Here is a 55,479-nt window from a genome sequence, read left to right as displayed (position 1 = left end):
ACGCCACCTGCGCCGCGCGCACCGTAGCCCAACTCAGACGGGATAGTGAGCTTGCGCACGCCGCCCACCTTCATGCCCTGCACGCCCTCGTCCCAGCCACGAATGACGTGTCCGGCGCCGAGCGGAAAATCGAATGGATCGTTGCGATCCTTGCTGGAATCGAACTTGGTGCCGTCAGTCAGCCAGCCGGTGTAATGCACGGAAACCCGCTGTCCGGCCTGGGCGGCTTCGCCCTCCCCCTCACTGATGTCATCGTAAACCAGTCCGGATGGGGTGGTGATTTCTGCCATGCTGTGCTCCTGAGTGAATTGAATGAGGTATTTTACCCAACTTCCGCGGAACTCGCTTAATCGCTTTCGGATATGTCGGCCATGACGCAGTTGCGGCCGCCCTGCTTCGCCCGGTAAAGCGCCTGGTCGGCACGCGCCATCATTTGCTGCGCCAGCGCCCCCGCATTCTGGGCACGGTTGCAGTCGTGCAAGGTGGCCACGCCTATGGAGAGCGTGGCCGCGAGAGTTTCGTCCCCCTCGCCCTTGAATCGCTGTTCGGCGATGCTGTGGCGAATGCGCTCGGCGATGGTGAGCGCGCTGCCCATGTCCGTCTGCACCAACAGGACGGCGAACTCTTCCCCGCCATAGCGGCCCATTACATCGATGGAACGCAGCTGGCCCTTGATTCGCCAAGCCACCTCGCGCAGCACGCAATCGCCGGTCTGGTGGCCATACTGGTCGTTGACATGCTTGAAATGGTCGACGTCCAGAAATAAACAGGAAAGAGGAAATCTCTGGCGCTGGGCGCGACTGACCTCCTCCTGCAGGCGCTGATCGAAATAACGCCGGTTGTGCACTCCGGTAAGCGGATCGGTCAACCCCAGATGCTTGAGGCGCTCGCTATTGGTGACATTCTCCAGACAAACCCCGATGATCGCTGCAAGGCGGCCGATAAAATCGGTCGCCATGCCGGGTGCAAAGCGCCCCTCGTTGCGGCTTCCGAGATTGAGGCTGCCGATCAGTTTTTTCTGCCGCACCATCGGCAGGATGGCGATGCTGGCAGGAGAGGTGTCGCAAGGAAAAAAGGGGGCACGACTGGCGACATTATACTGGCCCAGCACAGGCGCCAGGGAAGTGCCGCAAAGGCGGTGAAAATGGGATGGGTTATCGAGGCACATCAGGCCGGGAAATTCGGTGGCGGGGATACCGAGGTCGACCAGCATGCGCCGTACTTCATATTCCGGATCGATCAGCGCCATCGTCACCACGTCCAGATCGAAGGTCTCCTTCATTTCCTGCAGGACATACTGGAGCAGTTCCTTGACACTGCTGACGCTGAGCATGCGCAGCTCCGCATCCTGGAAGCGGCGCATCACCTGCTCGTTCAGCCGCGCCTGGGCCACCAGCGTTTCCAGCTGTTGCCGTAGCTCCCGGTTCTCTGTGGGCAAACGTTTGTTGAGCAAATCGCCGGACATCTGGTTTATGCGCCCACCACCTCCGCCTTGACGATTTCCAGCGAGTCACGCATGGTTTCCTCGGGCGCGGCATTAAGGCATTCAGCCAGCATTTCCGCGGCCTCCAACGTGTTTTTTGGCAGCACCCCGGCATCCAGTTCCGCGACAAAGGTGGCTGCCGCCCCGGCAATACGCAGCAGCGACTGGCGCTCGCCCATCAGCATTTCAAGCTCGGTGCGCAGCATGGCGATTTCCTGGTCTTTCAACACATGGGGCATTGTCGTTATCCGTTTCGTAAAATCAATTTATCAGCGTACCACACCCGTGATGAGTTGCGCACCCGGCAGACCATGCTCAAGCAACCATTTCCTTGCGGCGTCGAGCAGCGACTCAGTGCCGGCCACATAAACATCGAAGCCGCCCAATGCCGGGTAATCATCGGCAATTCGCTGCAACAGGCCACCGACCAAACTTGGCTGCCGACCGGCCGCAGTTTCCAGATCGGCCCCTGCCACCAGCGGCGTGTATTGGAAGTTGTCCAGCGCATCGGCCCAGGCGCGGGGCCAGTTGGGGAGATACAGATTGACCTCGCGCGACACCACCCAGTAGAGGTGCACCGACTCGGCAACATCCAGCGCCATGGCGTGCTCCAGCAGGCTTTTCACCGGCGCAAAACCAGCTCCGAAAGCGATGAAAATCAACGGCCGGATGGAATCCTCATGCAGCACGAAACTGCCCTTCGGACCTTCCACCGTCACCGCCTCTCCATTCGTCAGCTTGGTGGCGACATAATCCGAAAAAGGATTGCCCGGCAGGTTGCGAATATGGAACTGCAGGTTGCGGTCGTCGCACGGACAGCTCGCCACCGGGAATACCGCCGAGAGCGCGTGACCGAGCTGAAGTACCGCATTCTGCCCGGCCAGGAAGCGCAGCCGGTTGTTGCGCGGGGTTTGCAGATTCAGGATCAGCATGTCGTCGCCCGGCTGTTCGATACTTTTGACGTGCGCCGTGATGTGCTGGAGCGGGATATCCGATGCAAACTGTGCCTCACCCGCCTCGATCACCACATCGGTCACGGCGGTATTCGAACACATCAGCGCATAGCCGGAGGATTTCTCGGCTTCGCTCAGAACATAATCGTGGGGCCGCACTTTCATCACCTGGCCTTCAACAACCCGCGCCTTGCACTGGCCGCAATTGCCGTTGCTGCAGCCATAGTTGAGCGCCAGGCCGGCACGCAGCGCCGCTTCGAGCAGGGTGTCGGCGCCTTCGACAAAAAATTCATGTCCGCTGGGCTGGATTTTTACATGCGCCGCCATCACGCGCAGAAAGTTGTCGCGCAGGGTCAAGTTGGGTAACCCGGCCTGGGCATCGCGCGCTGCCAGTTCCTGGTGTATCCACATCCGGAGGGATGCCGCGGCAGCCTGCATCTCTTCCCCGCCACCGTCCCATGCCTTGAGCTGTTTTTCCAGCCCCTCGACAATGGCGCGGTATTGGTTCAACGAAGCCTGGGTCTCTGCCAGCGCCTTGCTCAGACCGGTCAGCCGCGCGGCAAGCACCTCCTTGTCCGGCAGGGAGCGCTCGAATACCCGCTTGCCGAAGGCTTTTTCCTTGATCTGCGCGACCCGCTCGAAGGCGGTATTGTCCTCGAACTGGATATCGGGATAAACGCGCAGCAAATCCTCGGCAGCCACCATACCGTCGAAAGACGCCAGGATACCGTCCTTGATTTTCTTCTGTAGCGCGACCCGCGTTACACCCATCAGGCGCGCCGCTCTGGATAAATTCAGAAGTTGCGGCATATCCTGCTCCCTGAGAACAGCAGCGAAATTCCCGCCCCAGTTTAACTAAGCTGGCTCAACATCTCCGGCTCCATATCGAAGCCGACTTCACAACCGGGGTTGAGCGCGACGCCGTGGCCGGCACCCATCTTTTCCAGAACCCACTTGAATTCGGTCAGCAGCCCCCCGCCGTAGAGAGGGAAATCCTTGAGAAAAGGTTTGGCGCGATCCGGACTGGTGAACACCGCAAGAACCTTGGTTCCATCTTCGGCTTCGAGCACCAGCGGCTGGGCGCGGGTGGAGCGTTGCACACCCGGCATCACCTCGTCGTCCTCGATCGGCATGAAGACCTCCGAAACCAACAGTTCCTGCATGAACTCATCTCCAGTAAGGCTTCCTTCCCACGCCGCCAGGAGCTTTTTTTCCAGTTCGTTCTTCGGTATGAACGCTTCGCTTGCCATCATGGTTTCCCTCAAATTTTGAAAATCTCAAAGCCAGTATAATGAACTTGACTAATGCGCTCAACTAATCTAAATATTAAGAATAAATAAGGCAGAATTCGTAGGGCGCCGCCAGAGCGGCGGCAATATTCCGCATGAAGCGGAGGAGGTGTAAAATGTATGACATCAACCAAATCATCAACCGTGAAGGCAACACCCCGGAGGCCGATCTTCTCGAGCTTGGCGAGTGGTCCGAGGAGATTGCGCAAAAACTGGCCGGGGAAGAAGGCATTACCTTGTCAAAAGAACACTGGGACGTGATCAACTTTCTTCGTGACTATTATCAGCGCTGCGGCCCTTGTCCGAACGGCCGCGCTGTTCTGGGCCTGCTAGAGGACAATTTCGCCCAGCAAGGCGGCAAAAAATACCTCTACCATTTATTCCCCAAGGGTCCGGTCGTACAGGTCTGCAAGATCGCGGGTCTGCCCCTGCCGGCATACAGTACGGATCCCCACTTCGGCAGCGTGATGTAAAGCCGGCATTTATGACTTCAGCGGGATGACGCTGATCACCGCAACCGGCTCGTCCTGATCCAGCCTTTCGGCCAATTCCTCGGCGATACCGTCGATCCCCGCGGTGGTAAACAGGTCGCGAGGTGTTTCCACCGAGGCGGAATAGAATGTGCCCTCGTTGTCCACAAATGCAACGTGATAATGGTTCATGCCTTCATTTTCCAAACAGGTCGCGCAATTTGTCGATGATGTTTTTTTCGCGCTCGTCGAATGAAAACAGCGGATCGACAAACCCGTGCTCCTTGGCTCGCTCTTCCGCCACGGCGAGATGGAGGAATTCCTCGTAGTACTCCTGCTCGGTGCAGGTCACCTGGGTAACGAAGGCATCCGGCTCGTGAAAATCAGTGACGCCCAGCACGTAGACCGTCACGGTGATGACCTTTTCCCTGGGAAATATCACCGATTCGGTTTGCAGCGACACGACGACATCGGCCTCTGTCGCAGAAGTGCTGTCCGGGCCCAGCGCGCCATATGCCGCCCGGAGTCGATCTTCTAACGAATTATTGCTCATTGTTTGCCGCTTTGGACTGTACGCCAAGTTACACCATTCCCACCGTTCAGAGCAATCGAATCGCTAGTCAAATCGCCAACGGCTAGCTTGGCAAGTTCTTTCCGAATAGTAGATTCGTCGAGATTCTCGTCATCCTCGCGAAAGATAAACTCTCAGCGAAGAGTAAAAGTAAAATCGTCGCGCTCCGCCGCCAGGTCGTTGAACAGGATAATCAGTTTGGCGTAATCCACGCCCAGGTTCGCCTGCGCCTGCTCCGACTCTTCCCAGACGATCTCGATCGGCCCTGCGACCTCACCGGTCAACACGTCCCACAAGGCGTCCAGATTGCGCCCGAAATGGGGCGGGAAGGCGAACTGACGCGCCAGCTCGTCGTAGAACTGGGCAAGAGTACGGATATCGCGCAGAACGCAGCGTTTTACCGGCATGGCGGCACCTCGACGAAGGTCTGGTAATGGTCCACAGTCACGCGGCGCAGGCCATCCCGGGAAAACAAAAGGCGCTTGGCACCCCGGTGCCCGCCCTGGTAATCGAGGTCGGCCTCGCGCCAGTCGCCGCGAGGCAACCTGCCTTCCCGATTGCCGAAATGGTCGCCGCCCATGCTCTTGAACCTGAGGGCGGGAACGTTCCACAAGTCCCGGCCGGGCCGCCAGCCGGACTGCTGCGCCTGCCTCTTGGTGACGAATTTGCCCGGCAACTGCGCATTGCGGCTTTCATTCAATGCATCCAGCATGTTCGCCAGCTCCGCTTCATCTATTTTCGGCTGCAGGCGCTGGTTCAGCGCATGCGCCGCTTCGCGGCAGCTTGCGGCAAACGCAGCGGGCTGCCAGACGGCCGCGCAGATCGCCGTGAGAATAAAAAAAGCGCGGATCAGCGATTTTCTCACTTACTCCACCCGTCGCAACAGCAAGCCCTTGAGGTACTCCCCTTCGGGGAAGTTCAGCACCGCCGGATGATCTGCATCGGCGGCAAAGCGCCCCACGATCTGCGCCGTCACGTTCGCATCCAGCGCTGCGCCGGCGAGAATTTTCTGGAACAGGTCGGCAGTGACGCCGCCCGAGCAGGAAAAGGTGGCCAGCAGGCCACCCGGCCGCAGCAGCTTGAGCGCCCACAGGTTGATGTCCTTGTAGGCGCGCGCCGCATTGGCGGCGTGATGGGCGGTGGGGGCAAACTTGGGCGGGTCGAGCACGATCAGGTCGAAACTCTTGCCCTGATCGCGCATCAAACGCAGCGACTTGAACACGTCCGCCTCCAGCCACTCGGCGCGATCCGCCGCCAGATTGTTGAGCTTGACGTTTTCCCGCGCCAGCGCCAGCGCCTCGGCGGAACTGTCCACCGACAGCACCGAGCGAGCGCCGCCCTGGAGCGCGCTCAGGCTGAAGCCGCCGCTGTAGCAGAAGCAGTTGAGCACGTCCTTGTCGTTGGCGAGTTCGCCGACACGACGGCGGTTGTCGCGCTGATCGAGGTAGAAGCCGGTTTTCTGCCCCTTTTCCACATCCACATGAAATTTCAGCCCATGCTCGCGGATGATCAGCGGCGCAGGCAGCTTGCCACGCAGAATGCCGGAGCGCGCCGGCAGACCTTCCAGGTCACGCACCTCGGCATCGGATCGCTCGTAGAGATTAGCGCAGCCGGTCAGCTCCACCAGCAAATCGGCCAGCGCCCCGCGCCAGCGTTCCATCCCCGCCGACAGCACCTGCATCACCAGCGTGTCGCCGTAGCGATCTACCACCAAGCCGGGCAGTCCGTCGGATTCGCCGTGCACCAGCCGCATGCCGTCGGTGGTCTTGGCCAGTTCCTGGCGCAAGCCGATGGCGCGCGCCAGGCGCGCCCGGAGGAAGGCCTCGTCGACCGTCTCGTTTTCCCGATAAGTCCACACCCGCCCCAAAATCTGCGATTTGGGGCTATACGCGGCCAGCGCCAGGAAAGCCCCGTGGGTATCGCGAACAGCTACGGTTTCGCCGGACTGCGGCTCACCCTTGATGCGCTCGACTGCGCCGGTAAAAATCCAGGGGTGGCGGTGCTGCAGGGATTTCTCCCGACCGGGATTAAGAATTAGTGAATTCATGGTGGTTTAACCGAATGAGAAAAAAGAGGATTCTGAACCGCGCATTATAACAGTTGACCTGCGGCTACCTGAGTTTTTCAATCCGGCAATGCTAATATGGAAGCCAGAAACTCCATGTTAGATTAGGTTTTTCGCGTGAATTGGCGAATAAATTAAAGAAAAATTGGGGAACGGGCCATTTGACTGACCGCTTAGGATATTGGCAATTTCCTGCCAGCCTTACTCATTAACTGTGAATTAATTAAGGAATATTATTTATGGAAGACAATGCATCCTCTTCGGTGACTTGGGGAATATTCGAACAAAGGGAAGAGTACCGGCGCTCGCTTTTTTCGAATGTGTGGTCACAGATGGTGCCCAAGGTTTTTCAGGATGTTCCGCGATATTATCGTCCAGGCAACATTGTCGCGAGTTTGGGTTTGTGGGAAATATGGGTCTGGCAGTTCGTGGGAACGGTAAAACTGCATCCGCAATACCAGGTTCTCGATGTCTGCGCAGGAACCAATGATGTGGGGGTAAGGCTCCTGAAAAAAGAGCCCGGCATTTCCGTCACGGCCATTGACCGCAGCAAGGAAATGCAGGAAGAAGGGCAGCGAAGGGCGGAAAGAAACGGTCTACACATAACCAGCATCATTCACGATGTTCACGAACTGCCCTTTCCGGACAACTCATTCGATGTGATCACGCTGCAGGCCGCATCACGCCACCTGCAACTGGACAAGGTACTGCCCGAGATTCTTCGAGTGCTCAAGCCGGGTGGATTCTTTTATCACTGTGACATGCTCAAGCCGACCCACCCCTTTGTCGAATGGTTCTATCTACGCTTCTTGCGTATTTCCGTTTTCATGACATCGCTGATTTTCGGATCGACCGAGGCATCTCGAGGATGCAGCGGATATTTCAGCGATGCAATCCAGCATTTCTATACCCCGGAAGAGTTGTCCGGTGTGCTGCAACTCATCGGATTTTCGAATATAACCTGCAAGAAAAGCATCTGGGGCGGGATGGTGGGGTTTCACGCGGCACAAAAAACCTCAACCTAGCAGCCATTACCCGACGATGGACGCATACTATTCCATTCGTCGGACGGTGCCTGTTGATGGTGCGTACGTGCGTTAAACCTAGTCGCCCGCGTAAGGGTTGGTGAGCCGCTCGTAGCCGAAGGTGGATACCGGGCCGTGGCCAGGAATGAAAGTTACATCGTCGCCCAGGGGAAACAGCCGCTCGCGGATCGAGCAGATCAGCGCCGGGTAATCGCCGCGAGGGAAATCGGTGCGGCCGATCGAGCCCTTGAACAGCACGTCCCCGACGAAGGCGGTTTGGCTGGCGCGATGGAAAAACGCCACGTGGCCGGGAGTATGGCCGGGGCAGTGCAGCACTTCCAGAATCTGGTTGCCGACGCTCACCGTATCGCCCTGCTCCAGCCAGCGATCGGGCGTGAACGCCGGGGTATGCGGAAAGCCGAACTTCTCGCTCTGCTGCGGCAGCGACTCCAGCCAGAAGGCATCCTCGCGCTGCGGCCCTTCGATCGGGATGCCCAGCCTTGCCGCTAGCTCCACGGCTGCCCCGACATGATCTATGTGACCGTGGGTAAGCAACAGTTTGGTCAGACGCAGGCCATTTTCCTGCACAACGGCAAGCAGTACTTCGGCATCGCCGCCAGGATCGACCAGGGCCGCTTCAAGGGTTTGCTCGCACCAGATCAGGGAACAGTTCTGCTCGAACGGGGTGACGGAGATGATGAGGTATTTCATGGATTTAACCTGCGGGAATGATGTCGGTGACTAAAACAGCATGGCCATGGACTTCCCACTTCACGTCGTAATCCAGCAGCTTCATGCCAAAAACCCTCTTTCCTTCACTCTTCCCATAGTAGGCGGGACGCGGGTCCCGGCTCAGAATCTGACGAATCAGCAGCCCCAGTTCCGGCACCGCCGCGCAGCGATCCAGCGCAGGCTGACTAAAATTCACTTCGAACAAGGCGGCGGGGGCTTCCGCCGCGAAACCGCCGGTTGCGCCGGGAATAACATCCGAATACGGCAGGTAGGGTTTGATATCCAGCACCGGCGTGCCATCCAGCAGATCCGCGCCCTTCAAGTGCAGCAGCACCCGCCCCGGCCCGGCTTCGATGCGTTCCAGCTCGACCGCTGACAGGCCGATGGGATTGGGGCGGTGGGTGGAGCGGGTAGCAAAAACGCCCAGGCGGCGATTGCCGCCCAGCCGCGGCGGGCGCACCGTCGGTTTCCACGGCTCGTCCAGGCAGGCGTGAAAAATGAAGCTCACCCAGATGTGCGAAAAGCCCTCCAGCCCGCGCACCGCCTCTGCCCGGTTGTACGGCGGCAGCAGCTCCAGCACCGCCCGCGCCGCCGGCACCAGGCCCGGCTGACGGGGGATGCCGAACTTTTCCTTGAAACAGGAATGGATAACGCCGACCGGCGCAAACGTGAACATGGGGCGGATTATATTCCATGCCCGCAACGGAGGCGATGGAGTAAAATAATTCTAGAAACGTCAGTTGGACGAGGTGGAGTGTGCGTTTTTTGGGGTGCAGGGCAAGGCGCAACGACGCGGAATGGCCGTTCCATTCCAAGGAGTTGCAACGCCGCCATGCGCCGCAAAAAACGTGCAATCCGCCTCGTAGCGGACTCACCAAACGGGTGATCCCATGATTCATGAAGAAATTTATTATAACCATTGAGTTAAAATTCTAGTGGAGCGGTCAACTGCCGTTTCTAGGATGATAACTGTTGCTTGTTTCCTGGAGTTGCATCATGCACATCGAAGTTCACGTACACGGCATCCTCAACCTCTGCAAGGGCGTCGCTCTGACCCAGGTGGAAAACGGCCTGCGCAAGTGGCTAGATTATCTGGATGTGGAAACCATCGCCGAAGCGCGCAGCACGGAACAGGATGAGCCCGGCATCGTCTTTCACCGCCCCGACCGCACTCTGGAAATATGCTGGTCCGGCGAAGTCGGCAGAAACTTCGTGAGCCGGCTGCAGGACGCGCTGTACGAACTCGGCCCGCTGACCGAGAGCGCCTCGCAGATCGAGCTGACCTTCTACTACGAAGACGGCCACGACGAATACCAGCTTCTCTTCGTCGGCCCGAGCGAAGAATCCATACACCTGGCACAACGACAGCGCATGATCGAAGACGTCGCTAGCCTGCTCTCCCGCCACTTCAGCCAGGAAGAGGTCGTGCAGGTCACTGATCTGGTCAATGTCCTGTTCGACCACGACCTGGAAAAACGCAAGAGCGCCGAGTCTGAGCCCGATTTCCAGCCGTCGGGAGGGAGCCTGCTGCATTTCCGCAAGAAACATCTGCACTGAAGCGGCGGGCAAGATTTTGGTGATATGAATCGAGTCCAGGTTTGACGGGAAGGCTATGTCGGTTCTGCTTATGGCGAAGGCGACCTTCTCGGTAGATGGCTAAGCTACGCTGCCCGTGGGCACGGAGGAAATCACCTGCTTCGGCAACGTGGGAGTCCATCCCATTAGTCAGCCGGGACGGCGCAACAGCGGGCTTGAGCCCGCCGTCGGCGCCCGCTAATTCAAATGCTGGGCCATCTCCGGCCACGACCCTTTACGATTGACCCAGCAGCGTGCTCCTGCCCAGCCTGAGGCGAATGTTACGGTCGTTGTTCCAGCAGTAGACATCCGTCAGCGGCAGCATGCCGGAAAGGTAGGCGGCCTGCAGCGGGTCGCTCTCGTAGATCGCCGTCACGCCTTGGCAGACCGCCATGTCGGCCTTGTAACGGGCCAGGCAAAGCGCCTGGTCTGCGCCGTCGGGATAGCGGGCGATGTCGCGGAACACGATGGGGTAGCCGCCGAAGCCGTGGCGCTCCAGCCATTCCGTGGTCGGCGCGCGGCTGTCCAGATGGCGCGAGGTGATGATCAGGGCTTTTTCCGGGTGATGCGGGGGCAAGGCGCTTCTGGGGAAAGACGGCAGCCGGGTGCGGAGATTCAGCGCAGCAGCCGGGTTGATCTCGTACAGGTCATCGGGCAGGTCGGGCAGGAAAATGCCGTCGAGGTCGAGGGCCACCGCCTCGTAGGCGCTGTCCCTGGCGAGTTCCACCGATGACTTCTCCAGGTCGGCGAGGAAGGCCGGGTTCAGGCGGTGGCGCTCCCACGGGAACACCGCCACGGTGCCGCCGAAATCGACCCCGAAATCGGGGATGAGGCGGGTGCGGTCGTCATAGGCCACGGTGAGGGTTTTGACCGCATGGCCCCGCTCCTCCAGCCAGCGTTTCGCGTCCGGCAGGGTGTCGCCCGCGCCTGCGATGTCGTCCACCAGCAGCAGGATGGCACCTTCAGGCGGGGTGGCGCAAGTCCAGCGGCAAATCCGGGACTTCCTCTCATGCTGGAGGGTGTGGAGCAGCGGGATGTCGAGCAGATAGGCCACCACCAGACCGGGAAAGATGCCGCCGCGCTGGATCGCGACTACATCCTCGATCCCCACCTGCCGCAGGGCTTGGGTATACCCGCGGAGGGTGTCCTCGATCCAATTGTAATGACACCAGAAAGGTTTCATGGCTGGGACAGGGGCTATTACGGCGACGCGCTCATCTTGAACATAGCACAGGGAATGGGGAATATGCTTCAGGGCCGGGCGGAAGAGCGGGTTGCGGCCGGATGCTGTTTGGTCAACAATGAGTCATCTCATTGAACTGCGAGCCTGAATTGTCGGCCGAAACGGGTGTCAAGGAAGTGGTCGTCCTGGTGCACGGGCTGTGGATGCGTGGATGGGTGATGAGGCTGCTGGGGCTGCGTCTGCGGCGCTGCGGTTTCCATGTCGCCGTCTTTTCCTATCCCTCCCTGCGCTGTTCGCTGTCGCAAAACGCGCTGCGGCTGTCGCGCTTTGCCGCGGGCATTGCCGCAGCGCGGGTGCACTTTGTCGGCCATAGCCTGGGCGGCCTGGTGGTGCTGCAGATGCTGGCGGATTATCCACAGACGCGCGCCGGCCGCGTTGTACTGATGGGCACGCCTTACCGCGCCAGCCATGTGGCACGCAAGCTCTCTCGCACGGCGCCGGGAAAATGGCTGGTCGGGCGCGGGATGGCGCAGTGGCTGGACCAGTATCCCCCCGGGCGCGCCGCGCAACAGTGCGAGGCGGGAGTGATCTCCGGCTGCAGGAGCCTGGGCAGCGGCAAGCTGCTGGGCGGACTGCCGCGCCCCAATGACGGCGTGGTGGCAGTGGAGGAGACCCTTGTGCCGGGCGCCCGCGACCAGATCATGCTCAAGGTCAGCCATTCCGGCATGCTTGTGTCCACCAAGGTGGCGCGCCAGGTATGCGCGTTTCTGAGGGACGGACATTTTTTGCGAGAACAGTCATGACCCGGCTGCCCTCCCACCCACTCCGGCTTGCCGCAGCGGCGGGGCTTGCCGTCTGGCTCGGCGGCTGCGCCAACCTTGGCTATTACGTCCAGGCGGTGAGCGGCCAGATGGACATCCTGCGCCGGGCACGGCCGATCGAGGAGATCACCGCCGACCCCCAAGCCGATCAGGCGCTCAAGCGCAGACTTGCCGGCGTGGCCCGGTTGCGCGAATTCGCCAGCCGCGAACTGAAGCTTCCCGACAACCGCAGCTACGCGAGCTACGTCGACCTGGAGCGCCCCTATGTGGTGTGGAATGTGTTTGCCACGCCCGAGCTATCCACCCAACCCAGGCAGTGGTGCTTCATCGGGGCCGGCTGCGTCAGCTATCGCGGCTTTTTCTCGAAAGAGGAAGCCGAGCGCTTTGCCGAACAGCTCGGCAGCGAGGGTGATGACGTGTATGTAGCCGGGGTTCCCGCCTATTCCACCTTGGGCTGGTTCAACGATCCGGTGCTCAACACCTTCATCGGCTATCCCGAGACCGAACTCGCCCGGCTCATCTTCCACGAGCTCGCCCATCAGGTGGTATATCTCCCCGATGACAGCATCTTCAATGAATCCTTCGCCACCGCGGTCGAGCTGGAAGGGGTCAGCCGCTGGCTGGATCGCAACGGTACCCCCGGGCAGCGGTCCGCATTCGAAGCGGAGCAGCAAAGAAGAGCCGCGTTCACCGCCCTCGTGCTGAAATGCCGCGAGCGGCTGGAGGAACTGTTTGCCTCGGGCGACAGCGACGCCGGCAAGCGCGCCGCCAAGGCGCGGATATTCGGCGAGTTGAGGCAGGAGTTCGCCCGGATCAAGGCCGCCGACGGAGGCTTCAGCCGCTACGACAGGTGGATCGCCCAGCGAATCAACAACGCGCACCTCGCCTCGGTCGCCACCTACACCCAGCTGGTGCCCGCATTCCGGGCGCTGCTGGCACAGCAGAACGGGGATATGGGCAGGCTCTACGAGGCCGTCAGGGAACTGGGCAGGCAGCCGCAAGCCGAGCGGACATCCCGGCTGCAGTCGGCGGGCCATTCCCGGATGGAATAAAATCCGGCAATGGCGACACCCGGATTCCGCTGCGCCGCATCCTGGCCGTTCGCCGGATTTGGCATTCGAGCCTTCTTGGCCTATAAATCAAATAGGGCGAGAGCCAAAACCAATCCAACCAGGAGATGGCAAAATGACTGAGTTAATCAGAGGCGAGTTGCCTATAGAGCTGTATGAAAAGAAAGTTGGTTTGGTCTGCATCAATCAAAAATCGGCGTCAGGAGAGGAGCAGACCATACTCCTCGAACTGGAGCAAATGGAAAAGCTCTCAAATTGGTTAATACAATATGCCCAAATAATCAGGGAAGGCCAAACAGAGGAATAGGCCACACAATAAGTTGCAACCCGCCCGATTATCTGTTCCGAAACGCGTGCCTAGGCATCGATATCCTTTCTCTTTAGCTCATAGATCGCACTTCTCGACAACCCTCATCAACAGACAGGCCCGTTCGTCCGCTCACCCCTTGCGCAGCTCGCATAAAAATCTTCTATGCTGGAAGATGAAGATAGTTACTGAATGGCGAAGGGGCTCAATTGTGACCGACATAACGAATATCCGGCGGGATCGACTTCGGCGGGGCGGCGGACTCGCATTCTTGCTGGGATTCCTGCGGCGCCCGGGTTTGGTGGGATCTGTCGTCCCAAGTTCCCGGTTCCTGGAGCGGCGAATCGTCAACGTTGCCGCCATCGCCAAAGCCCGGTTGGTTGTTGAGTTCGGCCCCGGCACGGGCGGCACTACGCGGGCGATTCTGGATGCCTTGCCTGAAGATGCGAAGCTCCTTGCCATCGAGATCGATCCAGAATTTGCATCGCATCTTAGAGCCAACCGCGACCCCCGCCTGATCGTCCATCTCGGCAGTGCGGAGCACATCTGGGAGGCTCTCGCGCATTATGGCCTTTCGCGCCCTGATGCGATCGTTTCCGGGATTCCTTTTTCCACCATGCCGCAGGCCCTCGGACGGCGAATCCTGCGTGCGCTTTGGTCATGCATGGCGCCGGGAGGGCGGTTTGTCGCTTATCAATTTCGGGATCAGGTGGCACTCATCGGACGCGAGTTGCTGGGGCAACCGGATATCGAACTGGAACTGCTCAACGTGCCTCCCGTACGGGTGTACTGCTGGCGCAAGCCGGCCGACGAGGAAATGACTGGGCCGCCCGCCTTGCCTGTGTCTTGAAGATTGGAAATCGCAACCTTCGACCCCAAGACCGGACCGGTCACCTTCCCCTTTACCCCCGTAATTCAATTCGCCGAAGCTCGATCGAAGTTCAGGAAAAGGGTAACGATTTAGCTGGAATTGGATGGAACTCGCTTCCTTGCCTTTTGTGGCGATTGATCTAGATTTAATCTTCCGGGCAAGTTTCTTGGGGGAAGCAGATGTTGACGAGGAAAACCCATCGGCTGAACAAGGCAACGCCCCCTTCCGCACAACGGACGCCGCGGCCCGCGGCCAAGCCCGCCAAAGCCCCGCCTGGAGGAGTAAGCGATGAGGATCTGCGCAAAATGACGGCCGCTGTGCTGGAAAAGCTGAAATCGCCCACCATTCCGCCCAGCGTGACGATCCTGGAAGCGCTGAAGCAGGTGCGGGACCGCGCCCTCGCCGCCAAAGCCAAAGTCTAGGCCTGGCGCCATGACAGACCCCCCGGGAAAAGCCCAAATGAAATACCTGATTATTTATGCACATCCCAATGCAAAAAGCTTCAATCATGCCATCAAGGAAAAAATTGAGGCCGCGCTGAAAGCCTCGAACGCTGCCGTTGCAGTGCGCGACCTGTATGAAATCCCCTTCGACCCGGCGCTGAAGGCGGCCGAGCTTGAGATGGTAGAGGGCGTTCCGGTGCCGGAGGACGTAAAACAGGAACAGGAATACATCCGCTCCTCGGATGTGCTGATTTTCATCTACCCGATCTGGTGGTCGGACATGCCGGCCATACTCAAAGGATACGTCGACCGTGTTTTCTCCTACGGTTTCGCCTGGTCCATGGAGCAGAACGTCTTCAATGGTCTGCTCCATGGCAAAAAGGCGGTCATCGTGAATACCTTGGCATCCGGTCGTGACGACCTCGTCAACATGGGCCTGCTGGAATGCATGAGCAAAACGATAGACGCAGGAATTTTCGATTTTTGCGGCATTCAGGTGATCGAGCACAAATACCTGTGTGGGGTGCTCGACGCCACCGCCGAGGAGCGGGCCAGAATGCTCAAGGAAGTCGAAGAGATGATGGGAAGAATCATAGGCAAACAAGCATAATTACTGGAACATTCGATAAAGGACGCAGCCATGGCCACCTTGACGGAAATCGCACCGGATATTTATCGCATCTCGATTTATGTCCAGGAATTCGGACTGCAATTCAACCAGTTCCTCGTCAAGGACGAAGAGCCGCTGCTATGCCACACCGGCATGGCCCACATGTTCACCGAGGTGCGCGATGCCGTGGCGAAGCTTATCGAGCCATCACGGATTCGCTGGATCTTTTCCAGCCACTTCGAGGCGGACGAATGTGGCGCCCTCAATGCCTGGCTCGCCGAGGTTCCGTCGGCTCAGCCAGCATGCAGCGCGGTGGGTGCGATCACCAACTTCAACGATTTTTCAATCCGCGCACCGCGCGCCCTGGAGAAAGGAGACGTGCTGGAAACCGGGCGTTACCGGTTCCGCTTCCTGCGCACCCCTCACCTGCCCCACGGCTGGGATGCTGGCATGCTGTTCGAGGAATCCAACCAAACCCTGTTCTGCTCCGACCTGTTCGTGCATAACGGGGATGTGGAAGCGATTACGGAATCCGATATCGCCGACCGGGCGCGGGGCGCACTGATCGGTTACCAGAACAACGGCCTCATGGCGGACAGCATGCCGTTCACCCCGCAGACCAGGCACCTGCTTCACGAACTAGCCGGCCTTAAACCGAAAACGCTGGCAATCATGCATGGCTCTTCATTTGTAGGTAACGGCGAACTTGCCCTGCAAGACTTGGCGCTAGTTCTGAAAAAGATCTATGGCGGGCGGGAATAATGGTGTCGGCACAAGGGTGTGCCTGCATGGCGATATTTGCTTCTGGATCAATAGGTTTCGAATCTACTCCCTTTGGGTTATCTACCCCTAGCTCATAAAATACTTGATTAATTCCATCTGGTATTACTATACTTTGTTCATCCAGTAGAAATAGTCTATTATCCGTATCCATTCCATGGTTATTACGGGGACTTGAGAGCCGGTTTTTTGTTTCAATTTTTTTCTAGGAGATTACGACCATGGCTAAGAAACAATACGACACTCCAATGCTCGACCAGTTGGAAAGCGGCCCCTGGCCCAGCTTTGTGACCGGCCTCAAGCGCCTGGCCAAAGACAACGACATGATGGTTGACCTGATGGGCCAGCTGGAAACCTCCTACGCGACCAAAAAAGGTTACTGGAAGGGCGGCACCGTCGGCGTGTTCGGCTATGGTGGCGGCGTGATTCCGCGCTTTACCGAACTCAAGGACGAGAACGAGAAGCCGATCTACCCCGATGCGGCCGAGTTCCACACCCTGCGCATCCAGCCGCCTGCCGGCATGCATTACACCTCCGACCTGCTGCGCAAGATGGCGGATGTGTGGGAGAAGCACGGCTCCGGCCTGATTGCCTTCCACGGCCAGTCCGGCGATATCATGTTCCAGGGCATCACCACCGCGAACGTTCAGCCGGCTTTCGACGAACTGAACGAAATGGGCTTCGACCTGGGCGGCGCCGGCCCTGCCGTGCGCACCTCCATGTCCTGCGTCGGCGCCGCGCGCTGCGAGCAGTCCTGCTATGACGAAGCCAGGGCCCTGCGCACCGTGGTCAACAACTTCCTCGACGACATGCACCGCCCGGCCCTGCCGTACAAGTTCAAGTTCAAGTTCTCCGGCTGCCCGAACGACTGCGTCAACTCGATTCAGCGTTCCGACATGGCCACCATCGGCACCTGGCGCGACAACATCCAGACCGACGACGAGCTGGGCAAGAAGTGGTTCGCCAAGCACGGCATGGACGAACTGGTCAACGACGTGATCAGCCGCTGCCCGACCAAGGCGCTGTCCCTGAAGAACACCCAGGACGTTTCCAAGGCCGAAGGCATCTCCAGCGTCGCGATCAACGACACCCAGTCGATGGAAATCGAAAACCACAGCTGCGTGCGCTGCATGCACTGCATCAACGTCATGACCGGCGCGCTGGCTCCGGGCAAGGACAAGGGCGTGACCGTCCTGATCGGCGGCAAGAGCGTGCTGAAGATCGGCGCAACCATGGGGACCGTGATCGTGCCGTTCATGAAGCTGGAATCCGACGAGGACTTCGAGAAGCTGGTCGAGCTCGGCCAGAACACCATCGACTTCTTCGCCGAAAACGCGCTGGAGCACGAGCGTACCGGCGAGATGATCGACCGTATCGGCCTGGTCAACTTCCTCGAAGGGATCGGCGTGGAGATCGACGCGAACATGATCAAAGAGCCGCGTTCCAATCCTTATGTCCGTATGGACGGCTGGGACGAAGAGGTCGAGAAGGCCAACCAACGTAAGGCAAGCGCAGCCTGACGCATCAACCTAAAAACGGCCATTAACCACGAATGACACGAATGTTCACGAATAAACACGAATAGTTAGAGACAATCATCTTGTCGCCTAGAGGCGCCTACTTTTGGCACCAAACAGTGAATTAGACTAGACACTCTAACCAACTGATTATTAGTGAACATTCGTGTTTAATTCGTGTAAATTCGTGGTTAAAAGCTTTTTATAGACCTAAGCTTCCGGAATGGCTCCGCTTGATTCCAACGCCAGCAAGCTTTCCGCCTCCTGCTGGAGGAGAGTGAGTTTGTCGGCGATGTCCGGGGCGCGATTCCGGCACGCCACTTCCAGGCGCAAGGCGGCAATTTCAAGTGCGGAAATGCCACAGTAGAGCGCGCCGCCACGCAGCCTGTGAGCCAGCTCCATCACTTTTTCAAGATCGGTAGCCGAATAGGCTGCCTGCAAGGCATCCAGGCAGGAAGGCAATTCAGCAAGCTGCATTCTCAATGAAGTCAGCCAGCTCTGTCGGCAGCCACCCGCCCGCTCCATGCCAAGCCCGGCATCGATGATCGGCAGATCGGAGTGAGGCGATTCGGGAAAGCCCTCCTCCACATTCCACTCCTCTTTTATTCCGGCACCTTGGGCGCAAACAGGCGTGAGCGGAACCCATTTCTCGATGGTCTTGCGCAGCGCCTCCTCGGCCAGGGGTTTTTCCAGGTAGTCATCCATCCCGGCGGCCAGGTAGCGCTCCCTGTCCCCGCTCAGTGCATTGGCGGTTAGCGCAACGACGGGAGTCGGATTACCCCCCTTCTGCAACATCCGGATGCGCCTCGTCGCCTCGACACCATCCATCGCCGGCATATGCACATCCATCAGGATCAGGTCATACTGCTGCCTGCGACAAGCCTCCACGGCAGCGACGCCATCCGCCGCTTCATCCACGGCAATACCCCACTGGTGCAACAAAATCGTGTTCAATTTGCGGTTGATTTCGTTATCGTCCGCCACCAGTATCCGTAGCTGCGCCGGCAGCGCAGCCGGCGCCTGCTTTTCCTCCTGAACCGTGGAATTTTCCCGCTCCAGGCTCTCGAGCGGTCCTGAAGAGAGCAAAGCCGTATCCCCACCCGCTTCCTTGAGGCACAGCGAAATCGTGAATCTGGATCCTTTGCCCGCCGCGCTCTCGATCGCGATGGTGCCATTCATCATTTCAACCAGACGATGGGAAATTGCCAGCCCCAGCCCGGTACCTCCGTAGCGGCGGGTAATCGAGGCATCCCCCTGGCTGAATGGCTGGAACAGCTGCCCCAGTTGCTCGTCGGTCATGCCGATTCCCGTGTCAGCCACGCAGATTTCGACGTGGGCGGAGCCGTCGCTTCCATCCAGATGCTTCACGGTGACGGTGATTGCGCCGGAGTCGGTAAACTTGATGGCATTACCGAGGAGGTTGGCCAGGATCTGACGGATACGGGACGGATCGCCCATCAGCTTGGCGGGCATGTCTCGATCGATCTCCATGATCAGGCGCAATCCCTTGCTCTGGGCGCTGGGCGTATAGAAGAGGATGCATTGCTCGATCAAATACCCTAGATCGAATACCAGACATTCAATCGACAGTTTGCCCGCCTCGATCTTGGACAAGTCCAGGATGTCGTTGATAATCGCCAGCAAGGTCTGGGAGGAGATTTCGCAAATCTTGAGATAATCCTGCTGGACATTGTCGATGCGGGTTTTACCCATCAAACCGATAAATCCAATCAGGCCATTCAACGGCGTGCGGATTTCATGGCTGACATGGGCGAGGAACTGGCTTTTTGCCTGATTGGCCAATTCCGCGCTGGCTTTGGCTTGCTCGGCCTCTTCCTTGAGCCTTGCCAGATCCCGCGTCCGTTCCTCGATGCGCTCCTGCATGTTGGTGTAGGCCGATTGCAATTCTCCCGCCATATCGTTGAAACCTCGCTCCAGCTCCGCCAGCTCGCCGCCGGAGTCCACCGCAACGCGAGCATCAAGATTGCCACGGGTCATGCGCACGACCGCGTCGAGCAGGCGCGACAGCGGATGGGTGACGTCTCGGCTCATGCGTAGCGCCAGCAACAACGCCCCGAAAAAGCCGAAAAGACCGATGGTTATGCTGATCATGATGAAATGGCTTTTGCGCTGCTGGGTGGCAGCCGTGGACAGTTCCACATAAACCCGCCCGAGCACTTTCTTTTTCTTGCCGTCAGGAGATTCCGCGCGGTCAAACAGGCCATATTCGTCGATATCGTTTGCACTCTGGTAAATCGGCGCTGCAAAAACCAGGGAGTTCTTTCCGGTCGAGTCGACCCGGCCTACGTCGGCAAGCCCGGCTGATTTATAGTCGAACTGGCTGGGTCGGCCACTCACTGCGAGTATCTTGTCGCGGTCATCGGTAATGATGATCGCGTTGACATCTTCTTCCTTCATCACCGCCTGAGTGAGCGCCTGAAGAATTTCTCGGTTGCCGGAAAACGCGCCGTATTCACTGGCCGGCGCTAGCTGGCGGGCGATCAACATGCCCCGCGACCTCAGGGCGCCGTCCATTTCGGTGATACCGCCGATCATCACCAGGATGCTCAGCAGAGAGGCAACGACGACGACTGGGAGCATCGCCAGGAACAGGATCCTGTATTTGATGCTCCAGTGTTTCATGGTTCGCCCTCTGAAGTGCGCTTCAGTTTGCTGTTCAGGCTGGCTTCATCGTCAAGGCCAATACCGAGCGAGCGGGCAACCTGAGCATTGACGCCGACCGAGAAATAGCGAGGTGGCAGGGGCAACGGCAAACGCCGGTCTGCCGCCAGGCGCTGAATTATTTCCGCTGCCTGCTGGCCGATTTGCTCCGGCACGCTGAACACCGCCGCAATCGCACCAGCCTTGACATAGGAAGGTGAAAATCCGAGCAACGGCACTTGATGGCGGTAGGTGGTAAGAAGGATGCTCTGGACAGTATTCCGGTTATAGATAAGCGGATCAGGCACCGCCAGCACCACATCGCTTTCACCCAACAGCCGCTTCAATACCGGCAACAGGTCGGCTTCGCCGTCCACCATTTCGATGATCGCAACAAAGCCGGCAGCCTTGGCCGCCGCACTCAGCGCCGTGGCAAGTTCGGTGGAATTGGGAGGCAGCAGGATGCCGACCTTCGTCCGACCGGGAAGAGCATGGCGAATCAGGGAAAACTGGCGTGCCCACGGCTGATCCAGATAGATCGCGGAGAAATTACGCGGATCGCCCAGGCGCCCGCTCTGCCGGGCAGTTTTCTCGAACGCCGCACGCGGCACCAGCACGCTGAGCACGGGTTGAGGCAGGTTTTTTTTCGCCAACTCCTCCATTGCTCCGGTACCGACCGCCACCAGCAACTGTCCGGGATCGGCACGGAGGGAGTCCCCTTCCTTCAACGGTATCACTTTGACCGGCAGTCTGGCTGTACCGCCGCTTTGGGAAAGGACCGCGCGCAGCTTGTCCGCCACCTGGGTGTAGGCTCCTCCTTCCTCGCTGAGCACCACGGTCACCCCATCCAGCGCTACCGCCGCGCGCGGCAGGCAGAACATGGCCAGGGTAAGGCATAGAGCGGAGAGGATGCGCCAGTAGTGCATCAGGCTCTCAGAGGTCCAGCTTCAGATTGATCCAACAGGCTGGATATTGGAGTAATGCGAAAAAAGAAAGGGGGGCTGCGCAGCCAGGCACTTCCCTTGGTGAGTGGTCGATGCGCCTTGCGCAGGGACGCCATTGCGATTCTTATTATGTGGACGAGCCAACTGATTTTGAGCATAGCCTATAAATTATCAGAAAGTCTCCCCAATTCGTATAGGGGATTCCCTCATACTATGGAGCTATCCATCACAATCAGAGATCGAGCTTCAGATTGAGCCAGGCCGTACGGCCCGGAGGCTCGTTGTCGTGGCGAAATTCGAAGTAATGGGCATCGGCGAGGTTTTGTACCACCAAGGCGAGCTCACCCCTGGTCGTTCCGGCCTGGAAGGCATAAGCCAGGCGGGCATCCCAGCGGCTATATGAATCGACATAATATAATTTATTATCCTGTGGGCCAGTATCTGTCTCTGGAAAATGTACCGCCCCCATCTTGTACCCCATCAGGCTCGTGCTCCAGCGATGGTCGAAGCGGTGGGTGAGCATCATGTTCTGGATGCTGGCGGGCACCGCATCGGTGTAGGTTATCTTGGCCTGGTTAAGACTGGAAACCAGACTGTGAGAAAAACTATAAACCAGCCTGGTGCGAGGCCCGACATTCCATTGCAACTGCGTCTCGAAGCCCTTTACCACAGCTTTGCCGGGATTGAGGTAACCCTGACCTACCGATGTTCCGTTTTCGACGATCAGATCGCTGAATTCATCCCTGAAAACACGGAAATCCACGTTCAAATCGGAAAATTTGCCCAGATAGCCGATTTCGGTGGAATCCACCCGTTCCGGTCGCAATTTTTGTTTGACCACTCCTAGAGCCAGGTAGGGATCGGCGAGGACTTTCTCAAAATTGGTCGGGGTGCGCGTGGCTTTGGAATTGCTGACACGCAGGGTATGGCCGGGCAGGAAATGCCAGTTGGCCGCGACACGAGGAGTGATATCCATTCCGGTAAAGCTGTTTTCCTCCAGCATCGCCCCCAGGTTGAACACCAGATCGGGGTGCGCGCGCCACTCCAGGTTACCGAACAGACGCCCTAGGTGAAACGGCTTCTTGGCAATGCTATTTCCCAAATAGATCGGTGCATATACGTTGTCATAGCGCATACTGCCGCCCCATACTATTCGCGTGCTCTTGCTGAGCGAGAACGTGTGCTGCACTTCCAAATCATGGCGTTGCGCAATGACATCCATGTTGTTGCTAATTGCTTTCACTACTGTCCGGCTAAAACCCCTGCAAAGTCAGTTGGTTACTGATTTGCGGGGGTGTTGATGTGTTACGCATATTGGCAAGTGCCTGTTGTAATGTGATTTTTTCGAAGAGGCTGACCGAAAAAATCTGTAGCAAAGTGTAGAGAGATGCCTCCAGGTTGAGGCGCTTCTTGAGGATGGCGACCAAGACATAAGTCGAGATCGCGATCCACAACTGGGACTTCACTGCATTCTCCGAGGTGCCGAAGAAATGTTTGATGCGCAAATGCTGCTTGATCCATTTGAAGAACAGTTCCACCTGCCAGCGCAGCTTGTAGAGCGCGCAGATCGTGGTGGGCGGAAGGTCGAAGGCATTGGTCAGAAAGACCAGCGTCTTGCCGTCCTCGGGATTCTTGAAGCGAATGCGCCGCAGGTGCTGGGGATAGTCTCGCTTCGTGTAGAAGCCATCCAGGGCGATACTCTGGTCGCACATGATCCCGTTGGGCTTGTCGCAAGCGTGGGAATAGACCCGATGCGCCGCCAGATTCGACTTGGCGCGGGTGACAAAGAAGGCCCCAGCCTGATGCAGCGTATAGAGGCGGGAGAAATCGACATAGCCCCGATCCATGACGTAGAAGGCACCCGGCTCCGGTATCAGCAGATCGAGTGCGTTGACGTCCGCCACCTTGCCGTCGGTGATGTGAATGAAGGCCGGGATGGCGCCGCGCAAATCCAGCAGGGTGTGCAGCTTGACCGCACTCTTGGTGGATCGGAAGCGCGCCCACGGAAACAGCGACAGGCACAGGTCGATGGTCGAGGAATCCAGCGCATAGACCGTGTTGGTCAGTTCCACGCCGAGCGACTCGTCCACATAGAGCGCCCTCGCCTCGGTGATCAGGCGCTGCCCAAGCTCGGCATACACGCGCCAGTCGCGCAACTCGTTGGCGTCCGCCAGCGTCGAGCGTGCCACCGAGGAGCGAATGCCCATATGGTAGAGCCGGTGAGCGTTGGCCGCGAGACAGGTTTCGATGTCGCGCAGACTCTCCCGCCCGGTGAGTTGGGCAAAAGCCATGATGCGCAGTTGATCCGAGCACGGCAGCGTGCGCACCCGCAAGTCCGCCTGATAGCGGCTGACGATGCGATGAAAGGTCTTCCACGGCAGAAAGTCCATGACCTGAGCAAACAGTGTCTTGCCGTCGTACATCGCAACCCCCGGAGTCAAAACCGGAAGTTTGCAGTGAAGTCGGGGACACGTGCAATGTTCTCGAATGGCGCATCAAATATGGCTCACAGCGTTGTGACGTCAAAGTTAACCGGACAGTAGTGAATTGCTTTACCAGTTTTTTTATCGATATAGGCATCAGTCCCATAGCTGCTCTCATAACCATGGTAGTACTGCACCGACAGTTCCCCGCCATCCTCCAGGGCGCGCTGCCAGCGCAACTGTTCGAAATGATTGTCGGCGCGTTTCCAGAATGGGTGAGTCGTCCCGGCATCCCCTTCCTGCCGGTCACCGCCGTTGTAGCCAAACTGAAACTCCAGTTCGTCCGTCGCATTGACCCGATAATCACCACGCAGGGTAAACAGTTGAACTTTCCTGTCGTCGAACTTGTTCTTATCCCACCCATCCTTGGTGGACAGGGCATTCACGATGGTAGGGTCTTCGCCCTTGTCGTTGCGCACGCCCGCCGTGATGCGATAGGTCAGGTCGCCTGCGTCGTTGCGTCCGCCGTAGCGCGCCACGCCTTCTTCTCGGTTGCGGCCGGTGGTGAGAGAAACGAACTTGCCCTGAGTTTCCGAAGGATGGAGAGTAATGATGTTGATCACCCCCATGAAGGAATTGGCGCCATAACTTGCTGCATTGGGGCCGCGAATTACCTCGATGCGTTCGATGTCATCGAGGGCGACAGGAATATCGCCCCACAGCACCCCGCCGAACAGGGGAGAATACACCGAACGTCCATCCACCAGCACCTGCATGGACCGTGCATAGGGATCGGACAGCCCGTGGTAGCTCACCGTGTTGTCCATGGAGTAGGCCCGTGCGGAATGGTAGGACACCACCATGCCCGGCACCAGCCGGAACACCTCTGCCAGATCCCATGCGCCGGATTCCCTGATCATCTGCCGGTCGATCACCGTCACTGCCGCGGGCGCTTCGTCCACCCGCTGGGAAAGACGCGAGACGCTGAGCACGACAGGCATTTCGTCCAGATAGGCGCTTTCCGAAGATGCGCTATTTTCACCCGCCGACGCCATGCCGACAGAGAGCGACAGGGCGCTTCCCAACAAGCCGTGCCCGAATCTAAAGCGAGAAACAAAAAGGGAATTACGCATGTCAGCCTCCCAGGCCACAGTTTTTATTGTTGGCCTAAGTTTTTATTGTTGGATAGGCCAGCTAATTTATTGGAAGTACTGATAAATTACCAGAAAACCCTCACATTCGCATAGGGTTTTCCCTTATTCGACATACCGACTGGAAAGTCGCAAATCTGCGTCTTGAGCCCGCTAATCGAGCCAACGCACCAGATAGAACAGACGAAAACCCTCGGACGAACGCGAGGGGCCGAATACCACAGCGGGCACGAGCCGCTTGGCTGGATCAGCGCCGGTTCGCGCCTCCTCCTCGGAGGCTTTCACCTCCACGCAGTTTTCCGGGAAACGCTTGCGGTTAGGGCTCGGCGCATAAACCAGCGCGTAGCATTCGTGGGCAAGGTCAGTATCGGGATCGATCAGGGAAGATTTCATGGTCGTTGAGTCCAGGGGCTGTTCCGGCAGAAACATCATCAGAATTATTCATTTTACTAGGTTATGCTTGCCCGGTCGCGCGCTTCCCGCCGCATCGCTGGCGTGGTTGTATACTTAAGACTGTTCGTGCGCCCCCAATATATCGCGGAGAAATCATGGCAGACATCGATGCGGCATCCGGCAACCCACGGCCTGCAGAATCGCTCGTAACCCTCACCCATGTGATTTACGCTCTGCACGCGTTCACGGTGGTCACCGGCATCCTGAGCTCGGCATTCATCCTGACCGCGTTCCTCACCGGCTGGCCCTCGATCCTCGCGGTGATCCTCAACTACCTCAAGCGGGATGAGGCGCGCGGCACCTATCTTGAATCCCACTTCCGCTGGCAGATACGCACTTTCTGGTTTGCGCTGCTGTGGGTGGCCATCGCCTGGCTGTTGATTTTCACCCTCTTCGGCATTCCCTTCGCGGCAGCGATCTTCGTCATTGCCGGCCTGTGGGTGCTTTACCGCATCGCGCGGGGCTGGCTGCGCCTTATCGACCGGCAGGAAATGCCAGGTCAGGAGTGAACCATGCGCATCGTGATCGCCCTGGGCGGAAATGCCTTGCTGCGCCGCGGGGAACCCCCGACTACCGCCAACCAGCGCCGCAACGTCAGGATCGCTGCCGGAGCCCTGGCGCCCATCGCCCGCCGGCACGACCTGGTGATTTCCCACGGCAACGGCCCGCAGGTCGGCCTGCTGGCATTGCAGGGCGCGGCCTGCAAACCGGATGAAACCTACCCGCTGGACATCCTCGACGCGGAAACCGAGGGCATGATCGGCTACCTGATTGAGCAGGAACTGGGCAACCTGCTGCCGGATCGCCGCTGCGCCACCCTGCTGACCCAGATCGAGGTCGACCCGAAAGACCCTGCCTTCGGCCATCCCGACAAGCCCATCGGCCCGGTCTACTCTGAAATCGAAGCGCAGAGGCTGGCCAAGGAACGGGGCTGGAGCATGGCGCGCGACGGCGCGCACTTCCGGCGGGTCGTACCCTCGCCCGGACCGCAGCGGATATTCGAACTGAGCGTGATCGAACTGCTGGTGAGCCAGGGCGTGATCGTGATCTGTGCCGGGGGCGGCGGCATTCCTACCGTGCGCCGCGAGGACGGTAGCCTGATCGGCATCGAAGCCGTGATCGACAAGGACCTGGCCAGCGCGCTCCTGGCCCGCGAACTGAAAGCCGACGCCCTCCTGCTGCTGACCGACACCGATGCGGTTTACCAAGGCTGGGGCACACCCGGCGCCCGCGCCATCCGCTGCATCACCTCGCAAGCCCTGCGCGAACTTGATTTTGCACCGGGCTCGATGGGGCCGAAGGTCCGGGCCGCCTGCGAATTCGTCGAGCAGACCGGCGGCATGGCCGGCATCGGGCAGCTCAGTGACGCCCTGGCGATCTTGGACGGCAAGGCCGGCACGGTGATCGCAAGGGATGCCGTATAAGCTGCGCAGCGACAGCGTTCACTCATCATCCCCGATCCGGTTTGCCAGCCCTGTCAGCACTATTGGCGTTGATCCTAGAAACGGCAGTTCACCGCCAAGGACGCAAAGGAACGCAAGGGAAAACAAATGGATAGATGGTTTCTTTTTTCCACCTGCTGGGTGAGCCACCCGTAATCCGTAACATGTTGTTCTACCTAGCGGCCTTTGCGTCCTTTGCGGTTCAATAGCTTTTTTAGGTTGATATAACCTCGTTGGCAAAGGGTGCCGCGACAGTTCGTGACCATGCTTGCACGGTCAACTGTCGCCTTCCCTGGTTTTTTGCATGGACTGCTTCAGGCGGCCGATGGCGCCGGAAACTCCGGCCTTCAGTTCCTTCCACTTTTCGCCGGTGGCGGACTTCAGGTCGGCAAGCTTTTGTTCCGCCGCTTTCAATTCCGGCTCCAGGTTCTGGATCTGCCGGTCAAGCTTGGCCTTAGCCTCCCCGCTAAGCTTCTTCGCCTTCTTTCGAAGTTCCGCCATTTTCTTGTTCAGTTCAGCCATTTCCTTCTGTGCCTTGTCGACGAACTCATCGCGCTCCTGCCTGGCTTTGGTTGTCGCAGCGTCGATGGCCTCCCCGGCCTCTTTCCGCACATCTGTGGAGCCCGTCCCGGGTGGCACGCCCTCTTCCCTTTTTTCTGCTGCGGACACATTTAATGCCAAGCCCAACAACACCGGCAATAGTAAACCTTTCATATCATGATTCCTTTCGCTTGTCGGTCCCGCAGTTGACCGATGATAGCCCCGCAACGGCAACACTCTGCCGCAGTGCCCAGCGGCAGCACTTCCGTGCGGCGCAAAACTTCTGGATTTTTTCTGTATAGGGTAAGCAGCGCTGATGTTCAAGCTGAGCCACAACCTGGCTTGACTTCCTTGCCCCAGAAACTATAAAGAAAATTAAACTCTCAAGGTGGTTTCAGCATTACGGCGATCCGCAACGCTGTCAACGTTTTGTCACAGGAGGATGCAGACCATGAAGACACCGAAAGCGATTGCAATGTCCGGCTTATTGATCCTCGCCGTGATGACCACGTCCTGCGGTACAGTCACAGGCGCTGCGGTGGGTGCTGGAGCAGGGGCCGCCATCGGTGCGGGCACGGGGCACGGCGCCGGCAAGGGTGCGCTGATCGGCACGGGCGTCGGTGCAGCGATTGGCGCCATCTACGATATTTCAAGATAACGGAGGCTTCGATGAAGAACTGGATGCGCTTGATGGCGGGAGTGGCCGGTGGGCTGATGATGTGGAGCGGGGCCGCGCTGAGCCAGGATAAGCCGGCCGACTGCAGCAAGGCCGGCCGGCCGGAAAATATCGAGGGCCAAGTCGTCAAGGTGGACATGGCCCAAGAGAAACTGACCATGCGAGCGACCAATGGGACGGTGCATGAATTTCAGGCCTCGAAGGAAACCCTCCAGGACTACAAGGTCGGGGATAGCATCAAGGCGAAGTTGAGGCCGGACCCGCGCTGCGACAAGTAGCCGACGCACCCGGACTGCGCAGTCGGTGGTCGCCTCGGCCTGATCCCGGCCACACGCCTTAAGACCAACGCAGATTATCCGCGCCTGGCGATTTAAAATCTAAAATCAGGGCAGTTCTTCCGTTTCAGGCTCCGCCTGCTGCGTGGAGTCGACAACCTCATCGCCGTCTTGCCCCGGTTTGAGCGCCGGTTTCTTCGCCTTGCCTTTCTTCGCGGCCACCAGACGCTCTTGCTCCGGCAGGGGGCGGGCCGTATCGATGAGCGGCTTCAGCGTGGGCAGCAGGTGCTTCAGGACTTGCGCCGAGAGCGACGAAGTGAACTCATAGTCGTCGGCGTCAGCACCGGGCACGAAGGCGGTGAGCGTGCCGAAGAAGCGGTCCCCGATGAAGAACACGAACGTGGCGGAGCGGTTCACCGCGCGGGATTCCTTGATCGCACCCGCAGAAGAAAAGGTGACGTAGCGATGGTCGCCGGTCCCGGTCTTGCCGCCGAGCGGGATCTGCGTGCCGTCTTCTCTCACAATGGCATGAGCAAGCCGCGAGGCCGTGCCCCCCTCCACTACATCGATCAGCACGCTGCGCACCGCGGCGGCCAGTTCAGGTGCGAACAGCCGCTCGCCTTTGGTGGGGGCGCGCTCGACAACGGTTTCAAAAGGCGTGCCTGTGCCGAAGCGCAGGCGCTCGATCAGCACCGTGGGAACCCGTACTCCATCGTTGAGTATGATGCCCATGAGTTCGGCAAGCGCGGCAGGACGGTCACCGGAACTGCCGATGGCCGTGGCCAGCGACGGCACCAGTGAGTCAAACGGGTAGCCGAGCCGCTTCCATCTGCGGTGAATTTCGAGGAAGGCCTCCACTTCGAGCAGGCTGCGGATGCGGATGTCCTGCGCATTCCTGTGCACGGTCTTGAGCAGCCAGTCGTAGACGGCAATGCGTTCGGTGGCGCTGGCCTCGATCATATCCTTGTACCGTGCACCGGGATGAGTGGCCAGGTAATGCACGAGCCATAGCTCCAGCGGATGGACGTGTGCAAGGTATCCCTGGTCGGCCAGCGAGTATTTTCCTGGGCCGTAGCCGTCATACATGGCGCGGAGGGTGTGCCCGTCCGAACCTCTGAATCCGGGCAGGCGAGATTCCATGAATTCGGCAAACTGGTCCGGGGTGGCCTGCGGATTGAGGTAGCGGTGGGCGGCCGCGAGCCGTCGCGGGGTGGGCCGAATGCCGGAAAAGAAAATATCGTCAATCTCCAGTGCCGATTTGTCTTTGTATTTATGGTAGAAGCGGATAAGGAACTCCTTGCTTTCCTTATCCGCGAAACGCTTCAGGTATTCCTCGCGCTGCGGATCGTCCATGTCCTTGAGGATATTCGCCCCGGGGGTCTGGAACATGGTGTAGCGCACGATATCCCGCATCAGGCGGATGTAAACCAGGTTGACGGAAAAGCGGGTGGCCTGGCGCACGCTTATGATCCTGCCATCGTCCTCGTGCTTGAAGTTGTGGAAGACGTGTACGCCGCCGCCGGTAAAGAACTGCTCGTGCGGGCTGGCGGAATACTTGCGCTCCAGGGCGGCATCGAGCATGGCTGAGAGGCTTTTGTCGCCGCCTTGCAGCAGATAGCCGATCGCCCAGCGGGTAAGGTTGTCGCTGGGTTCGACTTTCGCTTGCCGCAACGCTTTCGGCGGCAATGACGCATATTGGCTGTGCAGCTTTTCGACGATTTCGAGGTAGGTCACCAGCGTTCTCAGCTTGGCGGTGGAACCCAGGTCGAGCTTGGTGCCCTGGTTGATGTCGAACGGCTGGTCGAAGTTGTCGGCCAGAATCCTAAGCTTGGCGCCCTGGGGCGTAAGTTCGTGGAGCGTAAAACTGTAAATGATCTTGCCCGGATCGGCCTTGCCCAGCATATGGTCGCCGTAGAGCCCTGCGGTGCGCGCGTATGCTCGTTTCCTGAGATCGCGCAAACTATCTGTTATCTTCTTCTGCAGCTCCCCGTTGAGCGTGCTTTGCACGGAGAGGTCCAGGCGGTCCAGTTCATACAGGCGGGGCAACCCCAAGAGGGAAGCCATGTGTACGCGCACGGCACTGGCTGCCTTGCGGGACAGGAAATCCCCGGTTTCTTCAGGAACCGCTGAGGAAAGAAACTGGAGCGGCACCTTCAGGGCGGCGTCCCTGACAGTGGGCGGAATCACGCCGGCCTGCGCCAGCACCCTCAGATGGCTGTTGGTCAACTCCTCAAGGGCCGTGCGCTCTTTCGTCAGGTAAGCCGATGGCCGGCGCTGGGCGATCATTAGACTCAATACGTGCTTGTAGACACTTGCGAATTCGCCGAGGTCAGCTCCGCTCGACGGCAAGGACCGCAACGTCCGGTTGACGTAATCAAAGTTCCACCCGTACCAGGCCCACAGCCCGTCACCGATGCCGTTCACTTCCCCGAATCCGGCAACCGCGGCGAGCGGAACCGTGTTGAGGTAGTTCACCACGATACGCTGACGCGCAGGCAGCGTATCCCTCCCATCCAGGTAGGCGCGCACGGAAGCGGATGCGATCTGCTGCAGCTTGTCGCCGGCAGTGAGGGTCAAGCCATTGGGAGAGTGTCGGTACTTCTCGATTTGCGTGGCCAGCGTGCTGCCTCCCGGCACGTCATGTTCCGGACGGAAGAGCTGGATCGCCTTGTCCTGCACGGCCTTCCCGAGCCGGGTCCACTCCACGGCCGGATTCTTCCTGGTATGGCGGGGATCCAGCAGATCGCGGTTCTCGATATAGAGCAGGCTATTCGCAACTATCGGCGGAACCGCCGCGAAATTCTCATAGACGCGTCCCGGGGAAAGCGCCTTGAAAAATGGCCGTCCGCTGGAATCCGTGACGAGCAGGCCGGCCTGGGCCTTCTCCCGGTAAGGGACGAACAAGCCCAACTCGATCAACTCCTGCATGCGCGGTGACAGCCGTGCCTGGGCGCTAACCTGGAAACCCTGGCCTGCAAGACGCGGAAGCATCGCCGACAACCGGCTGTAACCCAGGCGCTCGTCGTAAGGCCCGGCCTGGGAAATGGACAGATCCGGATTAGGCCCGCTCTTCACTGTCCAGCGAAGATCCTTGGCAAGCCGCGACAGGTAATCCGCCTGGAATGCCGAGGATTCGGTCTCCCTGAAAAAAAGGATGCCCAGTATGACGAGGGCGAGAATAGCCAAGATCAGGACGGCTATGGAAACCAGCCTGAACGTACGCTTGATCACAGAGCTGATGGAATTATTTTTTTCCACGAATTAGTTATTGGAGTTATTGGGTGGAATGGACATGATTCGCCGCAAATTGTACATCATGCATAATTTATAGCACCCGCCATGAAGAAACCCGGCATTTTACGGCGCACGCAGGAAATTGACGGAACCCTCCTGGCAGGTCAATGCACCTTTGGCACGATCTGCACTTCCAGTTCCGTCGCCACTTTATCCTTCACGTTCAGCGTCACATCGTAGGTCTTGTGCGGTATGCCATAAGCCCCATACTCGGCGTACTCGTTAACGGTTTTGAAGCCTTCTACCCCCTTCCTGATGACGCAGGTATCCTCAAGGCAGACGTGCCAGCGTGCATCCTCGGCGACCTTGTAAGTGGCAAACATCTTTTCGGGGGGCGCCCCTTCCAGCTGAACGGTCACCGAGTTGTCGACGGAACTCAGTTCGACAAGCTTTCCATTCAGCTTCTCCGCCTGCGCGGCAGCCGAAAAAATCGGCATCCCCGTGATCACGGCCCCTAACAGGGCCATCTTCATCCAATTGGATCTCATGGCTTACTCCTCGTTGGTTGTTCCGGGCTTCCGGAAATCTTCAGCTTCATGGAATTGATAATAAAAACGTCCCGCCGTGAGGCCTGTTCTTCTAATCTATAGTTAGCAACCAAAATGGTGGGTGTCAAGGGTGGCCCTTTGCCATCGATGCCATAGAGGAAACCAGCGGCACGCTTCCGATGTCTCATTGCTGTCGCAATCTTTCAGAGCGGACGAGGTCCGGGATCATGAACATCTCACGCGCGTTGCTGCTTGTCTGGACATTAGCGATCGGCTGGCCGGCGGCTTGGTGCCAGGATGCGCAGACAGAAATCCAGCGTCATTTGCTCGAACGCCAGCAGCGGCAGCAGGAATTTCAGCTCAAACAACAGCAGTTCATGGACAGCCTGAACCCCCGCATCACGCCGGAGCAAAAACGGCAAATGGAATCACTCTACCTGGAGCAGCGCCAACGCCAGCAAGAACTGCATCAGCGGCAAATCCAGCAGTTCGAACAAGGGCAGCAAACCGTCAAGCCCGAGTCGCCGGATCAGCAACGCTTGCAGCTCGAGATTCAAAATCAGCGCTTCCAGCGCGAGCAGGAGCAGCAGTCACAGCGATTCAAACGGGAACGGCAAAAACGTCCGCAGTAAAACAAAAGGGGGAAATGGACAGGGTGCGCATAACTCACCCTGGATCGGCTTATTGCACTACGGAAACGTCTGATTTGCCGTTTTTCTTTTTGAGGGCATAACTGAAACGGGGCGGATTCACAACGAAAGAAATCAGCAGGAACACGAAGGCCAGCGCGGCCCAGCCGAAGAGTCCCTGGAGAATGACAGCAGTCTGGCCGTCAGAATCCAGCGCGGCATAGTGCTGCCCCTGCAAACCGATAAACAGCATGAGCCTGCCCGGGTCGAACCCAAAGCTCCCAAACGCCAGCCAGAACGAGGCAGCCACAGGACAAAGGAAAATTGCCACAAACATGCGCCACAGGTAATCGGATACGTCTTTCATGCTCCCGTTCTCCTTTATGTGAAGCAACCGTTTTCTGTTTTCTTATTTTCCCGGACCAACCCGAATTTATTTATACGCGGCGAATCTCCGATCCAGCGATCTAAAAATTCCTACAATCTGAAGAATACCAATATCATTCTTAAATGCAAGTGCTTCTATTATTTAGATATTCAGACCAACAAGTCGTCATATGCAATTTGAGCGCGCCAATCGAGCGAGGGCACCAGATAGACTTCCGGCCTGCCTCCCAGAAGCATACCCACAGCATTCCGGATGCACCGACTGGGGGGGGTCGCATGCACCGGACGCTGGGCCGCATTGCGCTATTTTCCGATATCCAGGAAGGGCTTGGTGGAAAAATAGAGTAAGGCAGCAATGGCCGCCAAATAGACGACGAAGCGCAGCGGATTTTCCCTGATCACATCCCCTAGCGTTCGATGCCTTCCCGTCCGTCCGAGTTGCGCATATTCCTCCCTGACCCGGTTCAGCCGCTCTTTCTGGTAATTGCCGATGAGCGCTTTGGCTTTCTCCAGTTGATTCTCATCGTGCAGCCATATGCAAGGCACCGATATGCCCCAGTTTCCCGCGGGAGTCTCGTAGAAGTCGATCGCGTTGCTGCGCAATAATTCACGGACTTCTTCGGCCTCGTCATCGGGCACGTTATGCAGGGAGAACAATTTGACGGGCATGATCGTTCCTTTTTCAGTCCAGGTTTTATTGGGCGCCAGGCCGGATTATCGCCACCCGCTCAGCACGGCCTTGATCGCCTCGTCTGATACCGGCGTCGGCAGTACCGCATCAATACGCATGCGCTCGCGCACCCTGACCAGCGCAGGCTCATCCTGCGGCTCATAAAGCACCAGTATCCGGGTTTCCTTGAGCGGCTGCGCCGCCGCAAGCAGCGATTCGAGATTGCTCAAACGATCGCGAAAATCCGACTGGAAATAAAAATCCGCCACAATCACGTCGGGCTTCAGCTTGCGCACCAGCGAGACGGCCTTGCGTATCCGCCACTCGGGTGTCACGTCAAAACCGAGCTGCTTGTAGAGCTCGGGCAATCTGCCGTGGGAGATGAATTCGATCACGGCGAGGAGGGTTTTGGGTTGGGGGATTCTGTTTTCCATTATTTTGTGGCTTTGTAGTTTTGTAGGGTGCGCCATGCGCACCGTTTGTTTAGGTGCCGGGGGCAGCCCGGCGGGCTGGTTGCTTTCTTTAAACGGCTAAAGAAAGTAACCAAAGAAAGCCGCCCCTATCCACCGCCCCTTCGGGGTTCCCTGCGCTGCTCGCCGAACCGGGCGGCTGCGGAACTCGCGCTTTGCGCTCAGACAGTCCTCGCCGAAATCCCCCGGCCCGGCTATGCTGCTCGACGGTGGACCAAGGGGACCAAACAGCAAAACCGAACCTCCCCACCCAGCCCTCCCCAACGGGAGGGCACCTAAAAAACGGGCTACGCCCACAAAACCCAAATCCCCTTCTGCACCGCCTCGGTTTTCCTAAGAATCCGGGGGCCGTCGGCGAGGACTGTCTGAGCGCAAAGCGCGAGTTCCGCAGCCGCCCGGATTTTTAGGAAAACCGAGGGAAGCCCGAAGGGCCGGCGCGGCAGGGTGCCTTTTTGTTTGGTTACTTGTATTTTGGGCAAGCAAAATAAAGTAACCTGCTGCCGGGCAGCCCCCGGCATCTAAACATTTGTGCGCATAGCGCACTCCCAAAACATCCGGCGCAATGCGCTTCGCTTATTGACGCCCTACTGGGATTGCGCCTTACACGTATTATTTAGTTTGGGTTATTCTTGAATCAATTCCAGCTCCTTCAACCGAATTGCCATCGTTTTAACGGAAACGCGGAATTGCTTCGCAAGGGAGTTGAAATGTCTACCGCCATAGGATTTGGCGGCGGCGAGCGACAAAGCGCAATCGAGAGATCCAACATCGGCTCTCAATAGGGAATCTGGATCGTGTGGACATAGCCAAAATGCGGCATTGTCGTCAAGAACAAATGGAGCATTAACTAAAAAAGTGGTCTCCAAAGCCATTTTTACGAGCTTACGGGGCATAAGGAAACATGCGGCAAAGTAATCAGCTTCTTTTTCTTGAGGCATACGGCTTAAGGTCTCACCAAGCCCTTTGATCGGCAAGTCCCGATGCATTACTTGACCAGGATGAAGTAACCAATGGCCAATTTCATGCGCCCCGGTGAAGCGCACGATCTCGTCGGGAAATTGATCTGAGACCGCAATCTTGCGCGCTTGCCTGTCAAGTAGGCCGGCTATCAGAACACGCTTTCCTTGCTTTGCGAGTGGCGTTAGTTCTTCCCAATGTTCATACTGAATACCAAGCACATGTGCAGCGATTTCTGGATCGAGCATTCCCAACGGGCTTGGTACTTGATCGGGCCAGATCGCTGTACGTTGTTCCCAAATTCGCCGTTGTAGGCTCAGAGCTATGTTTTCAATTTCTAACTTGTCCATGTCACCACTCCGCGAAAAATCGTGCTTAATCCCAGCTCAACGCCCCCCCAGATTGATACTCCGTCACCCTAGTCTCAAAGAAGTTCTTCTCCTTCTTGAGATCCATCATCTCGCTCATCCACGGGAACGGGTTGCTCGCCCCCGGATAAAGCTGATCCAGCCCGATCTGCTGGCAACGGCGGTTGGCGATGAAGCGCAGGTATTCCTTGAACATCGAGGCATTCATGCCAAGCACGCCGCGCGGCATGGTGTCTTCGGCGTAGGCGTATTCCAACTCCACCGCCTTCTTGATCAGGCCGGCGATCTCGACGCGAAATTCCGGCGTCCACAGGTGCGGGTTTTCCATCTTGATCTGGTTGATCAGGTCGACACCGAAGTTGAGGTGCATGGACTCGTCGCGCAAGATGTACTGGTACTGCTCGGCGGCACCCACCATCTTGTTCATCCGGCCCAGGGCGAGGATCTGCACGAAACCGACATAAAAGAAGATGCCTTCCATGATGCAGGCAAAGACGATGATCGAGCGCAGCAGCTTCTGGTCGTCTTCCGGCGTGCCGGTCTTGAAGTTCGGGTTGCACAGGGTGTCGATGAACGGGATCAGGAATTCGTCCTTGTCGCGGATCGAGGGAATCTCGTGGTACATGTTGAAGATTTCGCCCTCGTCCAGGCCCAGGCTTTCGACGATGTACTGGTAGGCGTGGGTGTGGATGGCCTCTTCGAACGCCTGGCGCAGCAGGTATTGGCGGCATTCCGGCGCGGTGATGTGGCGGTAGGTGCCGAGCACGATGTTGTTGGCGGCGAGGCTGTCGGCGGTAACGAAGAAACCGAGGTTGCGCAGGACGATGCGGCGCTCGTCCTCGGTCAGGCCGTTGGGATCTTTCCACAGCGCGATGTCGCGGTTCATGTTCACTTCCTGCGGCATCCAGTGGTTGGCGCAGGCGTTCAGGTATTTTTCCCAGGCCCACTTGTACTTGAACGGCACCAGCTGGTTGACGTCGGCGCCGCCATTGATGATGCGCTTGTCCTCGGCGCGAATGCGGCGGGTGTCGCGGATGCCGGTAAGGGCAGCGGAAACGGGCTCGTCGACAAGGGGTAGCTCTGCTTGTGGCGTAGTGGGTGGCATAGGCATGGCGGCTCTGGTGGGGGTGGTGTCTTCAAAACTTAGCATATTATTGTCTCCTTATTTTTTCGTTTCACCGCAGAGGCGCGGAGGCGCTGAGAAATGCAAAAAAGGGTTTCTCTGCGCCTCCGCGCCTCTGCGGTTAAATTAGTCTGCTACTGGCATGCCTCGCACTCGGGGTTGTGGCTACGGCGTAACATTGCGCCTGCGGCGAAATGTGAGCCTGCGCCGCAATCAGGAATGCTCGTCATTGACATGCCTCGCATTCCGGATTGTCAATGCTGCAGAACTTTGTCTCCGCCGCGACGCCCCCGTCCACCGGCACGGCGTTCAACGCGCCGGCCTTGGAGGTGGATTTCTCGGCGTGGGATGCACCCAGGCTGCGCAGGTAGTAGGTGGTTTTGAGGCCGCGCAGCCAGGCAAGGCGGTAGGTTTCGTCGAGTTTTTTGCCGGAGGGTTGGCCGATGTAGATGTTCAGGCTCTGCGCCTGGTCGATCCACTTCTGACGGCGGGCGGCGGCTTCGATCAGCCAGCTCGGATCGACTTCGAAGGCGGTGGCGTAAAGGCTGCGCAGTTCGGCCGGGATACGGTCGATCTTGGAGAGCGTGCCGTCGAAATACTTGAGATCGGAGATCATCACTTCGTCCCACAGCCCGGCCGCTTTCAGGTCTTCCACCAGGTAATCGTTGACCACGGTGAATTCGCCCGACAAGTTGGATTTGACGTAGAGGTTCTGGTAGGTCGGCTCGATGCTGGCGGATACTCCGACGATGTTGGCGATGGTCGCGGTCGGTGCGATCGCCAGACAGTTGGAGTTGCGCATGCCGAACTGCTTGATGCGGGCGCGCAGGGCTTCCCAGTCCAGGGTGACGGACTCGTCCAGCTCCAGGAAACCGCCGCGCGCCTCTTTCACCAGGGCGTTGGACTCGTGCGGCAGGATGCCGCGATCCCACAGGCTGCCGGTGAAGGTAGCATAGCGGCCGCGCTCTTCGGCCAACTCAGTGGAGGCCATGTAGGCGTAGTAGGCCACCGCTTCCATGCTGCGGTCGGCGAATTCGACTGCGCTCTGGCTGGCGTAAGGCACGCGCAAGGCGTGCAGACAGTCCTGGAAGCCCATGATGCCCATGCCCACCGGGCGGTGCTTGAGGTTGGCGTTGCGCGCCTTGGCCACCGCGTAGTAGTTGATGTCGATGACGTTGTCGAGCATGCGCATCGCGGTGCGCACGGTACGCTGCAGCTTGACTGTGTCGAGCACGCCGTCTTTCAGGTGCGCGACCAAGTTGACCGAGCCGAGGTTGCACACCGCGATTTCGTGCTCGTTGGTGTTGAGCGTGATCTCGGTGCACAGGTTGGAGCTGTGCACCGTGCCCACGTGCTGCTGCGGACTGCGGATGTTGCACGGGTCCTTGAAGGTGATCCAGGGATGACCGGTTTCGAACAGCATGGTGAGCATCTTGCGCCACAGTTGCAGGGCGGGAATTTTCTTGTGCAGCTTGATCTCGCCGCGCGCGGCCTTGTCTTCGTAGCCGACGTAGGCCTCCTCGAACGCCTTGCCGAACTTGTCGTGCAGGTCGGGCACGTCGTTCGGGCTGAACAGGGTCCAGTCGCCGGCTTCCATCACGCGCTTCATGAACAGGTCGGGAATCCAGTTGCAGGTATTCATGTCGTGAGTGCGGCGGCGGTCGTCGCCGGTATTCTTGCGCAGCTCCATGAATTCCTCGATGTCGAGGTGCCAGGTTTCCAGGTAGGCGCACACCGCGCCCTTGCGCTTGCCGCCCTGGTTCACCGCCACAGCGGTGTCGTTGACCACTTTCAGGAACGGCACCACGCCCTGGGATTTGCCATTGGTGCCCTTGATATGGCTGCCCAGCGCGCGCACCCGGCTCCAGTCGTTGCCGAGACCGCCGGCGAACTTGGACAAGAGCGCGTTTTCCTTGATCGCTTCGTAGATGCCGTCGAGGTCGTCGCTCACCGTGGTCAGGTAGCAGGAAGAAAGCTGCGAGCGGCGCGTGCCCGAATTGAACAGGGTCGGCGTCGAACTCATGAAGTCAAAGCTGGAAAGCACGTTGTAGAACTCGATGGCGCGGGTTTCGCGGTCGATCTCGTTGAGGGAGAGGCCCATCGCCACGCGCATGAAGAAGGCTTGCGGCAGCTCGATGCGGCGCTCGTCGATGTGCAGAAAATAGCGGTCGTACAGGGTTTGCAGGCTGAGGTAACCGAACTGCAGGTCACGCGATGAGTCCAGGGCGGCGCCCAGGCGCTTCAGGTCGAACTGCGCCAGGCGCTCGTCGAGGCGCTCGGCTGCGATGCCCTGCTTGATGAAGTCGGGGAAATACTCGGCGTAACGCGTCGCCATGTCAGCCTGGCTGGCGACCTCGCCCAGCACTTCCTTGCGGATGGTGTCGAGCAGCAGGCGCGCGGTGACGAAGCTGTAGGCCGGCTCTTTCTCGATCAGGGTACGGGCGGAGAGGATGGCCGACTTGCCCACTTCCTCGAACGGCACGCCGTCGTACAGATTCTTCAGGGTATGTTCGAGGATAGGCTGCGGAGAAACGGCTGCACCCAGTCCATCGCAGGCCGATTGCAGCAGACCGTTGAGACGCGCCATGTCGAGCGGGTGAGTCTGGCCGTTTTCGATGACGTTGATGACATGCGGTGCGGCGGCGGGCTGCTCCTGCTTGTGCCGGGCGCGCTCCTGGGTGCGCTGCTCGCGGTACAGCACGTAGGAACGGGCGACATCGTGCTCGCCGGAGCGCATCAGCGCCAGCTCGACCTGGTCCTGGATATCTTCTATATGGAAAGTCCCGCCGTTGGGCTGGCGGCGCATCAGGGCGGCCACCACGCTCTCGGTCAGCGCGGCGACGACCTCGCGAACACGCGCGGAAGCCGCACCCTGGCCGCCGTTGACGGCGATGAACGCCTTGGTCAGTGCAATCGATATCTTGGCGGGTTCGAAGCCGACCACCGAGCCGTTGCGGCGGATGATCTTGTACTGGGCATAAACGGATTCTTGGCCCGTTGCGGTTTCGCCGGAACCGAAATTCGAGGCGGCAAAAGGGGAAGGTGAAACGGAATCGGTAGAAAGCTGCATGGTGGTTATCCTCCTGTTTTATTATTGCGTTTCGTCGGTGGGGTTTGGCTCTTGTCCACAACATATCCACGACATATCCACAACATCTTGTGTCTGAACTATCAAGTTACCACTAATTCTAGTATCGCAGTTGACAAAACGCAACCAGAATTTCCAATCAATTTTCATCTGCCGCGAAAGCCGCTCTGGGCGCCAAAGTTGTAAAAGGACCATTTGTTGGATAGTCTGGAATGGAGAGGGTTTCATCACATGCAGCCATCAGCGCTAACCGTATTTGTCGCACGCGGCCTGACCAAAACTTACCACATGGGTGAAGTGGAGGTACCGGCGCTGCGCGCGCTGGATATCGAGATCTACCAGGGCGAGTTCGTCGTGCTGCTGGGGCCTTCGGGCAGCGGAAAATCGACCCTGCTCAACATCCTCGGCGGCCTGGACACGCCCACCAGCGGCGAGGCTTTCTGGCGCGACCACAACCTGGCCACCTCCGGCGAGCGCGAACTGACCGAATACCGGCGCGATCATGTCGGCTTTGTATTCCAGTTCTACAACCTGATTTCCAGCCTCACCGTGCGCGAGAACGTCGCCCTGGTGACCGATATCGCGCCCCAGCCGATGACGCCGGAAGAAGCCCTGAAACTGGTCGGACTGGAACACCGCATGGACCACTTTCCCTCCCAGCTTTCCGGCGGCGAGCAGCAGCGCGTCGCCATCGCCCGCGCCATCGCCAAGCGGCCGGACGTGCTGCTGTGCGACGAACCGACCGGGGCACTCGACTACCAAACCGGCAAGGTGGTGCTGGAAGTGATCGCCAGGATCAATCAGGAACTCGGCACCACGGCGGTAGTGATCACCCACAACGCCTCCATTGCCGGCATGGCCGACCGGGTGATGCACATGGCCGACGGGCATATCGCCGCAGTGGAGACTAACCCGCACAAGCTGACTCCGTCGGAGCTGTCATGGTAAATACCGGTAATGGGGAATGGGTGATGAGTAATGAGGGAAACCTCACCCATCGCCCATTACCCATCACCCATCACCCAGAATGAAAGCCCTCGACCGCAAGCTGTTGCGCGATCTCTGGCAGATGCGCAGCCAGGCGTTCACCATCGCCCTGGTGGTAGCCTCGGGCATCGGCTCCTTCATCGCCCTCCTCTCCACTTACGACTCGCTGCAATGGTCGCGTCATTCCTATTATGAGAGCGCACGCTTCGCCCAGGTGTTCGCCGACGTCAAGCGCGCACCCCGGCCGGTGGAGCAGCAGATTGTCGAGCTGCCGGGGGTGGCTGCGGTGGAAACCACCGTGGTGCAGGATGTGACCCTGGACATCCCGGACGTGGCCGAGCCGGTGATCGGTCGCATGATCGGCCTGGAAAGCAGCCGCCAGCCCCGTCTGAACCGCCTGTTTCTGCGCCAGGGCCGCCTGCCTGAAGCGGGAAAAAGGAACGAAGCCCTGGTCTCGGAGGGCTTCTCCAAGGCCCGTGGGCTTAAACTCGGCGACCACATTGCCGCTCTGCTCAACGGCAAGCGCGAATCACTTTCGATCGTCGGCATCGTGCTGTCGCCGGAATACATCTTCGCCTCGCGCGGCGGAGAGATCCCCGACGACAAGGGCTTCGGCGTGTTCTGGATGGAACGCGAGCGCCTGGCGAGTGCCTTCGACATGGAGGGCGCATTCAACCGCGTGTCGCTGAGCCTGACGCCGGGTGCCAGCGAGGCGGCGGTGATCGACGCCCTCGACCACCTGCTCGAACCCTACGGCAGCCTCAGTGCTTACGGCCGCAAAGACCAGAACTCGCACCGCATCCTGAGCCAGGAGATCAACCAGCAAAAAACCATGGCCACGGTTTTTCCCACCATTTTCCTCAGTGTGGGGCATTCCTGCTGAACGTGGTGCTGGCCCGCCAAGTGGCCACCCAGCGGGATCAGATCGCGGCCCTGAAAGCGCTCGGCTACGCCGACTTCGCCATCGCCGCCCATTACCTCAAGCTGGTGCTGGCGATCGTGCTGGCCGGCATCGTGCTCGGCTTCGGCATCGGCGCCTGGATGGGCTATGAGATGACGGCGATGTACACCGTGTTTTTCCACTTTCCGCGCCTGACCTACCGCATCCAGCCATGGATTGCCCTGGTGGCCTCAGGCATCAGCCTGGCCGCCGCCGTGGGCGCTGCGCTCGGCACCGTGCGCAGCATCCTGTCCCTGGCACCGGCGGAAGCGATGCGCCCACCCACCCCGACCCGTTACCGGCGCATGCTGCTGGAACGGCTCGGCCTGGCGCATCTGCTCTCACCCCAGGCGCGGATGGTGATCCGCACCCTGGAACGCCGCCTGCTGCGCACCCTGCTGACCACCTTCGGCATCGCCTGTTCGGTCGCCATCCTCGTGTCCGGGACCTTCTGGCGGGATTCGGTGAACTACTTGATCGATGTCCAGTTCTCCATGGCTGACCGGGGCGATGTGAACGTAGTGTTCGTCAATCCGGTCGCCCGCAGCGCCCTGCATGAAATCGGCCGCCTGCCCGGCGTGCTGCGCACCGAGGAGGTGCGCTCCGTGCCGGTGCGCCTGCGTGCCGGCCATCACACCTACCGCACCGCCGTGTCCGGCTTCCCCCCGGATGCGAAACTGCGTCAGTTGCTGGATACCGATTTACACCGCGTGCCCCTGCCCCCCGACGGCATCCTGCTCTCCCAGCGACTGGCGGAACGGCTGGTGGTCAAACCCGGCGACCGGCTGATGCTGGAATCCCTCGAAGCCACCCGCGCCAAGCGCGAAGCCGTGGTTGCCGGGGTCGTCAACGACCTGGTCGGCCTCTCCGCCTACATGGACATCACTGCCCTGAACCGGCTGATGGGCGAGGGAGAATCCATCTCTGCCGTGGCTTTGACGCTGGATCCGGCACAGGCAAAAGCGTTTTATGCGCGCCTCAAGGAAATGCCCCAGGTCGCCACCGTCTCCATCAAGGGAGAACTGCTGCGCAGCTTCCGCGAAACCAACGCCCGCTTTCTGCTTTTTTTCACCGCCATCGTGACCGCTTTTGCCGCCGCGATCGCGGTGGGCGTGGTCTACAACAGCGCCCGCATCGCCTTGGCGGAAAGGGCCTGGGAACTGGCCAGCCTGCGCGTGCTGGGTTTCACCCGTAACGAGGTTTCGGGGCTGCTGCTGGGCGAGCTCGCGATTGAAATCGCGCTGGCGATCCCGCTCGGCCTGTGGCTGGGCTATCTGTTGTCGGTGCTGATCGTCTCCATGATACAGGCCGAGACCATCACCTTCCCGGTCATCATCACCTCCGGCACCTATGCCTACGCCGCCCTCACCATCCTGGCCGCCGGCGTGGCAAGTTCGATGATCGTGCGACACCGGGTGGATCATCTGGATCTGGTGGCAGTATTGAAGACGAGGGAATGAGAGGTCAATCCCTGTCAACATCCCCAGCGGACACCAGATAACAAGGTGAAAAAACGTGGGAATTCATCGCACCCACGGCGATCAGATTGGGTTGGTTCCTCAAGCCGGCCGTAAGGCCGACAGGCCACCAGAAGTGAACTATATTTATATCAACTTCATAAACAAGAGGAACCGCATGGCCACCTACCGGCTCGGCTCCAGCGGAGAAGAAGTCAAGCAGATCCAGGTAAGGCTGCAAGCACTGGGGCTTTACCGCGGCCCGATCGACGGCGCCTTCGGCGGCGGCACCGAAGCGGCGGTCAAAGCTTTCCAGCAGAATACCGGTCTCGTAGTGGATGGCGCGGTCGGCTCCATTACCTGGAACGCACTGTTCAATACCGAAATTCCGGTCCCCTCTCTGTTCGCCAAACCCCTCGACTATCGCTGCCTGGCGCTGACCGGTGCGTTCGAAACCGATTCCGGCTTCCCCGACTGTTTTGCGGGCTTGAGCGGGGATTTCGACGGCCAGGGGATCAGCTTCGGCGTATGCCAGTGGAATTTCGGCCAGGATTCGCTCCAGCCCTTGCTCAGGGACATGATCAGGCAGCACCCCGACATCGTTCAGTCTATTTTCCGGGAACGCTACGGCGTGCTGACGGCGGCTCTCGATGCCGACAAACGCGAGCTGATGAGTTTCGCAACCAGCATCCAGCACCCGGTCAAACACTTCATTACCGAACCGTGGCGCGGCATGTTAAAAAGCTTGGGAAGAACCGGGGAATTCCAAGCGATTGAGCAAAAATACGCCGGCGCGCTGTACCGGGCGGCGGTCGAGCTTTGCGCCGATTACGGGCTGTGGTCGCAACGCGCGACGGCGCTGATGTTCGACATCAAGGTGCAGAACGGCAGCATCGGCAGCCTCGTGAAAGCGCAGATTCTCGCGGATTTCGACGGTTTGGCGCCGGATCTGCCGCGCGAGGCGCTGGAGGTGGAAAAGATGAAAATCATCGCCCGCCGCCGCGCCGAGGCCGCCAACCCGCGCTGGGTCGAGGACGTGCGCGCGCGCAAGCTGTGCATCGCCAAGGGCGAAGGCATGGTGCACAGCGTCCGCTACAACCTGGAAGAACAGTTTGGCATCCAGCTCAAATGACCAAAGGAGCTTGACGATCATGGCAAAAAGCAAAACAAAGCGGGCCGTACAGCGGGTTTATAACGTCCGGCCGGACACGATGGATTTTCGCGACAAGATGTACGAGGCGACGCTGATCGAAGTGCCGAAGCGGATCGCCATCGAAGACTATGCGAAAGTGAAAGTGCCCATTCTCGACCAAGGCCAGGAAGGCGCCTGTACCGGCTTCGGGCTGGCGACCGTGGCCAATTACCTGCTGCGCAAGCGCAAGGAAGTAAAGGGCGATGACTCGGTCAGCCCGCGCATGCTGTATGAAATGGCCAAGCGCTACGACGAATGGCCGGGTGAGAAGTACGACGGTTCCAGCGCGCGCGGCGCGATGAAGGGCTGGCACAAGCACGGAGTCTGCGCTGCACCGGTGTGGCCCTACGATCCAAAAAAACCCGATCCGCGACTGACCGAGGCGCGCGTCACAGATGCAGCAGGGCGTCCGCTGGGAGCCTACTTCCGTGTCAACCACCAGGATCTGGTGGCGATGCACGCGGCTCTGGCCGAAGTCGGCATCCTGTACTCCACCTCCGCCGTGCATTCGGGCTGGGAAGCGGTGGGTGAAAACGGCGTGATCCCGCTGCAGGACAATATACTGGGTGGCCATGCGTTCGCCATCGTCGCCTTTGACGAGCGCGGCTTCTGGATCCAGAATTCGTGGGGCTCGGGCTGGGGGCAGCAAGGCTACGCGCTGGTCACCTACAAGGATTGGCTCGCCAACGGCACCGACGTGTGGGTGGCCCGGCTGGGCGCGCCGGTGGTGCTGGAAGGCGCCGTGAAGGGCGTCGCGCCGCGCCATGCCGGCATCGCGCGCGCCAAGACCTTTTCCTATCCCGACCTGCGGCCGCACATCATCAGCATCGGCAATGACGGAAAACTGCGCACCAGCGGCACCTTCGGCACATCCGCTGCGGACGTGGAAGAGATCATCAGTCAGGATTTCCCGCGCATCACCAAAAGCTGGAAAAAGAAACGCCTGCTGATCTACGCCCATGGCGGGCTGGTGAACGAGGAATCAGCCATCCAGCGCGTTGCCGACTACCGCAAAACGCTGCTGGAGGCGGAAGTGTACCCGTTGGCCTTTAGCTGGAAGACCGATGCCTGGACCACGATCAAGAATATCCTGGAAGACGCCCACAGACGGCGCCGCCCGGAAGGGTTGCTCGATGCGGCCAAGGACTTCATGCTCGATCGGCTGGACGACGCCCTCGAACCGCTGGCCCGGATGCTGGGCGGCAAGGCGATGTGGAGCGAGATGAAGGAAAACGGCCTGTTCGCCATGAAGAACGAAAATGGCGGGGCACGCATCGCGCTCGGCCACCTGAACGAGCTGCTGGCGCAGGATCCATCAATCGAAATCCACTTTGCCGGACACAGCGCGGGCAGCATTTTCAATGCGCCGATCATCCAGCTGCTCACTGCCAAAGGAAAGATCGCCGCCGGCCCGATGAGCGGTGCGACCGGCCTGGGCCGCAAGGTCGAAACCTGCACCCTGTGGGCGCCTGCCTGCACCGTCGATCTGTTCAAGCAGGCCTACCTGCCGGCAGTCAACAGCGGCGGCATCAAGCGCTTCGCCCTTTTCACGCTCACCGACCAGGTGGAGCAGGACGACCATTGCGCCAACATCTACCACAAATCGCTGCTGTATCTGGTGTCCAACGCCTTCGAGGAGCGCGAGCGCATCCCACTGTTCCAGAAAGACGGCGAGCCGATCCTGGGGATGGAGAAATTCATCCACACCGACGCCGAACTCGCCGCGCTGTTTAAGAACGGCAAAGCCGACTGGGTACGGTCACCGAACACTGCCGAGGACGGCTCACCCATCCATTCCACGTCACGCCACCACGGCGATTTCGACGACGACAAGCCGACAGTGCTCGCTACCCTGGCACGTATCCTCGGCCAGGGCATGTCGCAAGCGCCATTTGAATTTGCCCGCACCCCCGCATCGCTGCGGGCGCGCAGGCTGCAATTGAGCTAAAGGAAAACAGCATGAACGCCTCATCCCGGAGTTTTGCCGTCGTCACCATGCTGGCCTGCATGGCGCCCTTGCCGTCGGTGGGGGCGGAACTGCGGCCTTACTCGCTTCCGTCCCAGCAGGCCGCGCCCAAGATCGAGCAGCGCCAGATGGAGCAGCGAGCAGTGCGCCCCCGGGTCAGCGAAGCCTACTACCAGAACTTCGAGAAGAAGGCTAAAGGCCTTAAACCGGCGCAACGCGACAAACTCGCCCGCTCCTTCGAGCGCAGCCGCGATCAAGCCATCGAATCCGGCCGCGTGGACGAGGAACAGCACTATCTGCGGCTGTTGCAGATAGTGCGAGAAGCGAAATGAACCTGAAATATCTGTTGAAGCGCGGGTTGTTAAGGCTAGTGGAGCCATCATGAAACAAGCTTGGGCTGTGATCTGGCTGGGACTATTTCTGCTGTTTTCGGCAAGCGCGGTCTGCCGCGCCGCAGACAACAACGTCAAGCAACTCGAAGCCATGAGCGACTATGAGGCGGCGCTCGGCACTAGCGTAGCTCAGTCGCCGGCTCCCGTCATCGACACGTACTCACAGGCTGACAAGCTTGCCCATGAGTTCAGGATGCGCCAGGAGGACGACAAGCTGTACGAGGTCATCATCCTGAGCGCGCTGGCGCTGGTTTCACTGTTTATCGTGCTGCGCTTCATCACCGCCAAAGCCGCCTATTCGGCATCCCACATTGTGAGCGCGACCGGTTTGATTTTCATCATTTTCGGCACCATCCTGCTCGTGATCATGGCGGACACCGAGCAGCAGTTGACCGCTGCGATCGGCATTCTGGGCGCGGTAGCCGGCTATCTGTTCGGCTCCATCAACCGGGGAAAACCCAGCACCTAAACGGGTGAGAAAAAACAGAGGCATTCATGTCGGCGCCGTTTCCTGCCGGCAGGCAGACGGAATCTGGTGGCGCTGGCGAGGAGGCAATCCCCCGGCATTCACAGTGACCCCTGATAACAGAAGAATAAAACCCATGAAAATCCGCAGCAACTCCCTGGCAATCCGGTTTATTGCTTCCTTAAACCGACAGGCTGTTAGAATTCAAACATGACGTGGACAAAAAAAACACTGCTCGTCCTGCTCGCTGTCGCCTTGGTCGGTGCGCTGGTCATGGCATTCCGTCCGCAACCGGTGCTGGTGGAAGTCGCTGAAGTCACGCGCGGCCACTTCGAGCAGGTCATCGAGGATGATGGCAAAACCCGGGTGCGCGAACGCTACGTGGTTTCCGCCCCGCTCGCCGGCAAGCTCCAGCGGATCACTCTCAAGGCCGGGGACGCAGTCACGGCCGGCATGGTGCTGGCGGCTATCGACCCCAGCTCGCCCGCCCTGCTGGACGTGCGCACCGAACGAGAACTCACCGAACGCGTGGGCGCGGCTGAAGCCACCCGACTGCGCGCCGCGGCCACCGTCGAACGTGCGCGGGCGGCGCTGGACAAATCCCGCGCCGATCTGGAGCGTACCCGCAAGCTGGCTGCGCAAGGTTTCGTTTCGGCCGCTCAGCTGGAACAGGTTGAACTTGAGACCAAAATCAACTTGCGCGAACTGGAGGCCGCCCGCTACGCCGATCATGCCGCCGCACACGACGTGGCAGTCGCCCGCGCTGCCCTGCTACAGGTTCGCGAGGGAACAGCCGGAAAACCCTCGGGGAGGCGCTGGGAAGTGCGCACTCCGGTTGCCGGCCAAGTTCTCAAGGTGGTGCAGGAAAGCGAGGCCACCGTCGCGGTGGGTGCGCCGCTGCTGGAAGTCGGCCAACCCGCCGAGCTCGAAGTGGTGGTGGATGTACTCAGCACCGACGCGGTACAGATCAAACCGGGCTCCCCGGTGAGGCTCCTGCGCTGGGGCAGGGCGGAGCCGCTCGAAGGCCGTGTCAGGCGGGTGGAGCCGGCGGCCTTTACCAAGGTTTCCGCCTTGGGGGTTGAGGAGCAGCGCGTCAACGTGGTGATCGACCTCACCTCTCCCGCCGAAAAATGGCAATCGCTCGGCGATGGTTACAAGGTGGACGCGAGCATCATCGTGGCGAGCCTCGATAATGTGATCAAAGTGCCGGTCAGTGCACTGTTTCGCGACGGGGGGCAATGGGCGGTGTTCACCGTCGTCAATGGCAAGGCCGCCAGGCGCGTGGTGCAACTGGGCCGGCGTGGCGGGCTGGAGGCAGTGGTGGAAAAGGGCCTGCAACCCGGCGAAAAAGTCATCGTGCATCCCGGCGACTCAGTCAGGGACGGCCTCCGCATAAAGGTTACTGCTGGTGTATGATTAATTTTTTCGGCAATTTTCTGTAACAATAATGACTAAAAACACCGCCATCCTGCTGATTTCCTGTCCCGACCGCAAAGGCCTGGTCGCGGGCATCGCCGATTTCCTCTACCGCCACAACGCCAATATTCTGCACGCCGACCAGCATCAGGACAGCGAGTTGGGCCTGTTCCTGATGCGCGTGGAATGGGATCTGCACGATTTCGATCTGGCAATCGGCCAGTTCGAGCAGCACTTCGCGCCGATCGCCGAGAAATTCCAGATGCAGTGGCATCTGGCGCAATCAGCCTCCCGCCCGCGGGTGGCGATCTTCGTGTCGCGCTATGACCACTGCCTGGTCGATCTGCTCTACCGCCATCAGGCCGGCGAACTGCACTGCGACATCCCGCTGATCATCGGCAACCACGACGACACCCGATGGATCGCCGATTCCTATGGCATCCCGTTCCAGCACATCCCGGTACACAAGGACAGCAAGGCGGAAGCGGAAAAGACCCAACTCGCCCTGCTGCGCCACCACCATATCGACCTGATCGTGCTGGCGCGCTACATGCAGGTGCTGTCGGCGGACTTCATCCGGCACTACCCGAACCGCATCATCAACATCCACCATTCCTTCCTGCCCGCTTTTCTCGGCGCCAAGCCCTATCACCGCGCCTTCGAGCGCGGCGTCAAGCTGATCGGCGCAACCAGCCACTACGTCACCGAAGTGCTCGACGACGGCCCGATCATCGAGCAGGACGTCGCCCGCATCTCGCACCGCGACGCGATCGACGACCTGATCCAGAAAGGCCGCGACCTGGAGAAGATGGTGCTGTCGCGCGGGGTCCGCTGGCACATCGAAAATCGCATCCTGCTGTATGCCAACAAGACGGTGATTTTCGACTAATCCAACGGCTTTATTTTCAGACAAAAAAACCGCCTGTCAGGGGGTGACAGGCGGGAAAAGAACCGCTCGCGGCGGTTCGGAGGAGGACAACCCAACAAAGGGTCTGGCGCGCCGCCTTGGGAGCGAACGCGATAGGGTTATGCTAGCCGAGAAGGGAAAGCGCCGTCATTGACAATTCTCAATCGGCGGCAATCTTGTTGAGTGCGGCAGTATCACATTTGAGCGAAACGCCGCCGGGAATTTCCTGCAAGGCGCTGCTGCGCTTGAATTCGGCGATGATGCGGCTGGCCGTTTCGGTGGTAATGCCGAGCATCGAGCCCATGTCCTCGCGCCCGAACAGCTCGCAGGCGCCGTCCTCCCTGCCGCTGGCCAGACGCTGCAGCAGACGAGCCATGCGCGCCCTGGCGCTGCCGGTGGCGAGCTGGGTCAGCCAGGCATCCGCCTCGTCCAGCGCGCGCTGCCAGCGCACCATCAATTCCTTGCGCAGCTTGGGATTATCCCGGTCCAGCCGCTGGATCACTTCCAGCGGAATGCGGCAAACCTCCGACTGCTGCAAAACAATGGCGTCATGCTGGTAGGGCTGGCCAAGCAACGATTCCAGGCCGGTGACATCGGTGGCGCGGAGCAGGCGGACGATGCGCTGGCGCCCGTCCGGCAGATACTGAACCAGCTTGAGCAAGCCGCTGCGAATGGTGAACACCGCCTGCGCCGGATCGCCTGCCCGGTAAAGCACTTGATGCGGGGCAAGCGCGATGTCGTCGATCGGGCGGTGTATGCTCTCGCAATCACTGATTTCCAGTCCGGCGAACAGGACCGACTGGCGGATGCTGCAGCTGACGCAGTCGGAACCGCCGGGCAATAAAGTTTTGCTCATGCGCAATAATGGTTCAAGTTGGACTCCGAGGGAAATAAACTCATTAATTTGACCCTGCGACGGCGATCAGGTTCCGGTATTTTTGCCAGTCGAAGCACGGCCCCGGATCGGTCTTGCGCACCGGGGCGATGTCCGAATGGCCGACGATCTCCTTGATCGGGTAAGCCTCCTGAATTGCACGCGTCAGTTCCGCCAGCTTCTCGTACTGGATATCGGTAAACGGGTCGCTGTCACTGCCTTCCAGCTCGATGCCGATTGAAAAGTCGTTGCAGCGAATACGGTCGTGCCAGCTCGACACGCCTGCATGCCAGGCACGCTTGTTGCACGACACGAACTGGATCACCTCGCCTTCGCGGCGGATGAAAAAATGGGTGGAAACCTTGAGATCGGCGATCATTTCGTAATAAGGATGCTGCCAGATATCGAGCTGGTTGGTGAAAAAGTCGATCACGCCGCTGCCGCCATAGCTGCGCGGCGGCAGGCTGATGTTGTGGATCACCAGCAGCGGAATGTCGAATTCCACTTCAGGCGGCCGGTCGTCGCAGTTGGGCGAGGCAATGAAGCGCGCGCCCTGCAGGAATCCTGACTTGTCTATCTTCACGGTGCCTCCTCGGCAGGTAATGTTAAGGCCTTCTCCACTGCCTGCTGCAGTTTTTCAGGCAGTAGCGGGCTATGTATCCCGGCATGAAAATGGCCGTCCACGAACAGCAGCAGCGCAGGCAAATGGAATATCTCGTACTCGCGCGCCAGGGCGATGCTTTTTTCCACATCCACCTTGAACAAATGCGCCACCGTGCCTGCCAGTGCCTGTGGCAATACGGCCTCGGCCTTGCGGCATGTGCCGCAGTGCGGACCTGAAAACAGCACCAGGCTGACGCCCGGGCTTTGCGCCAGTCGCGGGTAGAAATCGAATTCGGTCAAGTTTGTAAATCGCACAATGCTATAATCGCGCCACGTTTTTTCAGGGAAGCCACCCATGAACACTTTTGCCACTCTGTTCCTGATGTTGATCGTCATTTTAATTGCCGCCGAGGTATTTACCAACGCATTAGAGCATTTGGGCGAAAAGCTGAAGATCTCGGAAGGCGTCACCGGTTCGCTGTTTGCCGCCATAGGCACCGCCCTGCCGGAAACCATGGTGCCTCTCCTGGCCCTGATGGCGGGTACCGCCGACACCCGCCTCAACGAGGAAATCGGCGTCGGCGCGATCCTCGGCGCACCGCTGATGCTGTCCACCCTGTCGATCTCCCTGATGGCGCTGGCGGTGCTGAAAAAACGTGGCGTCCACGGTCATTTCACGCCGGAGCGGACCGGCCTGACCCGCGACCTGAATTTTTTCCTGGCGGCTTTTGCCTTTTCCGCCATCGCCCTGTTCGTGCCGCACCAGCAGGCAGCGATCCGCGCTGCCATCGGCTTCACCCTGGTGCTGACCTACTTCGTCTACATCATGCTCACCCTGCGCGCTTCCGCCCATCTGGTCAAGGAAGGCCATGGCACCGAGGCACAGGAAAAGATGTTCCTGTGCCGTCTGGGACTGCCGGAAGGCATGCCGATGATCCTATTCCAGCTTGCCCTTGGCCTGGCCTTGCTGGTGGCCGGCGCCAAAGGCTTTATCCATGGTGTGGAGAATGCCTCCAGCCTGCTCGGCATCTCTCCCCTGCTGCTGTCGCTGCTGATCATCCCGATCGCCACCGAACTGCCGGAAAAGGTCAACAGCATCCTGTGGATCCGCAAGCGCAAGGACACCTTGGCCTTCGGCAATATCACCGGCGCAATGGTATTCCAGGGCACCCTGCTGCCGGCCATCGGTATCATGCTCACCCCATGGGAACCGCGCCAGGAAGTGCTCGCGGGCATCGTAATCACCCTGCTCGCCGCACTATGGATACGCATCATGATCAGCCGCGGGCAGATCAAGGTCTGGCATCTGGCCATTAACGGCGCGATGTACATCACCTACCTGGTAATTGTTCTAGCTTAAGCTTTACCCCCATCCTGGTTAGCGGTAATCTGCCCGTACACACGGGAGTTACCGCAATGGACAGGAAACCGGCAGCCTCAGACCCACCCCCTCAAATAGCGAAAAACAAGGACGCGGCGCCTTTCTGCCACGCGCTCGCCAACCACCTCACCTATTCCGTCGGCAAGGACCATTTCACCGCTACCCCCCGCGACTGGTTCTTCGCGCTTGCCCATGTCACCCGCGACCAGCTGACCGGGCGCTGGATGGAGACCATGCGGCGCTACTATCGTGCCGACGCCAAGCGGATTTATTACCTGTCGATGGAATTCCTGATCGGCCGGTCTCTGACCAACAGTCTGCTCAACATCGGGCATCTGGATCGCTGCCACCAAGCCGCGCTTGACGCTGGCCTGGACCTGGACATGGCGCGCGAAATGGAACCCGATGCCGCCCTCGGCAACGGCGGTCTGGGGCGCCTGGCTGCCTGCTTCCTGGATTCCATGGCTACCCTCGACCTGCCAAGCTACGGCTACGGCATCCGTTACGAATACGGCATGTTCAACCAGCGCATCGAAAACGGCTGGCAGGTGGAGCACCCGGACAACTGGCTGCGCTACGGCAATCCCTGGGAATTTCCGCGCCCGGAAGTGCTTTATCCGGTCAAGTTTTACGGCCGGGCGCTGGAATACGTCGGCGAGGATGGCAGCCCGCACCACCACTGGGTGGATACCGAGGATGTCATGGCGATGGCCTATGACACGCCGGTACCGGGTTATGGCGGCAAATCGGTGAACAATATGCGGCTATGGTCGGCCAAGGCATCACGGGATTTCGATCTGCAATATTTCAACGAGGGCAACTACATCAAGGCGGTGGAGGACAAGAACCAGTCCGAAAACCTGTCCAAGGTGCTGTATCCCGACGACACTACGGCGATGGGCAGAGAACTGCGCCTGAAGCAGCAATATTTTTTCGTCAGCGCCTCGTTGCAGGACATGTTCTACCGCTTCAATAAATTCCACAAAAATTTCGATGAATTGCCCGACAAGGTGGCGATCCAGCTCAACGACACCCACCCCTCGATCGCGATTCCCGAACTGATGCGCATCCTGCTGGATATGTACCACCTCGACTGGGACCGTGCCTGGAACATCGTCACCCGCACCTTCTCCTACACCAACCACACGCTCATGCCGGAAGCCCTGGAAACCTGGCCGACCGTCCTGTTCGAGACGATCCTGCCGCGCCACCTGCAAATCATCTACGAAATCAACCAGCGCTTCCTGAACGATGTCCGCCACCGCCATCCCGGCGACGTGGAACTGCTGAAGCGCATGTCCATCATCGATGAAGACAACGGGCGGCGCGTCCGCATGGCGCACCTGGCTATCGTCGGCAGCCATCAGGTAAACGGCGTGGCGCAAATCCACACCGAGCTGATGCGCCAGACCATCTTCCGGGACTTCGACCGCTTCTATCCAGGCAAGATCATCAACATCACCAACGGAATTACACCGCGGCGCTGGCTCAATCAGATCAATCCCGGGCTTGCCGGGCTAATCACGGAGCACATCGGCGACGACTGGGTCACCCATCTGGATCAGCTCAACAAGCTCAAGAAGTTTGCCGCCGACAAGGCCTTCCAGGAGAAATTCCGCCAAGTCAAACAGGCCAACAAGGAGGCGCTGGCCAAAATAATCGAGAAAAAACTGGGCATCAAGGTCAACCCCGCCTCCCTGTTCGACGTACAGATCAAGCGCATCCACGAATACAAGCGGCAACTGCTCAACCTGCTCCATGTGGTCACGCTGTACAACCGCATCCGTGCCAATCCGACGGCCGACCGGGTGCCACGCACCGTGATCTTCAGCGGCAAGGCAGCCCCAGGTTATACGCGGGCCAAGCTGATCATCAAGCTGATCAATGACGTGGCGGATATCGTCAACAATGACCCGGCCGCAAGGGATCTGCTCAAGGTGGTGTACATTCCCAATTACGATGTGACCACCGCCTCGGAAATCATTCCTGCCGCCGACGTTTCCGAACAGATTTCCACCGCCGGCACCGAAGCATCCGGTACCGGCAACATGAAGCTCGCCTTGAACGGCGCACTGACGATCGGCACCCTGGACGGCGCCAACATCGAGATCCGCGACGAAGTCGGCGCGGACAACATTTTCATTTTCGGGCTGAATGCGGCGGAAGTCGCCGAACTGCGGAACAAGGGCTATAACCCCTGGGATTACTACTATCGCAACGAGGAACTACGACAGGTGCTGGAGATGATCGGCTCAGGCTTTTTTTCGCCGGATAAACCCGACCGCTTCCTCCCGATCATCGACGCGCTTACTGACGGTGGCGACCATTACATGCTGCTCGCCGACTACGCCGCTTACGCCGAATGCCATGAAAAAATCGAAGCGCTCTACCGCAACCCCGCGGAGTGGGCACGCAAGGCAATCCTCAACGTGGCTGGTATGGGCAAGTTCTCCAGCGACCGCACCATCAGGGAATATGCGGAGAAAATCTGGGGGGTTAAATCAGAGCTGAGCGAGCTTGGTGAGGGGTGAGGGGTGAGGGGTGAGGCAGGAAGTTTATCCCCTTACTCATTCCCCATCACTAATCCATCCCCAGCCGCTCCAGGCGATATCGCAACGCTCGAAAAGAGATCCCAAGCAGCTTGGCTGCAGCGGTCTTGTTGAAACGGGTTTTTTCCAGCGCTTCCAGAATCACCTCTTTTTCCACGGCATCGAGGTATTCCTGCAGCGGCAAGCCCTTCATCTGCGCCCTGTCTTTCGGCTGCTTCACCGCAAGCTGTAAATCCTCGCGACAGATCTCGCCGCCAGCAGTCAGCGCCATCGCCCGCTCGAGGATATTTTCCAGCTCACGCACGTTGCCCGGAAAATCGTATTCCCGCAGTTCCTTCAACGCCGTCAGGCTTAATTTCGGCGGTACGGTGTTCAGACACGCCACTTTCTTGAGTATCTCCCCGGCAAGCAACGGGATGTCCTCCGGGACCTCGCGCAGAGCCGGCATCTTCAACACGATTACGTTGAGCCGGTAAAACAGATCCTGGCGAAATTTCCCGCTCTCCACGCATTGCACCAGATCCTGGTGAGTGGCGCTGATGATG

General features: G+C 59.2%; 58 protein-coding genes (1 of these 58 only partly in view). 26 read left to right on the top strand and 32 right to left on the bottom strand.

The genetic code is table 11. The features are described from left to right. The 5 genes in view from VMV64_RS08490 to VMV64_RS08470 are tightly spaced (at most 56 nt apart) and all read right to left on the bottom strand, a layout consistent with a single transcriptional unit that may run on beyond the window. On the bottom strand, positions 1-290 hold the 5' portion of the coding sequence (locus VMV64_RS08490) for an FKBP-type peptidyl-prolyl cis-trans isomerase (protein ID WP_325329524.1). Its footprint begins 55 nt before the window's first position; the window shows 290 of its 345 coding nt (coding positions 1-290); it begins with the start codon at positions 288-290; the stop codon falls past the left edge of the window. Positions 291-346: 56 nt separating this feature from the next. Then, the gene (locus tag VMV64_RS08485; protein ID WP_325329523.1) at positions 347-1,465 is read right to left on the bottom strand and encodes a sensor domain-containing diguanylate cyclase; all 1,119 of its coding nucleotides are present in this window, start codon (positions 1,463-1,465) and stop codon (positions 347-349) included. 5 nt (positions 1,466-1,470) lie between these two features. After that, positions 1,471-1,722, bottom strand: coding sequence for a hypothetical protein (locus VMV64_RS08480; RefSeq protein ID WP_325329522.1), 252 nt, complete (start codon positions 1,720-1,722; stop codon positions 1,471-1,473). A 30-nt stretch (positions 1,723-1,752) separates the two neighbouring features. Continuing rightward, complete coding sequence (locus VMV64_RS08475) at positions 1,753-3,246, bottom strand: 2Fe-2S iron-sulfur cluster-binding protein (protein ID WP_325329521.1); 1,494 nt, start codon at positions 3,244-3,246, stop codon at positions 1,753-1,755. 41 nt (positions 3,247-3,287) lie between these two features. After that, entirely contained in the window at positions 3,288-3,689 is a 402-nt protein-coding gene (locus tag VMV64_RS08470; RefSeq protein WP_325329520.1) for an SseB family protein, read from the bottom strand. A gap of 152 nt (positions 3,690-3,841) precedes the next feature. Between VMV64_RS08470 and VMV64_RS08465 the strand changes: the two genes are divergently transcribed. After that, a complete protein-coding gene (locus VMV64_RS08465; RefSeq protein WP_325329519.1) occupies positions 3,842-4,198 on the top strand; it encodes a TusE/DsrC/DsvC family sulfur relay protein in 357 nt (118 codons plus the stop codon). Positions 4,199-4,207: 9 nt separating this feature from the next. Here VMV64_RS08465 and VMV64_RS08460 read toward each other — a convergent pair whose 3' ends face one another. The 5 genes from VMV64_RS08460 to VMV64_RS08440 form a co-directional block, all read right to left on the bottom strand. Then, a complete protein-coding gene (locus VMV64_RS08460) occupies positions 4,208-4,387 on the bottom strand; it encodes a hypothetical protein (RefSeq protein WP_325329518.1) in 180 nt (59 codons plus the stop codon). Between the two features lie 4 nt (positions 4,388-4,391). After that, positions 4,392-4,748 (bottom strand): hypothetical protein, encoded by a 357-nt coding sequence (locus VMV64_RS08455; protein ID WP_325329517.1) that lies wholly within the window; start codon positions 4,746-4,748, stop codon positions 4,392-4,394. 152 nt (positions 4,749-4,900) lie between these two features. Next, complete coding sequence (locus VMV64_RS08450; RefSeq protein WP_325329516.1) at positions 4,901-5,173, bottom strand: barstar family protein; 273 nt, start codon at positions 5,171-5,173, stop codon at positions 4,901-4,903. Beyond that, positions 5,164-5,631: a ribonuclease domain-containing protein gene (locus tag VMV64_RS08445; RefSeq protein ID WP_325329515.1), complete on the bottom strand. Its 468-nt coding sequence runs from the start codon at positions 5,629-5,631 to the stop codon at positions 5,164-5,166. The genes VMV64_RS08450 and VMV64_RS08445 overlap by 10 nt, the downstream gene beginning before the upstream one ends. Further along, the gene (locus VMV64_RS08440; RefSeq protein WP_325329514.1) at positions 5,632-6,813 is read right to left on the bottom strand and encodes a class I SAM-dependent rRNA methyltransferase; all 1,182 of its coding nucleotides are present in this window, start codon (positions 6,811-6,813) and stop codon (positions 5,632-5,634) included. Between the two features lie 257 nt (positions 6,814-7,070). Here VMV64_RS08440 and VMV64_RS08435 point away from each other — a divergent pair, with 257 nt between their 5' ends. Further along, on the top strand, positions 7,071-7,856 hold the full coding sequence (locus tag VMV64_RS08435) for a class I SAM-dependent methyltransferase (protein WP_325329513.1): 786 nt from the start codon (positions 7,071-7,073) through the stop codon (positions 7,854-7,856). 78 nt (positions 7,857-7,934) lie between these two features. On the opposite strand, the gene VMV64_RS08430 is transcribed toward VMV64_RS08435, so the two are convergent. Together VMV64_RS08430 and tsaA are read right to left on the bottom strand one after the other, a co-directional pair. Next, positions 7,935-8,567: an MBL fold metallo-hydrolase gene (locus tag VMV64_RS08430; RefSeq protein ID WP_325329512.1), complete on the bottom strand. Its 633-nt coding sequence runs from the start codon at positions 8,565-8,567 to the stop codon at positions 7,935-7,937. A gap of 4 nt (positions 8,568-8,571) precedes the next feature. Continuing rightward, entirely contained in the window at positions 8,572-9,264 is a 693-nt protein-coding gene (gene tsaA / locus VMV64_RS08425) for a tRNA (N6-threonylcarbamoyladenosine(37)-N6)-methyltransferase TrmO (RefSeq protein ID WP_325329511.1), read from the bottom strand. Between the two features lie 320 nt (positions 9,265-9,584). Between tsaA and VMV64_RS08420 the strand changes: the two genes are divergently transcribed. Next, on the top strand, positions 9,585-10,145 hold the full coding sequence (locus VMV64_RS08420; protein WP_325329510.1) for a DUF6806 family protein: 561 nt from the start codon (positions 9,585-9,587) through the stop codon (positions 10,143-10,145). Positions 10,146-10,398: 253 nt separating this feature from the next. On the opposite strand, the gene VMV64_RS08415 is transcribed toward VMV64_RS08420, so the two are convergent. Continuing rightward, positions 10,399-11,346: a phosphoribosyltransferase gene (locus VMV64_RS08415; RefSeq protein WP_325329509.1), complete on the bottom strand. Its 948-nt coding sequence runs from the start codon at positions 11,344-11,346 to the stop codon at positions 10,399-10,401. 131 nt (positions 11,347-11,477) lie between these two features. Here VMV64_RS08415 and VMV64_RS08410 point away from each other — a divergent pair, with 131 nt between their 5' ends. From VMV64_RS08410 to dsrA, 7 genes are all read left to right on the top strand, one after another. Next, a complete protein-coding gene (locus VMV64_RS08410; protein WP_325329508.1) occupies positions 11,478-12,149 on the top strand; it encodes an alpha/beta hydrolase in 672 nt (223 codons plus the stop codon). Then, entirely contained in the window at positions 12,146-13,219 is a 1,074-nt protein-coding gene (locus VMV64_RS08405) for an aminopeptidase (protein ID WP_325329507.1), read from the top strand. Before VMV64_RS08410 ends, VMV64_RS08405 begins: the two co-directional genes overlap by 4 nt. A 133-nt stretch (positions 13,220-13,352) precedes the next feature. Next, positions 13,353-13,544 carry a hypothetical protein gene (locus VMV64_RS08400; RefSeq protein WP_325329506.1) on the top strand — a complete coding sequence of 64 codons (192 nt, stop codon included), beginning with the start codon at positions 13,353-13,355 and terminating at the stop codon, positions 13,542-13,544. A 211-nt stretch (positions 13,545-13,755) separates the two neighbouring features. Further along, positions 13,756-14,394: a class I SAM-dependent methyltransferase gene (locus tag VMV64_RS08395; protein WP_325329505.1), complete on the top strand. Its 639-nt coding sequence runs from the start codon at positions 13,756-13,758 to the stop codon at positions 14,392-14,394. 480 nt (positions 14,395-14,874) lie between these two features. Next, complete coding sequence (locus VMV64_RS08390) at positions 14,875-15,468, top strand: NAD(P)H-dependent oxidoreductase (RefSeq protein WP_325329504.1); 594 nt, start codon at positions 14,875-14,877, stop codon at positions 15,466-15,468. Between the two features lie 30 nt (positions 15,469-15,498). Then, on the top strand, positions 15,499-16,230 hold the full coding sequence (locus tag VMV64_RS08385) for an MBL fold metallo-hydrolase (protein WP_325329503.1): 732 nt from the start codon (positions 15,499-15,501) through the stop codon (positions 16,228-16,230). Positions 16,231-16,469: 239 nt separating this feature from the next. Further along, on the top strand, positions 16,470-17,768 hold the full coding sequence (gene dsrA, locus VMV64_RS08380; RefSeq protein WP_325329502.1) for a dissimilatory-type sulfite reductase subunit alpha: 1,299 nt from the start codon (positions 16,470-16,472) through the stop codon (positions 17,766-17,768). A 207-nt stretch (positions 17,769-17,975) separates the two neighbouring features. Here dsrA and VMV64_RS08375 read toward each other — a convergent pair whose 3' ends face one another. The 6 genes from VMV64_RS08375 to VMV64_RS08350 form a co-directional block, all read right to left on the bottom strand. Next, complete coding sequence (locus VMV64_RS08375; protein ID WP_325329501.1) at positions 17,976-20,408, bottom strand: ATP-binding protein; 2,433 nt, start codon at positions 20,406-20,408, stop codon at positions 17,976-17,978. Further along, on the bottom strand, positions 20,405-21,352 hold the full coding sequence (locus VMV64_RS08370) for an ABC transporter substrate-binding protein (protein ID WP_325329500.1): 948 nt from the start codon (positions 21,350-21,352) through the stop codon (positions 20,405-20,407). Before VMV64_RS08370 ends, VMV64_RS08375 begins: the two co-directional genes overlap by 4 nt. Positions 21,353-21,602: 250 nt before the next feature. After that, positions 21,603-22,613 (bottom strand): TonB-dependent receptor, encoded by a 1,011-nt coding sequence (locus VMV64_RS08365; RefSeq protein ID WP_325329499.1) that lies wholly within the window; start codon positions 22,611-22,613, stop codon positions 21,603-21,605. Between the two features lie 10 nt (positions 22,614-22,623). Beyond that, complete coding sequence (locus tag VMV64_RS08360; RefSeq protein WP_325329498.1) at positions 22,624-23,793, bottom strand: IS4 family transposase; 1,170 nt, start codon at positions 23,791-23,793, stop codon at positions 22,624-22,626. A gap of 83 nt (positions 23,794-23,876) precedes the next feature. Continuing rightward, a complete protein-coding gene (locus tag VMV64_RS08355) occupies positions 23,877-24,926 on the bottom strand; it encodes a TonB-dependent receptor plug domain-containing protein (RefSeq protein WP_325329497.1) in 1,050 nt (349 codons plus the stop codon). A gap of 171 nt (positions 24,927-25,097) precedes the next feature. Beyond that, the gene (locus tag VMV64_RS08350; RefSeq protein ID WP_325329496.1) at positions 25,098-25,376 is read right to left on the bottom strand and encodes a hypothetical protein; all 279 of its coding nucleotides are present in this window, start codon (positions 25,374-25,376) and stop codon (positions 25,098-25,100) included. A gap of 116 nt (positions 25,377-25,492) precedes the next feature. Here VMV64_RS08350 and VMV64_RS08345 point away from each other — a divergent pair, with 116 nt between their 5' ends. Next, positions 25,493-25,906 carry a hypothetical protein gene (locus tag VMV64_RS08345; RefSeq protein ID WP_325329495.1) on the top strand — a complete coding sequence of 138 codons (414 nt, stop codon included), beginning with the start codon at positions 25,493-25,495 and terminating at the stop codon, positions 25,904-25,906. Between the two features lie 3 nt (positions 25,907-25,909). After that, positions 25,910-26,821 carry a carbamate kinase gene (gene arcC, locus VMV64_RS08340; RefSeq protein ID WP_325329494.1) on the top strand — a complete coding sequence of 304 codons (912 nt, stop codon included), beginning with the start codon at positions 25,910-25,912 and terminating at the stop codon, positions 26,819-26,821. Positions 26,822-27,115: 294 nt separating this feature from the next. Here arcC and VMV64_RS08335 read toward each other — a convergent pair whose 3' ends face one another. Continuing rightward, complete coding sequence (locus VMV64_RS08335; RefSeq protein ID WP_325329493.1) at positions 27,116-27,553, bottom strand: hypothetical protein; 438 nt, start codon at positions 27,551-27,553, stop codon at positions 27,116-27,118. A gap of 277 nt (positions 27,554-27,830) precedes the next feature. Here VMV64_RS08335 and VMV64_RS08330 point away from each other — a divergent pair, with 277 nt between their 5' ends. Together VMV64_RS08330 and VMV64_RS08325 are read left to right on the top strand one after the other, a co-directional pair. Beyond that, complete coding sequence (locus VMV64_RS08330; RefSeq protein ID WP_325329492.1) at positions 27,831-28,037, top strand: YMGG-like glycine zipper-containing protein; 207 nt, start codon at positions 27,831-27,833, stop codon at positions 28,035-28,037. Between the two features lie 11 nt (positions 28,038-28,048). Further along, the gene (locus tag VMV64_RS08325) at positions 28,049-28,333 is read left to right on the top strand and encodes a hypothetical protein (protein ID WP_325329491.1); all 285 of its coding nucleotides are present in this window, start codon (positions 28,049-28,051) and stop codon (positions 28,331-28,333) included. Between the two features lie 105 nt (positions 28,334-28,438). On the opposite strand, the gene VMV64_RS08320 is transcribed toward VMV64_RS08325, so the two are convergent. After that, positions 28,439-31,588 carry a transglycosylase domain-containing protein gene (locus VMV64_RS08320; protein ID WP_325329490.1) on the bottom strand — a complete coding sequence of 1,050 codons (3,150 nt, stop codon included), beginning with the start codon at positions 31,586-31,588 and terminating at the stop codon, positions 28,439-28,441. A 140-nt stretch (positions 31,589-31,728) separates the two neighbouring features. Beyond that, the gene (locus VMV64_RS08315; RefSeq protein WP_325329489.1) at positions 31,729-32,112 is read right to left on the bottom strand and encodes a hypothetical protein; all 384 of its coding nucleotides are present in this window, start codon (positions 32,110-32,112) and stop codon (positions 31,729-31,731) included. Positions 32,113-32,339: 227 nt separating this feature from the next. Here VMV64_RS08315 and VMV64_RS08310 point away from each other — a divergent pair, with 227 nt between their 5' ends. Further along, positions 32,340-32,744 carry a hypothetical protein gene (locus tag VMV64_RS08310; protein ID WP_325329488.1) on the top strand — a complete coding sequence of 135 codons (405 nt, stop codon included), beginning with the start codon at positions 32,340-32,342 and terminating at the stop codon, positions 32,742-32,744. Positions 32,745-32,793: 49 nt separating this feature from the next. On the opposite strand, the gene VMV64_RS08305 is transcribed toward VMV64_RS08310, so the two are convergent. From VMV64_RS08305 to VMV64_RS08280, 6 genes are all read right to left on the bottom strand, one after another. Beyond that, positions 32,794-33,108, bottom strand: coding sequence for a hypothetical protein (locus tag VMV64_RS08305; RefSeq protein WP_325329487.1), 315 nt, complete (start codon positions 33,106-33,108; stop codon positions 32,794-32,796). Between the two features lie 323 nt (positions 33,109-33,431). Beyond that, on the bottom strand, positions 33,432-33,797 hold the full coding sequence (locus VMV64_RS08300) for a DUF6164 family protein (protein WP_325329486.1): 366 nt from the start codon (positions 33,795-33,797) through the stop codon (positions 33,432-33,434). A 45-nt stretch (positions 33,798-33,842) separates the two neighbouring features. Continuing rightward, positions 33,843-34,232: a hypothetical protein gene (locus VMV64_RS08295; protein ID WP_325329485.1), complete on the bottom strand. Its 390-nt coding sequence runs from the start codon at positions 34,230-34,232 to the stop codon at positions 33,843-33,845. A 659-nt stretch (positions 34,233-34,891) separates the two neighbouring features. Further along, the gene (locus VMV64_RS08290; protein WP_325329484.1) at positions 34,892-35,575 is read right to left on the bottom strand and encodes an ImmA/IrrE family metallo-endopeptidase; all 684 of its coding nucleotides are present in this window, start codon (positions 35,573-35,575) and stop codon (positions 34,892-34,894) included. 25 nt (positions 35,576-35,600) lie between these two features. Beyond that, the gene (locus tag VMV64_RS08285) at positions 35,601-36,743 is read right to left on the bottom strand and encodes a ribonucleotide-diphosphate reductase subunit beta (protein WP_325329483.1); all 1,143 of its coding nucleotides are present in this window, start codon (positions 36,741-36,743) and stop codon (positions 35,601-35,603) included. Positions 36,744-36,942: 199 nt separating this feature from the next. Beyond that, positions 36,943-39,786, bottom strand: a complete 2,844-nt coding sequence (locus VMV64_RS08280; RefSeq protein WP_325329482.1) for a ribonucleoside-diphosphate reductase subunit alpha — start codon at positions 39,784-39,786, stop codon at positions 36,943-36,945. 249 nt (positions 39,787-40,035) lie between these two features. Between VMV64_RS08280 and VMV64_RS08275 the strand changes: the two genes are divergently transcribed. From VMV64_RS08275 to purU, 9 genes are all read left to right on the top strand, one after another. After that, on the top strand, positions 40,036-40,752 hold the full coding sequence (locus tag VMV64_RS08275) for an ABC transporter ATP-binding protein (protein WP_325329481.1): 717 nt from the start codon (positions 40,036-40,038) through the stop codon (positions 40,750-40,752). 79 nt (positions 40,753-40,831) lie between these two features. Continuing rightward, positions 40,832-41,674 (top strand): ABC transporter permease, encoded by an 843-nt coding sequence (locus VMV64_RS08270; RefSeq protein ID WP_325329480.1) that lies wholly within the window; start codon positions 40,832-40,834, stop codon positions 41,672-41,674. Between the two features lie 5 nt (positions 41,675-41,679). Beyond that, complete coding sequence (locus VMV64_RS08265; protein WP_325329479.1) at positions 41,680-43,191, top strand: FtsX-like permease family protein; 1,512 nt, start codon at positions 41,680-41,682, stop codon at positions 43,189-43,191. Between the two features lie 175 nt (positions 43,192-43,366). After that, complete coding sequence (locus VMV64_RS08260; protein ID WP_325329478.1) at positions 43,367-44,320, top strand: peptidoglycan-binding domain-containing protein; 954 nt, start codon at positions 43,367-43,369, stop codon at positions 44,318-44,320. Between the two features lie 19 nt (positions 44,321-44,339). After that, positions 44,340-46,328 carry a C1 family peptidase gene (locus tag VMV64_RS08255; RefSeq protein WP_325329477.1) on the top strand — a complete coding sequence of 663 codons (1,989 nt, stop codon included), beginning with the start codon at positions 44,340-44,342 and terminating at the stop codon, positions 46,326-46,328. Positions 46,329-46,339: 11 nt separating this feature from the next. After that, on the top strand, positions 46,340-46,678 hold the full coding sequence (locus VMV64_RS08250; RefSeq protein WP_325329476.1) for a hypothetical protein: 339 nt from the start codon (positions 46,340-46,342) through the stop codon (positions 46,676-46,678). 49 nt (positions 46,679-46,727) lie between these two features. Next, the gene (locus VMV64_RS08245; protein WP_325329475.1) at positions 46,728-47,207 is read left to right on the top strand and encodes a hypothetical protein; all 480 of its coding nucleotides are present in this window, start codon (positions 46,728-46,730) and stop codon (positions 47,205-47,207) included. Positions 47,208-47,414: 207 nt separating this feature from the next. Continuing rightward, complete coding sequence (locus VMV64_RS08240; RefSeq protein WP_325329474.1) at positions 47,415-48,620, top strand: efflux RND transporter periplasmic adaptor subunit; 1,206 nt, start codon at positions 47,415-47,417, stop codon at positions 48,618-48,620. 31 nt (positions 48,621-48,651) lie between these two features. Next, a complete protein-coding gene (gene purU / locus VMV64_RS08235; RefSeq protein ID WP_325329473.1) occupies positions 48,652-49,509 on the top strand; it encodes a formyltetrahydrofolate deformylase in 858 nt (285 codons plus the stop codon). A 178-nt stretch (positions 49,510-49,687) separates the two neighbouring features. Here the strand turns inward: purU and VMV64_RS08230 are convergent, their stop codons facing one another. Genes VMV64_RS08230 through VMV64_RS08220 form a run of 3 tightly spaced genes read right to left on the bottom strand, consistent with a single transcriptional unit; the run spans position 49,688 to position 51,304 of the window. Further along, positions 49,688-50,383: a Crp/Fnr family transcriptional regulator gene (locus VMV64_RS08230; RefSeq protein WP_325329472.1), complete on the bottom strand. Its 696-nt coding sequence runs from the start codon at positions 50,381-50,383 to the stop codon at positions 49,688-49,690. Between the two features lie 43 nt (positions 50,384-50,426). Continuing rightward, positions 50,427-50,984 (bottom strand): 1,6-anhydro-N-acetylmuramyl-L-alanine amidase AmpD, encoded by a 558-nt coding sequence (gene ampD / locus VMV64_RS08225; RefSeq protein WP_325329471.1) that lies wholly within the window; start codon positions 50,982-50,984, stop codon positions 50,427-50,429. Next, positions 50,981-51,304 (bottom strand): thioredoxin family protein, encoded by a 324-nt coding sequence (locus VMV64_RS08220; protein WP_325329470.1) that lies wholly within the window; start codon positions 51,302-51,304, stop codon positions 50,981-50,983. The genes ampD and VMV64_RS08220 overlap by 4 nt, the downstream gene beginning before the upstream one ends. Positions 51,305-51,359: 55 nt before the next feature. Here VMV64_RS08220 and VMV64_RS08215 point away from each other — a divergent pair, with 55 nt between their 5' ends. Then, positions 51,360-52,364, top strand: coding sequence for a sodium:calcium antiporter (locus VMV64_RS08215; protein WP_325329469.1), 1,005 nt, complete (start codon positions 51,360-51,362; stop codon positions 52,362-52,364). 56 nt (positions 52,365-52,420) lie between these two features. Next, entirely contained in the window at positions 52,421-54,916 is a 2,496-nt protein-coding gene (locus VMV64_RS08210; RefSeq protein WP_325329468.1) for a glycogen/starch/alpha-glucan phosphorylase, read from the top strand. 49 nt (positions 54,917-54,965) lie between these two features. On the opposite strand, the gene VMV64_RS08205 is transcribed toward VMV64_RS08210, so the two are convergent. Next, positions 54,966-55,479: helix-turn-helix domain-containing protein (locus tag VMV64_RS08205; RefSeq protein WP_325329467.1), on the bottom strand; the 514-nt coding region annotated here is incomplete at its 5' end.

Source organism: Sulfuricella sp., assembly GCF_035531155.1.
Taxonomy (GTDB): domain Bacteria; phylum Pseudomonadota; class Gammaproteobacteria; order Burkholderiales; family Sulfuricellaceae; genus Sulfuricella.
This window is presented reverse-complemented; position numbering and strand designations above follow the sequence as displayed.

Coding starts and splice junctions, on each gene's coding strand:
- VMV64_RS08475 (WP_325329521.1), bottom strand. CDS start 3,246: ATGCCGCAACTTCTGAATTTATCCAGAGCGGCGCGCCTGATGGGTGTA.
- VMV64_RS08460 (WP_325329518.1), bottom strand. CDS start 4,387: ATGAACCATTATCACGTTGCATTTGTGGACAACGAGGGCACATTCTAT.
- VMV64_RS08485 (WP_325329523.1), bottom strand. CDS start 1,465: ATGTCCGGCGATTTGCTCAACAAACGTTTGCCCACAGAGAACCGGGAG.
- purU (WP_325329473.1), top strand. CDS start 48,652: ATGACTAAAAACACCGCCATCCTGCTGATTTCCTGTCCCGACCGCAAA.
- VMV64_RS08440 (WP_325329514.1), bottom strand. CDS start 6,813: ATGAATTCACTAATTCTTAATCCCGGTCGGGAGAAATCCCTGCAGCAC.
- VMV64_RS08360 (WP_325329498.1), bottom strand. CDS start 23,793: ATGTACGACGGCAAGACACTGTTTGCTCAGGTCATGGACTTTCTGCCG.
- dsrA (WP_325329502.1), top strand. CDS start 16,470: ATGGCTAAGAAACAATACGACACTCCAATGCTCGACCAGTTGGAAAGC.
- VMV64_RS08325 (WP_325329491.1), top strand. CDS start 28,049: ATGAAGAACTGGATGCGCTTGATGGCGGGAGTGGCCGGTGGGCTGATG.
- VMV64_RS08330 (WP_325329492.1), top strand. CDS start 27,831: ATGAAGACACCGAAAGCGATTGCAATGTCCGGCTTATTGATCCTCGCC.
- VMV64_RS08450 (WP_325329516.1), bottom strand. CDS start 5,173: ATGCCGGTAAAACGCTGCGTTCTGCGCGATATCCGTACTCTTGCCCAG.
- VMV64_RS08215 (WP_325329469.1), top strand. CDS start 51,360: ATGAACACTTTTGCCACTCTGTTCCTGATGTTGATCGTCATTTTAATT.
- VMV64_RS08290 (WP_325329484.1), bottom strand. CDS start 35,575: ATGGACAAGTTAGAAATTGAAAACATAGCTCTGAGCCTACAACGGCGA.
- VMV64_RS08305 (WP_325329487.1), bottom strand. CDS start 33,108: ATGAAAGACGTATCCGATTACCTGTGGCGCATGTTTGTGGCAATTTTC.
- VMV64_RS08350 (WP_325329496.1), bottom strand. CDS start 25,376: ATGATGTTTCTGCCGGAACAGCCCCTGGACTCAACGACCATGAAATCT.
- VMV64_RS08405 (WP_325329507.1), top strand. CDS start 12,146: ATGACCCGGCTGCCCTCCCACCCACTCCGGCTTGCCGCAGCGGCGGGG.
- VMV64_RS08385 (WP_325329503.1), top strand. CDS start 15,499: ATGGCCACCTTGACGGAAATCGCACCGGATATTTATCGCATCTCGATT.
- VMV64_RS08250 (WP_325329476.1), top strand. CDS start 46,340: ATGAACGCCTCATCCCGGAGTTTTGCCGTCGTCACCATGCTGGCCTGC.
- VMV64_RS08420 (WP_325329510.1), top strand. CDS start 9,585: ATGCACATCGAAGTTCACGTACACGGCATCCTCAACCTCTGCAAGGGC.
- VMV64_RS08465 (WP_325329519.1), top strand. CDS start 3,842: ATGTATGACATCAACCAAATCATCAACCGTGAAGGCAACACCCCGGAG.
- VMV64_RS08435 (WP_325329513.1), top strand. CDS start 7,071: ATGGAAGACAATGCATCCTCTTCGGTGACTTGGGGAATATTCGAACAA.
- VMV64_RS08275 (WP_325329481.1), top strand. CDS start 40,036: ATGCAGCCATCAGCGCTAACCGTATTTGTCGCACGCGGCCTGACCAAA.
- VMV64_RS08370 (WP_325329500.1), bottom strand. CDS start 21,352: ATGCACTACTGGCGCATCCTCTCCGCTCTATGCCTTACCCTGGCCATG.
- VMV64_RS08240 (WP_325329474.1), top strand. CDS start 47,415: ATGACGTGGACAAAAAAAACACTGCTCGTCCTGCTCGCTGTCGCCTTG.
- VMV64_RS08315 (WP_325329489.1), bottom strand. CDS start 32,112: ATGAGATCCAATTGGATGAAGATGGCCCTGTTAGGGGCCGTGATCACG.
- tsaA (WP_325329511.1), bottom strand. CDS start 9,264: ATGTTCACGTTTGCGCCGGTCGGCGTTATCCATTCCTGTTTCAAGGAA.
- VMV64_RS08300 (WP_325329486.1), bottom strand. CDS start 33,797: ATGCCCGTCAAATTGTTCTCCCTGCATAACGTGCCCGATGACGAGGCC.
- VMV64_RS08260 (WP_325329478.1), top strand. CDS start 43,367: ATGGCCACCTACCGGCTCGGCTCCAGCGGAGAAGAAGTCAAGCAGATC.
- VMV64_RS08230 (WP_325329472.1), bottom strand. CDS start 50,383: ATGAGCAAAACTTTATTGCCCGGCGGTTCCGACTGCGTCAGCTGCAGC.
- VMV64_RS08355 (WP_325329497.1), bottom strand. CDS start 24,926: ATGCGTAATTCCCTTTTTGTTTCTCGCTTTAGATTCGGGCACGGCTTG.
- arcC (WP_325329494.1), top strand. CDS start 25,910: ATGCGCATCGTGATCGCCCTGGGCGGAAATGCCTTGCTGCGCCGCGGG.
- VMV64_RS08210 (WP_325329468.1), top strand. CDS start 52,421: ATGGACAGGAAACCGGCAGCCTCAGACCCACCCCCTCAAATAGCGAAA.
- VMV64_RS08345 (WP_325329495.1), top strand. CDS start 25,493: ATGGCAGACATCGATGCGGCATCCGGCAACCCACGGCCTGCAGAATCG.
- VMV64_RS08480 (WP_325329522.1), bottom strand. CDS start 1,722: ATGCCCCATGTGTTGAAAGACCAGGAAATCGCCATGCTGCGCACCGAG.
- VMV64_RS08245 (WP_325329475.1), top strand. CDS start 46,728: ATGAAACAAGCTTGGGCTGTGATCTGGCTGGGACTATTTCTGCTGTTT.
- VMV64_RS08270 (WP_325329480.1), top strand. CDS start 40,832: ATGAAAGCCCTCGACCGCAAGCTGTTGCGCGATCTCTGGCAGATGCGC.
- VMV64_RS08375 (WP_325329501.1), bottom strand. CDS start 20,408: ATGAAACACTGGAGCATCAAATACAGGATCCTGTTCCTGGCGATGCTC.
- VMV64_RS08415 (WP_325329509.1), bottom strand. CDS start 11,346: ATGAAACCTTTCTGGTGTCATTACAATTGGATCGAGGACACCCTCCGC.
- VMV64_RS08310 (WP_325329488.1), top strand. CDS start 32,340: ATGAACATCTCACGCGCGTTGCTGCTTGTCTGGACATTAGCGATCGGC.
- VMV64_RS08400 (WP_325329506.1), top strand. CDS start 13,353: ATGACTGAGTTAATCAGAGGCGAGTTGCCTATAGAGCTGTATGAAAAG.
- VMV64_RS08470 (WP_325329520.1), bottom strand. CDS start 3,689: ATGATGGCAAGCGAAGCGTTCATACCGAAGAACGAACTGGAAAAAAAG.
- VMV64_RS08285 (WP_325329483.1), bottom strand. CDS start 36,743: ATGCTAAGTTTTGAAGACACCACCCCCACCAGAGCCGCCATGCCTATG.
- VMV64_RS08295 (WP_325329485.1), bottom strand. CDS start 34,232: ATGGAAAACAGAATCCCCCAACCCAAAACCCTCCTCGCCGTGATCGAA.
- VMV64_RS08390 (WP_325329504.1), top strand. CDS start 14,875: ATGAAATACCTGATTATTTATGCACATCCCAATGCAAAAAGCTTCAAT.
- VMV64_RS08255 (WP_325329477.1), top strand. CDS start 44,340: ATGGCAAAAAGCAAAACAAAGCGGGCCGTACAGCGGGTTTATAACGTC.
- VMV64_RS08335 (WP_325329493.1), bottom strand. CDS start 27,553: ATGAAAGGTTTACTATTGCCGGTGTTGTTGGGCTTGGCATTAAATGTG.
- VMV64_RS08280 (WP_325329482.1), bottom strand. CDS start 39,786: ATGCAGCTTTCTACCGATTCCGTTTCACCTTCCCCTTTTGCCGCCTCG.
- VMV64_RS08455 (WP_325329517.1), bottom strand. CDS start 4,748: ATGAGCAATAATTCGTTAGAAGATCGACTCCGGGCGGCATATGGCGCG.
- VMV64_RS08430 (WP_325329512.1), bottom strand. CDS start 8,567: ATGAAATACCTCATCATCTCCGTCACCCCGTTCGAGCAGAACTGTTCC.